The sequence below is a fragment of the Szabonella alba genome, from assembly GCF_016765775.1.
GTDB classification, from domain to species: Bacteria; Pseudomonadota; Alphaproteobacteria; order Rhodobacterales; family Rhodobacteraceae; genus Szabonella; species Szabonella alba.
In genome coordinates, this window is record NZ_JAESVN010000001.1 from 906,076 (window position 1) to 961,539 (window position 55,464).

Consider the following 55,464-nt stretch of genomic DNA (forward strand, 5'->3'; position numbering starts at 1 on the left):
GCTCCTCAATGCCCAGATCGTAATATTTCAGGTCGATGTCGAGATAGGGCAGGATCAGCTTTTTCTTGATGAAATCCCAGATGATGCGGGTCATCTCGTCGCCGTCGAGTTCAACGACGGGGTTGGCTACCTTGATCTTGGTCATGGGGCCCTCTCGGTTGGGAATGGGGGATTCGTCTGGCCTGCCTTCTACCGGATCGCGGGGGCTTTGGGAAGTGCGGTATGCAAATGTATACCAAAACCCCGCAAAGCGCCGCCCCCTGGGACGGACTAGGGCAGGGGCCCGGCTCCGAGGGTGTGGAAGGCCGCGGCCCCGGCATCACTGGCCCGGCCCGGCGTTCAGGCCCGGCTTGACCAAGGGCATCGCCGGGCCGGGGCAGGGCGGGTTATTCGGGCCGCAGCATTTCGGCGAAATCCGACATGTCGAGGCCGATCTTCTTCGGTGCCCAGCGTTTCGGATCATCGAATTCGAATTGCAGGCGCAGCCGATACTCGGGGCGGGTCAGATGGATCAGACATTGCACGAAGGCCCCGTCGCCATTGGCGGTCATCTGCTCCTTCAGGTCGCGGAACCTGCGCACGACCTTTCCTGCCACATCGGGAACGAAGGCCCGGAAGCTGCCATCGGCAAGATAGCGATAGCCGGTCATTTCCCGGTTGCCATCCGCAAGGGTGACGACAAATCCCAGCCCCTGCCAGTCCAGCGATTGCAGGGCGCCATCGTCGGCAAGCAATTCCCCGATTTCAGAGATCAGGGCCGCCTGTTTTTCATTGCTCATTCCTGAATTCCCGCTTCCCTGTATTCTGACATTCTGGCCTGAATATCGGCCGATGACATCCGGTCATAGCTTTGTGCTGTATCGTTATCAAAGCTCTTGAAGGTGCTGTAGACCTCATGGCCGGTTCTCGGATCGACGATGCTGTAGGTCACGTCGACCTCGGCCGGTCTGGTGCCCGCGAAATCATCCAGCGTGATCTTCACCCTGACCTCTCCTCCAACAGCGATCCAGTCCGCCAGTTCGTTTTCCAGCTTCTTGTAGGCGCCGCGATTGAAATTCGCGTCCTGCGGGAAAAGGTTCTCAAGTCCCCGGTCAAGGCCGAAGCGGTGCCCGATCATATGGCCTGCATCGTCACCGGTCAGCCCCTGATCGCCCACGGCACGCTGTGCGGCCAGTTCCTCGGGCGAGCGTTCGGCATTGACGTGATAGCGGCGCAGCGTGGCCACCGCCTCGACCGTCCGCCCCGAGGCATCCTTGACGAAACCGATCTCGTTCTCGCCATGACCCACGATGCTCATCGTCCGGCCCGCGCCGCCGGAGTAGGCCCGGAACGCGCCGCTGACCGGATCATATTCGAACCGCTCGATCGTGCCGTCACTGCGGCGCAGGGTCGGCTCACCCTCCACGCTGCTGACCCAGTGATGCCCCTCGGGCAGGGCGTCGCCGGTGGGCCAGCCGCGCGCCTCGGCCTGACGATGGCCCTCGCTGGGCGCGGCGATCCAACCTTCGCCCGAGAGATCGGGATCTTGCAGCCGGGCCATCTGATGGGCGGTCGCCTCGGCCAGTTCCTGCTGGCGCAACAGCAGCGCCTCGCGTTCAAGGGGCGTCATGCGCGGCCCCTCGCTGTCCAGCCTTTGCCGCAGTAGGTCGGTTTCCGCGCCGATCTTTTCGATTTCCAGCTTCGCTTCCCAGCCTTGCGTGCCGGGGGCCGGATCGGGCCTGCCGCGCAGCATGGTGGTCAGGCGCGTCATCAGGCCACCTGCCGCCTCGACCTGCCGCCCGGCATTGGAATGCAGCGCCAGCAGCACCGGATCGGACCTACCGCCGCCGGTCTCGATGCGGACATTCACAGGCATCCCGGTCGCATCAAGGTCATAGGCCGTGCGCATCTGCCCCGGGTCCAGATCGGTATGGGCCGCGACGGGGAAGGGGGATCCGAATTCCGCCTGATTACGCAGCCGCGTGAAGCTCAGCGCATCCTGCACCATCGCGCCGCCCGTCCTTGTGCTGGCGGCCCCCATTCCGGCCCAGAACGCGACGTTCAGCAGGCCCATCGCCTTGTCGCCCGCATCCATCCGGTCCCAGTTCTGCGCCATCATCAGGGCCTGATCGCCCATGGCCGCCGCATCGGCGGTGTTGGACGCGATCTGCAGACCTGCCGTCGTGCGCGCCGTCATCTGCGTGACGCGCGCGCCGCTTTGCACCAGACCCCCGGCCCGCATCGCCGCCCCCATCGCGCCCACCGACAGCACGCCCGCGCCCGCCTCAAGCCAGTTGCCGCGCACGGATGGGTCGGTCAGATCGGTGACATCCTTGCCGCGCTGATGGTCGTCGTAAAGGCGTGATCCCGCGCGCCCGACCTGCCAGCTTGCCGCCCCCGCGCCCGCCACAACCAGGGGCGTCGCAAGTCCGCCCGAACCGGCAATCGCAATGACGCCGACCGTGATGCCCGCCGCCAGCGCAACACCGTCCCCGACCCGGCCCAGCCATTCGCCCAGCGTGTCGACCACGCAGGGCGTGTTCTGTGTCACCAGCCGCGCACCGGGCACCAGCGCCTCGGGATAGGTCATCTTGCCGGGGGGCAGTTCGTTCAGGTCCAGCCACTTGTCCAGACTGTCATATTTGTTGCCCATGTCATCGACAAAGCGCGGACCCTCGGGGCGCTCAAGCCGGAAGACGGTGAAGCTGGCGATGCCGAATTCGTTCGAGGTCACCACGACGGGCAGAACGGTCATCTGCGCCGGATCTCCGCCCAGTTCGGCGATCATTCCGGCAATCCTGCCGATCCGGGCATCGCCCGCGTAATAGTCATGGTCCATCCCGGCGGCCTCCCGCGCCAGACGGGCCTCGTCGGTTTCATTCTCAGGCGGCAGATTGGTGGGGGCTGCGCCCAGGGCCTGCCCGATTGTGTTGTGCAAGGCACCGGTCGGCCCGGTCGTACGGAGCGCGAACGGGTCCAGCCCGCGCGCAGTATAGCGTTCCGCAATCGGCCCGGCTGCGGCCTGTGCGGCGACCTCACTTTCCCAGCCTTCTGACAATGCTTCAGCAGTGAAATCGGGGTTGTTCGCGGCCTGTGCCAGCGCCCAGTTGCGCAATTCGGGCGGGATCGCCTCACCGAACATCATCTCACGCCCGCCGCCGGTGGCAAAGATCGCCTCCAGTTTCGCGGCGGTCGCGCCGGTCTCGTCAGCGCCCGCCACGCGCCCCATCGCGCCGGCCAGTGCTGCGCGATAGCTGCGGTCGGACAGCTCATTCTCTTTGGTGGAGAGAAAGATCGCGCCGGTCATCAGATCGGCCCGCGCAGGATCGACCGCTCCGCCATTGACCGCATCAAGCAGCCCCTGCTGCCGCCTGCGCGAGAAAAGATCCCCGCGCCCGCCCGAGGCGATGCGCCCCAACTCCCCTTCCGCCCCGGCAAAGGCCTCGATCACGGCGGCGGGGTCCAGATCCACTGCACGCTGCATCATCAGGGCCGCCGCATTGGCGCCTTCGGGGCTGTCGACCGTATGGCCGCCCTGCGCATGGATGCGCGACGCCCCGGCCTGTGAGGCCGCAAAGCCCAAGGCCAGCGCCCGGCGCGCGGCAGGATCATTGCCGATGCCCTCGATCGCCTCCTGAATATTCTCGGCACTGCCCGCATGGCGCCAGATCCGCGCGGCCTCCCGCGCGAGATAGACCTTTTCGGCCTCGGTCAGCGCACCCAGTTGCGCATTGCGGCCCAGAAGCGCCCCGGACACATATTCGCCGCCTTCATCATCCCAAAGCTGCCATGCGTTTTCATATTCGCCGAACTCGGCCAGCCAGCCGTCGATGGTGGCCTTGCGTTCGGGCGTGACGGTCGCGGTGATCGCCTCGACCGGGTCAGTGGGCGGCTGGGGCAGAGTGGTGGCGGGGGCGGGGGCGGGGGCCGATGGCACCTCGCTTTCGGTCTTTGCCGTGGCAGGGGCAAGGGGCGGCAGGTCCAGCCCGGCCAGACGCCCTTCCAGCATCTTGATGACCTTGATCGCGCGGCCCGGATCGCTGTCCTGTTGATCGGTTGCCATCTGCCACAGACCCTGCAGGGCGGCGTGCTGCCTGGCATCCAGCACCTGCCTTGCGGCGTCCAGCATCGGGGTCAGACTGTCCAGCCGTTCGGCAAGCGGGACCGCAACAGCGGCTGCATTCGGCACCGAAACGGGTGCAGGGACGGGCGCGGCGCTGCTTTCGGGGGTTTCCTCCTGCCCCTCCTCCTCCTTTTCGCTGTCCAGGGTTTCGCCACTGGGCAGCAGCACGCGGATCTTGAAGGTCTGTCCCAGATCGGCCAGCCATTGCCGCGCCTTTTTCGGAAAGGACCGGGGCGGGGCCTCTTCGCAGCGCAGTTCGATCAGTTTTCCCGAAACGGTCATCACCCCCAGCGCGCCGCGCGGCTGCGCGCCCCCGGCCATGGCCTGACGGCGCAGCGTGTCGAGAGGTTTGCGCGGATGGGCGCGCAGCACCAGACCCTCGGGCCCCAGAAACCACGCGATATTCATCGGTCGTTTGCGCGCCTTGACGATCACCGCGACGGGATCGGTGTCATCGGCCTCTTCTTCCCCCTCCTCTGCTGCGTCAGCTTCCCCGGGTTTGGTTTTCTTGTCGTCCTTTCCGGCATCGGCCTTCCTGCCCTTGGGGGTGGTCGGTTCCTCGGCATCCTTCGCCGCTTCCGGGCCAAAGAATTCGAACCGCAGCGTCTGACCGCAGGAGGCCAGCATATCCTTGAACGCCTTTGGCACGGTCGCGGCCGGGTCTTCATCGCAGCGCAGCATCAGGCGACCGGAGTCAAAGGTCATCGCGCCGAAGGCCCCCTTGTTGCCGCCGCCCTGTTTGCGCGCGGTGGCCCAAAGCGCCGGGGCACCCCGGCGCGGGTCCGATTCGAAAACCGGCCCGTCGCGGCCGATGACGAAGGCAAAATTGACGGATCTGCTGCGGGCCTGCTGAAAGGCCGAGGCAAGGGTTTTCTGCAATTCTGCGGTATCGGGCTTGGGCGGCATCGGCAAAGTCCTGACTGAAAATCGGGTATCGGTGAAAATCCTGACCGAAGCGTAAGGGCGGGCGGCGGCGCGGATCAAGCCCCTGCCGGGACGGATGGGCCGGTTTGCGCCACCCTGCAGGCGCGCGCGCCGGGCTCTGCAATGCCGGGCCGCGCCCGATGATTGACTTCGGCGGCACCGGTCTGCTAGCTGCCCGGAAACGGGGCCGCAGCTATCCGGCCCCGGTGCCCCGGATGGGCCGGGCGGAGGAAATGCCTTGGATCCGGTCAATATTCTCTGTGTGAAATGGGGCACCAAATACGGGCCGGACTATGTGAACAAGCTGCGCTCGATGGTGCGGCGCAACATGTCGCGTCCCTATCGTTTCGTCTGTCTGACCGATGACGCGACGGGGATTGATCCCGATATCGAGATCTTCCCGCTGCCCAAGATCGGCATTCCCGAATTTGACGCGGCCACCGGCTGGACCCGTCTGCATGGCTGGCTGAAGGTCACGGTCTTTGCCGCGCCACTTTATGATCTGACCGGGCCGACGCTGTTTCTGGATGTCGATATCGTCATCACCGGCCCGCTGGATGCGTTCTTCGATCCGCCGGGCGATTTCATCGTCATCAAGGAATGGGACAAGCGTGATGAGACCGGCAACACCTCGGTCTTCCGCTTCACCGCAGGGGCGCATGGCGCGCTGATCGCGGATCTGTCGCAATCGCTGGCCTCGGCGCAAAGCGATTACCGCAACGAACAGGAATTCGTGACCTCATGGTTCGGGCGGCAGGGCCGGATGACCTATTGGCCCAAGGGCTGGTGCGTCAGTTTCAAGCGCCATTGCATGCATCGCGGCATCATGGGGTTCTTCAAGCCCGCCCGCATTCCCGAAGGGGCGCGGGTCGTGGTGTTCCATGGCAAGCCCAATCCGCCCGACGCGATCATCGGACGCAGCGGGAAATGGTATCGCCGCGTGCTGCCGGTCGACTGGGTGCGGGAGCTTTGGCAGTGACGGGCGGGGTCCGGATCGGCGCGGCGGAGCGCGGTTGCCGGTGAGGCTGGGCAAGACCACACATGGCGGCGCGGTCCTCTGGTATGACGCGGATCTGCTGGACGGAATGGACCGGGGCCTGTTCGACCCTGTTCATCTGCGCCGCACAGGCGCGCTGCTGGGCCAGTCGCAGGGGCGCAATGCAGCCTATTTCCTGCGCCATGCGGGGCTTGAGCTGGTGCTGCGGCATTTCTGGCGCGGCGGGCTGGTGGGGCGCATCAACCCTGATCTGTTTCTGCGGGTTCCGGTCGCGCGCAGCCGGGCGATGCGGGAATTCCTGTTGCTGGACTGGATGCGGGAGCAAGGACTTTCCGTGCCGCGCCCGGTAGCCGCAGGGTTCAGCCCCGCCGGCCCCTTCTACCGCGCCGATATCCTGACCGAACGCATCCCCGACAGCCGCACCATGGCCGATTGCCTGTCCGAGGCCCCGCTGCCGCCCGAAATCTGGGGGGCCGTTGGCGATATGGTTGGACGGATGCACCGGCTGGGCGTGCATCATTCCGACCTCAACTGCCGCAACATCCTGCTGACGGGGGATGGCGCGGTCTGGCTGATCGACTTCGACAAATGCGACCGGCGCGCGCCCGGTGACTGGGTAGCGGCGAACCTTGCCCGCCTGAAACGGTCCTTCGAGAAGGAAAAGCGCAAAGTGCCGGGGCTGCATTGGGATGATGCCGTCTGGCAGGCCCTGTGCGAGGGCCATGCCAAGGCATTGGCGGATTGAGGCCGGGACGGATCGGGGGGATTGTTCTTGCGCCCCGTGCCGGGGTATCAGGCGGCAGAACCCTGCGCGCGATGGATGCAGCCGGATCATGATGAAGAGCGTTGCAAGCCTGTGGATCGGCAGCCGCCTTGGACCAATTGAACGTGCCTCGATCCGCTCGTTCCAGCGTCAGGGGCATGAGTTTACACTTTACACCTATGAACCTTTGGAAAACTGCCCGGCTGGTGTGGTGTTGCGTGATGCGCGTGAGGTGTTGGATTTGGGCCGAATTGTGACGCATCACCGAACTCGAAGTCCAGCCTTGCATTCTGACTTGTTCCGATATGCGATGGTCGCAAAAACAGATTTCGTCTGGGTCGATCTGGATATCGTGGCACTGCGTCCCTTCGATTTTACCAGTGATTACATCTTTGGTTATGAAAGCTTCGATTCTGTCGGCTGTGCGGTGCTGAAGCTCCCAAAGGAATCACTAGCCCTGAAGGCACTGTCTGCATTTTCCTCGGACACCCGGGGACTTCCGCCGCGTCTTACGGAGTTCCAGCGGGTCCGGTATTTCTTCAAAAATATCCTCTATCGAGGGTTGCCGATCGAAAGATGGCCATGGGGGTCGATCGGTCCAAGTCTTTTCACCGCTGAACTGCACCGCAGCAATGAAATCCAGCGGGCGCTTCCGCTGCACTGCTTTTACCCGGTTCCCATGTCTGAAATTCCGCAGTTTTCCGACCCTGACGGGTATCGAAGAAGCGATGCCCCGGAAGGTGCCTATGCCGTGCATCTCTGGGGTAGCCATCTTTCGCGCCATGTCGCAGAGCGTTATGCTGGGGTCTTTCCCGCCGACAGTTTCGTGAACAGGGTCTGCAATGACGATTGGTGACATTCCGGTCTATTACATCAACCTCGACAGCAGCACGGATCGGCGCGCCGCGATCGAGGCAGAGATCAGGGCTGCAGGGATCACGGATGCGATCCGGGTTCCGGCCTTCGACGGGCGCGGGCTGGATCTGTCGCGCGTTGCCGATTGCGACACCGAAAAGGCGCATCGCTTTCTGGGCCGTCCGCTGCGGGGGGCCGAATATGGCTGCTATCGCAGTCATCTGGACTGTATCGAGCGGTTTCTGGCCACCGACAGCCCCTATGGTATCGTGCTGGAGGATGATGCCGAGCTGACCACAGAATTTCAGGAGGTGACGGCTGCGGCCATCGGCCTGCTGGAACGCCGCAACCAGCCATGGGATCTTGTGCATCTGGGGCCGGGCCGGATGAAGATCCATTCGCGGATCGACGCGCTGGTGGCCGGGCATGACCTACGCAAGGCGCATTACTTTCCGATGATGACCACAGCGCTTTTGTGGTCGCGCCCAGGCGCGCAGAACATTCTTGACCATCACCGCAGGGTGACAATGCCGGTCGATACCCAGTTCCGTGAGATCATGGTGAAACGCGGTACCGGCTATGCGATCTGGCCGCCTTTGGCGCGTCAGACCGGGGCGACCAGCGATATCGACGGCGACGGGGCGACGCGCAAGGCGCATGGGCGCAGCTGGTATTACGGGCTGGCCAAGCAGGAACGGCTCTGGCGCAACAAAGTCATCGCCTATGGGCGCAAGCTTGCCCATCGGGCGTGAGGGCGCGCGGCGGGGCAGAGCGGGCGGGCACGCGCTCGCCACTGCCGTCCGGTGCCTTGGGCCGGGGTGACGGTATGAAACCAACCCTCCTCCTTCGCCTCTGGCTGGGACTGACCCGCCTTGCCCCGGGACTGCCCGGCCTTCTGGCGCGGCGGGCGCATCGGCGGCAGGGGGCGGATCCCGCGCGTCTGCCTGAACGCTTTGGCCATGCCAGCCTTGCCCGGCCCGGGGGTCGGCTGATCTGGATCCATGCCGCCTCGGTCGGAGAGGTTGTCTCGGTTTCTGCCCTTGCGCGGCGCATTGCGGATCTGCCGGGGCTGCAACTTCTGGTCACCACGGCGACCGCGACGGGGGCCGCGACAGTTGCGCGCCATCTGCCCGGAGCGCTGCATCAATTCCTGCCCGTCGATACGCCGGGGGCGGTGGGGCGGTTTCTGGGCCATTGGCGCCCCGATGCGGCGCTGTTTGTCGAGGGCGATTTCTGGCCGCGCATGATGCTGACCCTTGCCCGCCAGGCCATTCCCGTGGCGCTGCTGAATGCGCGGGCCTCGAAAACCCGCGAAAGGGTGCCGCGCAGCATGGCCGTCCTGCTGGCGGGGGTCGATCTGGTCACGGTGCAGGCCGGGTCGCTGCGGGCTGAATTTCTGTCCCTCGGGATTGATCAGGGCCAGGTGCATTCGGTCGGAAACCTCAAGGCCGATATCCCCTCTCCTGTGGTGGATGACACCCATTGCGCGGCCTTGCGCAGAATGGCCGCCGGGCGACCGGTCTGGGCGGCAGCGCTGACCCATCCGGGGGAAGAGGAAATCGTGCTGGAGGCGCTGGCCGCGCTGGACCCCGCGCCGCTGTTGTTGCTGGCGCCGCGCCATCCTGACCGGGCCGATGCGATTTCCGCCGGGTTGCAGCGCCGGGGCCTGCGCTTTTCGCGTCACAGTGCAGGACAGGGGGACGGCCCGCCGGTGCAGGTGCATCTGATCGATGCGCTGGGGCTGATGGGCGATGTCTATTCGGTTGCCGATCTGGCCCTGATCGGCGGATCGCTGGTCGAGGGGCCCGGCGGACATGCCCCCTATGAGGCCGCTGCCATTGGTTGCCCGATGCTGACCGGGCCGCATCTGCGCAATGCGCGGGCCGATTATGATGCGCTTCTGCAGGCGGGCGCGGTGCGGCTCGTACGCGATGCGGGAGAACTGGGTCGCGCCGTTTCTGATCTGCTGGGTGATCCTGCCGCGCTGGCCGCGATGCGCGATGCCGCGCGGGCCGAACAGCAGCGCCATGCCGGGGCGACGGGGCGGGTTCTTGACCTGCTGACCCCGATCCTCGCTCCGCCCACGACCTGAAAGAAAAAGGCCGGGGCGCGTTGGCTCCGGCCCATGTTTCTGTGGCCCATGTTTTTCGGATCTTCCCGGCCTTCAGTGCCTCAATACCATGTCAGCGCCGGGACATAGGAAATCAGCAGCAAAACCGCGAGCGCCACCATGTAGAAAGGCAGGAGGGCGCGCACCGTGGCGCCGATCCCGACCCGCGCAATGGCGGATGATATGAACAGCGTCGTGCCCACGGGCGGGGTGTACAGCCCGATGGACAGGTTGACGACCATCATCAGCCCCAACTGCACCGGATCCATCCCGATGGCCTGCCCGATGCCGACAAAGATCGGCCCCAGCAGCAGCACCGCTGCAGGCAGGTCCAGCACCGTGCCGACCAGCAGCATGACGACATTCAGCGCCATGATGACCATCCAGGGCTCGGTGAAGGTCAGGCTGACCCATGCGGCCAGCATCTGGGGAACGCGCTCCAGCGTCAGAACCCATTGCATCGTTGAGGAGGCCATGATGATGATCATCACTGCGCCGGTCATCATCACCGTCGCGACCGAGGCCTCCCAGATGCCGCGCCATGTCAGGTCACGATACAGCAAACCGCTGATCGCCAGCGCATAGGCCACGGCCATCACACTGACCTCGGTCGGGGTGGCCACGCCGAAGCGCAGCGTTCCGATCACGAAAACCGGCATCAGCATCGCGGGCAGCGCGATGAACAATTGCCCCTTGAAGGCGGCAAACCCGCCCTCCAGCGGCGCGCGCGGCAGATTGTTGCGATAGCCGACCAATGCGACCGCGATCATCATCCCGACGGCGAGCAGAACCCCCGGCAGGATGCCCGCGATGAACAGGTTGACGATCGAGACATTCGAGATCAGCCCGTAAAGGATCAGCGGAATCGAGGGCGGGATCAGCACCGAGACGGTCGAGGAGGAGGCATTGACCGCCGCCGCGAAGGCGGCGGGATACCCGCTTTCCTTCTGCACCGGGATCAGCGCATTGCCCAGCGCCGAAGCATCGGCCACCGCCGAGCCGGAAACGCCGCCGAACATCACCGAGCCCAGCACCGATACCTGTCCCATCCCGCCCTTGAAGCGCCCGACCAGCAGGCGGGCGGTGTTGACCAGATAGACGCCGAACTTGCCCGACATCATCAGATTGCCGGCAAGGATGAAGAAGGGGATCGCAAGCATCGGAAAGCTTTGCGTGGGCGAATAGAGCCGCTGCGCCAGAACGGCCAGCGATCTGCCGTCAAGCCACAGCGCCGCCGCCACACCGCCAAGGATGGCAAAGGCCACCGGCACGGCGCCCAGCAGCAGCAGCATGAAGATCCAGATCATTGTCGCGGACATGGGTCGGGGCTTTCTGTCAGGGTCCGATCAGCTCAGACTTGTGGGGGCGGTGCCGTTTTCCAGCGTCTCGTCACGCAGGAAAAGCCGCAGCAGGTCGCAGAGTGCGATCACGGCGACGCAGGCAAAGGAATAGGGCAGGCTTGCATAGCCCCAGACCTGCTTGACGCCCAGTGTCGACAGCGACTGAAAGGTCGAGGCGCGCAGGATCGGCTGGCCGGTCCAGACAATCGCGACCGCAATGATCAGCAGCACCACCTGCACCGCAATGAAGATCCAGCGCCGGAATTCGGGCGAAACCAGATCAGGCAGCAGCGTGACCGCGATATTGCGGTTCTGGGCCGCCGCGACGACCAGACCGCCCGCAACCAGCCAGGGCAGCAGCACGGCGTGAATTTCATAGGCCATCGGAATGCCGGTCGTGAAGATATAGCGCAGCACCACGTTCAGCAGCAGCAGGGTGAACATCACCCCCATCGCCCCGACCGCGATGACCCGCGCGCTCAGATCCAGCCAGCGGGTCAGCCAGCGGCAGACGGTGACAATCCCGTGGACAGGAGGGCGTTGCCGCCCCCCTGCCGGGTCCGTTACGGGGGGGCGTTGCCGCCCCCCTGCCGGGTCCAAGACGGGACCGCTCATTCGCCTTGCGCAGCCGCGCGCAGGGCTGCAACCAGATCGGGATAGGTTTCGGCATATTTGTCGTAGACTGAGGCCGTGGCCTCGATGAAGGCCTCGCGATTGGCGGTGGCAAAGGTCACGCCCTCACCTTCCATCGTGGCCTGCAACTCATCATTGCCTTGCTTGTTCAGCTGGCGCTGAAGCGCACCCGCCTCATCCGTGGCTTCGGTGATGCAGGTCTGCGTCGCCTCGTCCAGACCCTGCCACCAGCCAAGACCGGCGACAACGGGCGAGGCCTCATACATATGGCCGGTCAGGGTGATGAAGGGCGTGATCTCGTGCAGCTTTGCAAAATAGATGTTTGTCAGCGGGTTCTCCTGCCCGTCGAACACACCCGATTGCAGGGCCGAGGGCACCTCGGACCAAGCCAGCGGCGCAGGCGATGCGCCGAGCGCCTCGAAGATGTCCACCGTCATCTGCGCCGGGGGGGTGCGGATGCGCATACCCGCCAGATCGGCCGGTTCCAGCACATGTTTGGACAGATGCGAGATATGGCGGATGCCATTGTCCCAATAGCCCACGACCTTGAGCCCCGAGGCCTGCGCGCGCTCGTCGATCAGATCGCCCACTTCGCCGTCGACGACCTCCCAGGCGCTTTCCAGATCGGAAAACAGGAAGGGCAGGCCCAGAAGCCCGATTTCCGGCACGATCTGGCTGAACGCGCCTTGCGAATTGGCGGTGATCTGGATGATGCCCGCGCCGACCGAGGTCAGCATTTCCACGTCATTGCCCATGGTGGCCGAGGGCGCGACATTCACCGAGGATCCGGTGCATTCGGCATAAAGCTCGGCCCATTTCTCGGCCGCGATGTAACGCGGGTTTCCGGGGTTTTCGCCATGCGCGAAGATGACATCCTCAGCTTGCGCGCCTCCTGCCAGCAGGACGGTCCCCGCCAGAATTGCAGTCAGTCTGGTCGTCATGTCACACTCCTCCGTTATGTTTGACATTCTCCAAGCAGTTTTTTCAGGATCTGCCGGATCAGATGGCGATGATCCTGACAGTGCCTGCGGGCCAGTTCACAATCACCGGCAGCGATTGCCGCGATGATCAGACGGTGCTCCCTCACCGAATTGGCCCGGTCGACATGGATCGGGCTGATGAAGGACAGCACCGATCGCATCTGGTTTCGCGCTGAATTGTAGCCATTGGCGATCAGCACGTTTTCCGACATCTCGAAGATGATCCTGTGGAACTGCCCGTCGATATCTGCCCATTTGCGGACATGATCGCGCGACAGGTTCTGTTCCATCTCATCGACCAGCGGGGTCAGCAGCGCCTCGATCCGCGCGCCCTCGACCTCACCGGCCTGCACCTTCTCGGCCAAGAGATACCCTGCCATACCATCCAGCGCTTCGACAAGCTCATATCCCTTGATCAGATCCTCGATCGTGTAATGGCGCACAAAAGTGCCCGAACGTGGGATGACCTCGACCAGCCCGTCCATCTCAAGCTTCTTGATCGCGTCCCGGACAGGGGTGATGCTCATGTCGAGATCCGCCGCGATGCGGTGGATATCAAGCGGTGCTGCCGGTCGCAGCCCGCCGGTCATGATCCTGTCCAGTAGAATTTCATAAGCCTTTCTTGAGAAATTCTGCGCCATCCGTTTCCCTTTCCGATACTGCGGAGCCTCGTTACATCAGCTCGGTATATACCCCCGCAATATCGGCGTTCGAAAGCGCGACATAGTTGTTCACCAGCAGGCGTTGCTGGGTTTCGATGACCTTGGTCGCGTACCGGTCGGCATCGGTGTCGGCCATGCCGTAATCGCGCAGCCGTTTCGTCGGCACGACCTGCGCCAGCAGCGCGTCCAGTGCGTCAAACGGGTTGGTGCCGTCGCGCGGCAGGTCCAGCACCTCGGTGATGACCTGTGCGATATCGGCGATCTTTCCTTCGGGGGCCTTGCGGTAATAGATCTTGAAGACCGAAGGCAGGAACAGGCGTGTCGCCTCGCCATGCGGGACGTGATGGGCGCTGCCGAAATGCATGGCGATGGCATGGACGCCGCCCGCAAGGATATTGGCCAGCGCGATGCCCGCCATATTGCTGGCGGTCAGATAGGATTTGGCATCCTGCTGGATGACCTCGCGCCCATGGCGCACGATCCGCATATAGCCCTGCAGGATCGACCGGATCGCCGTCATGCAGAACATGTCTGTATAGGCATTGGCCTTGGGTGCGAGATAGATTTCCATCGCATGAACCAGCGCATCGGCCGAAGACGTGGCAAAGACGTGATAGGGGATCTTGGACAGGAATTCGTCGATCAGCACCGCATGATCGGCAAAGCCTGCGTCAAACGCCTTGCCGATCTTGCTGCCGATGGACGGAAAGTCGAAGACCGAAACGCAGGTCACCTCGCATCCCGTGCCGCAGGTCGTGGGGATCAGGATCAGCCCCGCCTTGCGCCCGGGCTGCACGCCTGCCGCGAACAGCCCGGCGACATCGGCATCGCTGTCAAGCGCCAGTACCTTGGCGCTGTCAAGGATCGAGCCGCCGCCTATGGCGATCAGCCGGTCGAAATCAAGGCCGCGGACCGCCGCCAGCATTCGGTCAACGGCAATATCAGTCGGTTCACCATCGCAGAAATCGTCATAGAACAGCACCTGCGCGGGGCTGTCCTGCATGAAGGTTTCCTGCAGGATGCGCTGCGTGAAGATCAGATCCCGCGCGCTGACCGCATGGGCCTCGGCGAAGGCGGCGAAAGTGTCATGGCCATGCAATTGCGGGCGCAATGCGAATTTCATCACCTCAGCCCTCCGCGCCGATGCGGACCGCTTTGACGCGGTCGAAAAGCGGGCCATAGATCGCGTCGTCACCCGGCACGGGCCGGTCCAGCGGTTCGGCGATGCGGGTGGTGTTGTAATAGTGTTTCTGCGTCACGTTTTCCGACACGGAATTTCCGCCCCAGCTTCCGCAACCCAAGGAGAAGGTCTTGGCCAGACCATTGGCCCAACTGCCGGAATTGGCCACACCATGCGGCTGGCGCACGATCACCCGCGAGGTCCGCGTCTCAAGCCCCAGCCGCAGGATGCGGTCGGGATCGTTCGAATGGATGCCGCAGGAATGGCCCGCGCCGGAATGGTCGGTGATCGCATTGACCTGTGCTATGGCGTCATCGAAGCTGTCATATCTGTAGCAGGTCAGAACAAGGCTGAGCTTTTCTCCCGAAAAGGGATGATCCGGCCCCGCGCCGCTTTCCTGCACCACGATGAAACGGGCATCAGGGGAAACCTCGATCCCGGCAAGGGCGGCAATCTCGGCCACCGGGCGGGCAACCACCCGGCGGGAAACATGGCCGTTTTCCCAGATCACCGCCTGCAGTTTCGCCTTTTCGGCCTCGGTCGCGATATGGGCGCCTTCGGCCTGCAGCGCGCGCAGGAAATCGTCATATATGCCGGATTGCACGATGATTGAATTTTCCGCCGAACACCCCGAGGCATTGTCGCCGCTTTTGCCGATGCGGATCTTTTCGGCGGTTTCCGCAAGATCCACCGTTTCATCAATGATGACGGCAGCATTGCCGACGCCGACGCCATAAGCGGGCTTGCCCGAGGAATAGGCCGCATGAACCATATCGCCCGACCCCGTCGCCATGGTCACATCGCATTGCGCCATAAGCTCCGCCGCCAGCGCCTTCGACGGTGTTTCGATGCACAGGACCAGGTCTTCGGGCGCGTCCAGCGCGCGCAGGACCTGCCGGATCACATCGACGACATAAAGCGTCGTCTTCTTGCTGGCCGGATGCGGTGCGCAGATCACGGCATTGCGGGCGCGGATGCCCAGAACCGCCTTGAAGATCGGTGTCGCCTCACAGTTCGTGCTGGGAACAAGCGCCGCGATCACGCCGTAAGGCTTTGCAATCGTGGTGATTCCGTTTGCCGTATCGCGTTCGATGACGCCGACGGTCGGTTCCTTGCGGATATCGTGGAAAATCGCGGGCATTTTCTGCGCCAGCTTGGCGCGCTTGCTGTCGACAAGGCCCATGCCGGTTTCTTCAAAGGCCATTTCAGCCACTCGCGTCGCCATTTCGGGGCGCGACAGATGATAGACGATGGCCCCTGCGATCAGGTCCACCTGTTCCTGAGAATAGCCGTTCAGCACGGCCTGTGCGCGGCGTGCACGGGACACAAGCTCTGCAATCTGGATTGCCGGTTCGGACATTTTTCCTCCGCATAGCATCATGGCCCTCTCCCGGGGTCGTGATGCATCAGTAAACACATCAGATTCGTTCTAGGCGGTCAAGCTGCATGGAACGGATAAATGTGTCAACTGATACATCAGTTAATATTTTTGTTGATACCTTAACCGAGTCCTGCTTAGCTGCCGCGCGACGGAAACCGAAGGGGGGCAGGACATGCCGGGAACAGCGGAACAGGTCGAGATCAACGAGGTCGTGCTGCGCGACGGCTTCCAGAATGAGCCGGGATTTGTCGCGACTGACGACAAGATCCGTCTTGCCGACCGGTTGTCGCGCAGTGGCATCCGTCGGCTTGAAGTATCGTCCTTCGTGTCACCCAAGGCGATTCCCAATCTGCGCGACGCGGCCGAGGTGTTTGACGGGATCGAGCGTGTGCCGGGCGTGCGCTATACCGCGCTGGTGCCGAATGTGCGCGGCGCCGAACGTGCGCTCCACTGCCGGGTGGATGAGGTCAATCTGGTCATGTCCATCGGAGAGCAGCACAATCTGGCAAACATGCGCATGACCTGCGCGCAGTCGCTGGCGCAGTTTTCCGAGATCATGCAGGTGATTGCGGGCGCCGGGATCTTCGTGAACGGCACGCTGGCCACCACCTTCGGCTGCCCGTTCGAGGGGCGGCAACCGGTGGACCGTGTGCTGTGGGCCGTGGACCAGTATCTGAAACTGGGGATCGAGGGCATCACCATCGCCGATACGATCGGGGTCGCCAATCCACGGCAGATGACGGCAATGGTCTCGACCATCCTGCGCCACCATCCCGGGCTTGCCCTGACGCTGCATCTGCACAACACCCGCGATATGGGGCTGGCCAATGCGATTGCCGCCTATGATGCCGGGATGCGCAGCTTTGATTCCGCGCTGGGCGGCATCGGCGGCTGTCCCTATGCGCCGGGGGCCACGGGCAATGTCTGCACCGAGGATCTGGTGCATATGTTCCATCAATGCGGCATTCCGACCGGCACCGATCTTGAGGCCCTGACCGCGATTTCGCAGGATCTGCCCGCCCTGCTGGGCCATGCGGTTCCGGGATTTGTCATGAAGGCGGGCACATCCGACCGGATCTATCCCTGTCCGGTGCAGCCTCAGGGCCAGAGCCCGGCCTGACAGCGGGCGCCTGCGCGCAATGGATCGCAGCCTGCCGTCACGGCGGGCTGCTGCCCGGGGTCTGTGCGGGTTGTGAAGTTTGACTACATAAGTCTGTAATTCAATATGAATGACCCTGCTCGCCGCAGGTGCTAAACATCTTTCTGCAAAGCGGAGGGGGAAGCATGGCCATGACGACGCAAGCGGGTCGGATCCCGAACCTGTCGCTGGCGCAGCGCGCCTGGAACATCCGGCGCAAGGCGCTGTTGATGGGCGAGGTTCAGGGGCAGGGCTATATCGGGCAGGCGCTGGGCATCGCCGATGTGCTGGCCGCGGCCTATTTCCACGCCCTGGACTATCGCCCCGAAGATCCAGAATGGGAGGGGCGCGACCGGTTTCTTCTGTCCATCGGCCATTATGCCATCGCGCTTTATGCGGTGCTGATGGAGGCCGGGATCCTGCCCGAGAATGAGCTGGAAACCTATGGCATGGATGACAGTCGCATGCCGATGTCGGGCATGGCCTCATACACGCCGGGGATGGAAATCACGGGCGGATCACTGGGGCAGGGGCTGGGCATCGCGGTCGGCATGGCCATGGGGCTGAAGCGCAAGCGCAGCCCGGCCTTTGTCTATAACCTGATGTCGGATGGCGAACTGGGCGAGGGATCGACCTGGGAGGCCGCGATGTCGGCGGTGCAGCACAGGCTCGACAACCTGATCTGTCTGGTGGATTTCAACGACCAGCAGGCCGATGGCAAATCCACTGCTGCGCTGGCCACCGGCGACGAGCGCGCCAAATGGGAGGCTTTCGGCTGGCATGCGCAGCGGGTGAACGGCAATGATCTGCCCGCCGTGGTCGCCGCGCTGGATGCCGCTCGCAACGCCCCCGACACACAGCCCCGCGTCATCATCTTCGACACGACCATGTGCAAGGGCGTGCCCTTTCTGGAGGCGCGCGAAATTACCCATTTCGTGCGGGTGGAACCCGATGAATGGGGCCGGGCGCTGGCCGTTCTGGAAGAGGGATATCCGCAATGACGCTGAATTCGCTGGCCCGCAAATACGAACCCCGCAAGGTGCCGGAAACCAAGGTCGCGACCTCGGCCATGATCGCGTCACTGGCCGCCGAAGGCTATGACACGGTTGCAGCCCCTTTCGGCCATGCGCTGGTCGATTGCGCGCGGAAAGATGAGCGTATCGTCGGTCTGTCTGCCGATCTGTCGAAATACACCGATCTGCATATTTTCGCGCAGGCGATGCCCGACCGGTTCTATCAGATGGGCATGGCCGAACAGGTGCTGATCTCGGCGGCGGCGGGTCTGGCGCGGGAAGGGTTCATTCCCTTTGCCACCACCTATGCCGTCTTTGCCAGCCGCCGCGCCTATGACTTCATCGCCATGGCGATTGCCGAGGAGAACCTGCCTGCCAAGATCATCTGCGCGCTGCCGGGGCTGACCACCGGATATGGCCCCAGCCATCAGGCGACCGAGGATCTGGCGATTTTCCGGGGTCTGCCCAACATGACGATCATCGACCCCTGCGATGCCGATGACATTGCCGATATGGTGCCGCAGATCGCGGCCCATCCGGGGCCGGTCTATGCGCGGCTGCTGCGCGGCAAGGTTCCGTCGGTCCTGCGCCGGCACAAGCCCGATTACCGTTTTCAGCTGGGCCGCGCCCAGATGATCCGCGACGGGCGCGATGTGCTGGTGATCTCGACCGGGCTGATGACGATGCGCGCGCTGGATGCCGCAACGGCACTGGCCGGTGACAAGGTGGATGTGGGCGTGCTGCATGTGCCCACGATCAAGCCGCTGGATGTCGAGACCATCGCCGCGGAGGCCGCCAAGGGCGGGCGTCTGGTGGTGACGGCGGAAAACCACACCGTGATCGGCGGGCTGGGAGAGGCGGTTGCAGGGGCTCTGTTGACGCGGGGGATCGCACCGAGGTTCCGCATGATCGGCCTGCCGGATGAGTTTCTGGAGGCGGGCGCGCTGCCGACCCTGCATGACATGTACGGGCTGTCGGTGAACAAGGTGGCCGAGCGTATTCGCGGCTGGCTGTAAGCTATCTAAAGGGGGAAAGGCATATGGGCCTTCTGGACGGAAAATTCGCGGTCATCACCGGCGCGGCCTCGCCGCGGGGCCTGGGCAAGGCCACGGCACGGCTGTTTGCCGAGCATGGTGCGACCATCGCCATTCTGGATCTGGATGCTGGTCAGGCGGCTGCCGCCGCCGCCGATCTGGGCGCGGGCCATGTCGGGCTGGCCTGTGACGTAACCGACCGCGCCAGTTGTCAGGCGGCGGCGGATACGCTTCTGGCCCGATGGGGACGAATCGACATTCTGGTGAACAATGCGGGCATCACCCAGCCGCTGAAGATCATGGACATCGCGCCCGAGAATTATGAGGCGGTCACCGATGTGTCGCTGCGCGGCACGCTCTATATGTCGCAGGCGGTGATCCCGGCGATGCGCGGGCAGAACGCGGGCAGCATTGTCAATCTGTCCTCGGTCTCGGCGCAGCGCGGCGGCGGCATTTTCGGCGGGCCGCATTATTCGGCGGCCAAGGCGGGCGTTCTGGGGCTGACCAAGGCCATGGCGCGTGAACTGGCCCCCGATCAGGTGCGCGTCAATGCGATCTGCCCGGGCTTCATCGCGACCGATATCACCGCAGGCAAGCTGACGCCCGAGATGCGCGCGCAGGTTCTGGCGGGCATTCCGATGGGGCGTGAGGGCACGGCCGCAGATGTTGCGGGTTGCGCGCTGTTTCTGGCCTCCGAGCTTTCGGCCTATTGCACCGGCACCGAGGTCGATGTGAATGGCGGATCATTGATCCACTGACAGGGCGGAATGATCCTCCGGGCCTTGATCACGCAGGCGGCAGCCCAACCCTGTCAGCAGCGCCTCCGAGGCCGCGTCATGGGCGCGGCCTTCCGCCGTCAGCCATTCGGAGAACAGCCGCACGATGCGGCGGTTCATGTGCTGGGGGGGCGAGACGAACCAATAGGCCTCGGAGACCAGCACATCGAAATCACGCGACAAGGGCACCAGCGCCCCGCTTTGCAGATCGGGCAGGCAAAGGGCCGTGCTTTCCAGCGCGATGCCGAAACCCTGCCGCGCCATCTCGATGGACATGGACGACCGGTCAAACCGCAAGGGCAGGCTGAGGCGGGGCAGGGTGATGCGCTGACGCGCCAGCCACATATCCCACCGCGTCAGCGCCTTCACGCTGTCGACCAGCCTTGCATTGGCCAGTTGCGCCACCGGATCGCCGGGGGCCGTGGCCTCCAGTTCGGCCAGATAGGCGGGGCTGACCACCGGCAACACATGGTCATGCAGGATCGGAAAGACATTCAGCCCCTTCCAGCCACCATTGCCATAGCGCAGGTCAAAATCCACCGCCTCGGCCTCGAAGGCCGAGAAATCGGGCGTCGCGTCAACCCGGATGTTCCAGTCGCCGTGACGGGCCAGAAAGCCGGGCAGGCGCGGACCCAGCCAGCGCACCCCGAAACTGGGGCTGACGCGCAGGATGACATTGCGCGCCTCGCGCTGGCGGGCGATGGCGTCGCGGGCATTGCGCAGCGCGGCAAAGGCCTCGGTCGCGGTCTGGAACAGCCGGTCACCATCCAGCGTCAGGATCAGCCGCTGCTTTTCACGACGAAACAGCTTCACCCCCAGTTGCGCCTCGATCTGGCGGATCTGCTGACTGACAGCCGAGGGAGAGACCATCAGTTCCTCTGCCGCGCGGGTGACGCTGCCAAGGCGGGCCACGGCCTCGAAATGTTCGGTCGCTTTCAGGTTGATGTCGCGCATGGGCGTCCTTTCCGGCGGTCAGCAGATCGGGTGTGTGGAAGGCCGGGTTTCCGGCCTTTCGCCTGAAATCGTGCCGCGAATTGAACACTGCCCCGCCGCGAAGGGGAGGGCAAGCGTGGGAGAAAGACATGGCTGATATCCAACGCATGGCCGAGGCGATCCGCTTTCTGGCGCTTGACGCGATCCTGAACGCGGGCGAGGGGCATCAGGGCGTGCCGCTGGGCATGGCCGAGATTGCGGCCACGCTCTATGCCCGGCATCTGCGGGCCGATCCGGCCGATCCGCTCTGGCCTGATCGTGACCGGGTGGTGCTGTCGAACGGCCATGGCTCCATGCTGCTTTACACGCTGCTGCATCTGTCGGGCTATGCGCATATGCCGCTGCAGGCGCTGCGCGATTTCCGGCGGCTGGGATCGGTCTGCGCGGGCCATCCCGAGATCGAACAGGCGGCGGGGATCGAGATTACCACCGGGCTTCTGGGACAAGGCATCGCCTGCGCCGTCGGCATGGCGGTGGCCGAGGCGCGCCTGGCGGACCGTTTTCCGGGGCTGGTCGATCACCGGACATGGGCCTTTGTCGGCGATGGCTGCCTGCAGGAAGGCGTGGGGCAGGAGGCGATCAGCCTTGCCGGGCATCTGCGTCTGGGAAAGCTGACCTTTCTGTGGGATGACAATGCCATCACCGATGACGGCGCCACCGATCTGTCGGTGTCCGAGGATATTCCGGCGCGCTTTGTCGCGGCGGGCTGGCATGTGCAGGCGGTGGACGGGCATGACATCGCGCAGATTGATGCGGCGATGACGGCGGCCAAGGCCGATCCGCGCCCGTCTTTGATTGCCTGCCGCACGGTGATCGCGCGGGGCATTCCCCGTCTGCAGGGCCAGCGCGGCGGCCATTCCGCGCCGCTGACAGCGCAGGACGCGGCCGAGGCCCGCGCGGCACGCGGCTGGACGCATCCGCCCTTTGAGGTGCCGCAAGAGGTGCTGGCGGACTGGCGCGCATTGCAGAACCGGGGAGGCGCAGAGCGGGCCGAATGGGCCGCGCGCCATGCCACCCATCCCGAGCGGGCAGAATTTGACCGCTGGCAGGCGGGCCTCCTGCCCGAGGGCTGGGAGGCGCCGCTTTCCGACCTGCCGCAAGGCACACCGCAGCCAACAATCGCCGCCTCGGCCGATGCCTGCGCGGCACTGGACCGGACCCTGCCGGAACTGATGGTGCTTTGTGCGGATCTGGAGGCCCCGACCGATCACAAGCGGCATCGCAGGGCCTTCAGCGCCGAAAACCGGGGCGGCAGTTATGTCCATTGCGGGGTGCGCGAACATCTGATGGGGGCGATGTGCTGCGGTATTGCCGCCCATGGCGGGCTGCGGTCCGTGAATGTGACCTATCTGGCCTTTGCGGATTATGAACGACCGGCGATGCGGATGGCGGCGCTGATGGGGCTGCCGGTGCTGTTCGTTTTCAGCCATGATTCCATCGGGATCGGCAGCAACGGCCCCACGCATCAGCCGGTCGAGGCCCTGGCGGCCTATCGGTCGATGCCGAATATGCAGGTGATGCGCCCCGCCGATGCTGTGGAAACGCATGAGGCCTGGGCGCTGGCCATGCCCCATCGCAGCGGGCCAGTCATGCTGGCCCTGTCGCGTCAGGCAGCACTGCCCGTGCGCGCGCCGGCGCAGTCACCGCTTTCGGCGCCGGGGGGATATGTCCTGCAGGATCCGGGCGCGCGCGATGTCACGCTGATCGCCACCGGAACCGAGGTGGGGCTGGCGATGGAGGCGAGCCGCCAGCTTGCCGGTCAGGGGCTGCGCGCTGCGGTTGTTTCCCTGCCCTGCTGGGAGCGGTTCGAGACCCTGACCGAAACGGAGCGCGCCGCGATCCTTGGTTCGGCGCCGCGCATCGCCATCGAGGCGGCGCTGCGTTTCGGCTGGGATCGTTGGCTGCGCCCCGGCGATGCCTTTATCGGGATGGAGGGGTTCGGCGCCTCGGCCCGGGCCGAGGTGCTGTACCGGCATTTCGGCATCACCGCTGAACGGATCACCGAAACCGCAACCGCGCTGATGGCAGCGCAGGGCGGCGGGCGGCGCGTCTAGCCGCGCAGCCGCCTGCCACCAACCCAGACCGCGCGGATCGCGCGGTCATCGCCCATCATGATCGTCGGGAACAGCGCCTGCCAGATATCTTCGGCGCGGCGGGTCGCCTGTTCGATGGCGGGGGTCGAGGCCAGATTGACCACGACCAGATCGGCCTCCATCCCCGGGGCGATATTGCCGATCCGGTCCTCGGCCCGCAGCGCCCGGGCCGAGCCTTGGGTTGCCAGCCACCACAATTGCGCCGGATGCAGCGCCTGCCCGCGCAGCTGCGCGACCTCATAGGCCGCCGCCATCGTGCGCAGCATGGAAAAATTCGACCCACCCCCGGTATCGGTGGCAAGTCCCACCCGCAGATGGCGGGCCAGCCCCATGTCGAACAGGCCCGAACCGATGAAGGTGTTCGAGGTCGGGCAATGCACCAGACTGGCCCCCGCCTCGATCAGACGGTCCTTTTCGCGCGCCGTTAGATGGATCGCATGGCCATAGACCGCGCCCTCACGCAGCAATCCCTGCGCCTCATAGGTGTCAAGATAGTCGCGCGACTGCGGGAAAAGATCCTTCACCCAGGCGATTTCATCGGTCTGTTCGCTCAGATGGGTCTGCATCAGGCAATCGGGGCGTTCGCGCCAGAGCTGCCCCAGTGCCGCCAGTTGTTCGGGCGTCGAGGTCGGAGAGAAACGAGGCGTGATGACATAGGACAGGCGGTCGACCCCATGCCAGCGGTCCAGCAGGGCCTTGCTGTCATCATAGGCCGATTGCACGGTGTCGCGCAGCCCTTCGGGGGCATTGCGGTCCATGCAGGTCTTGCCTGCAAAGACCCGCATCCCCCGAGCCTGCGCCGCGCCGAAGATCGCATCGACCGATTCCGGGTGGATCGTGGCATAGGAGCACAGGCTGGTCGTGCCATTCGACAGCACCAGATCCAGATAGCGCGCGGCAATCTCATCGGCATAGGCGCGGTCGGCAAAGCGCATTTCTTCGGGGAAGGTGTAAAGGTTCAGCCAGTCGATCAGCCGCTTGCCCCATGAGGCGATGATCGCGGTCTGCGGATAATGCACATGGGCATCGACAAAGCCCGCCGAGATCAGCGCGTGCCCGTAATCGGTGACCCGGGCCAGCGGATGGCGGGCGCGCAGGACATCGGCCGGGCCTGTCTCGATGATGCGCCCGCCCTCGACCAGTACGGCCCCGTGGCTGTCATGGCGCGCGGCCTCGGGGCCGGCCTCGAACGGGTCCGCCGCAAAGCCCAGTATCTGCCCCAGAAGAAGATCCGCCATGTCCGATTGATCCCGTAATTTCACGATTCCATTACACAGTAAGAGCATTCCCGCCGGGGGTAAATTTGCGCATCCCGCCTGTTTCCCAGAAACAGCTTCCGATAAGGTCAACATAATCAGTCAGGGGGCGTGCATGGTGCAGAACGGCGAAGACGACCGGAACGAGGCCGATGAGGACGTGCTGGACGCCCGCCGGATCGGCGCCATTATCGAGGCTGCGGCAGCGGGCGATGTCGCCTTTCTGACCGAATTGCTGGAACCGCTGCATGCGGCCGATATTGCCGACCTTCTGGAACAGGTCTCGCGATCTGAGCGCCGCGACATCCTGCGGCTCTGGTCGGGTGAGATCGACGGCGACATCCTGTCCGAGATTGACGAGGGCATCCGCGAAGAGGTCATCGAAAGCCTGAGCCCTGATGTTCTGGCCGAGGCGGTGCGCGAACTCGATACCGATGATGTGGTCGATATCCTTGAGGATCTGGAAGAGCCGCAAAAGGCCCTGATCCTTGGCGCGCTGGACAGCGCCGACCGCGTGGCGGTCGAACGGGCCATGTCCTATCCCGATTATTCCGCCGGTCGCCTGATGCAGCGCGAGGTGGTGGTGGCGCCGATGCACTGGACCGTGGGGCAGGCCATCGACTTCATGCGCGGGGCCACGCATCTGCCGGACCAGTTCTATCATGTGATCCTTGTCGATCCGCGCATGAAACCGCAGGCCTATGTGACGCTGGGGCGGCTTTTGTCCTCACGCCGCGAGGTGCGGCTGTCGGATATCCGTGAGGAAAGTTTCCGCACCGTCGAGGCGACGGAGCCAGAATCGGATGTCGCCTATCTGTTCAACCAGTATCACCTGATCTCGTGTCCCGTCGTGGATGAGGATGGGCGTCTGGTCGGTGTCATCACCATTGATGATGCAATGAATGTGCTGGATGAAGAACATGAGGAGGACATGCTGCGCCTTGCCGGGGTCGATGACGAGGCAAGTCTTTCGGACGGGGTCTGGGACACGCTGCGGGGCCGTCTGCCCTGGCTGCTGATCAATCTTGTCACCGCCTCGCTGGCCGCTTTCGTGATTTCGCTGTTCGAGGAGACGATTTCGACGATTGTCGTGCTGGCCGCGCTGATGCCGATCGTGGCCTCGATGGGCGGCAATGCCGGCACGCAATCGCTGACAGTCTCGGTGCGCGCGCTGGCGACGCGTGACCTGACCTCGGCCAATGCCGCGCGTTTTGTGCGGCGTGAGGCAGCGGTCGGCGCGATCAACGGGCTGGTCTTTGCCGTGATCCTGGGGGCGATTGCGACATTCGCCTTCGGCTGGCCGCTGCTGGCCGTGGTGATCGGGCTAGCCATGGTCATCAACCTGCTGGTGGCGGCCCTTGCCGGGGTTCTGGTGCCGCTGACGCTGAACCGGCTGAAACTGGATCCGGCGCTGGCCTCGGGCACCTTTGTCACCACGATGACCGATGTGGTGGGGTTCTTCGCCTTTCTGGGGCTGGCGACGCTGGTGCTGCTGTGACCGGTCCTGCCGCTGTCAAGGCTGCTGCCCGCGCGGCGGCTGCGGCTGCGCGCAAGGCGGCCCATGCCGCAGGACAGGGGCGGGCGGCGGAATTGCTGGCCGATCTGCTGGCGCGCGAATTGGGGGGCCGCCAACCGGGGACTGCGGCATCGGGGCGCGTGCTGGCCGGTTACATGCCGATGCGGACCGAGATCGACCCGCTGCCCGCCATGGCCGCCCATCCCGGCCCGGTCTGCGTTCCGGTGATCGATGGCCGGGGCCGTCCGCTGCGCTTTCGTCAATGGACGCCGGGTGCCGCGATGGTCGAGGGGGCTTTTGGCGCGCAGATCCCGGCCGAAGGCGCCTGGCTGGAGCCGGATGTGCTGATCGTGCCCTTGCTGGCCTTCGATGCGCGGGGGTTCCGGCTGGGCTATGGCGGCGGGTTCTACGACCGCACGCTCGAGGCGCTGCGCGCGCGCCATCCGGTTCTGGCCATCGGCTTTGCCTTTGCCGCGCAGGAATTGCCGCAGGTGCCGCTGGAACCGACCGATCAGCCGCTTGACCGGATCGTGACGGAAAAGGGACTTTTCCCGCTGTGACAGCGCCTCGCTTTGACAGGGCGGAACCGGGGGGCTGTCTGCCCCCCGGACCCCCCGAGGATATTTAAGAACAGATGAAAGGAGCCAAGGGTCTGGTTTTCATCTGTTCTTAAATATCCCGGGGGAGCGCCGCAGGCGCGGGGGCAGCGCCCCCTGCACCGGTCCGGTCAAGGCCGGGTCATTTGGCGATCTTCTCCTCCTTGACGAACATGTTGCCCCAGGCCCGGTCGATCAGATCCGGCGTCATCTGATAGGGAATATTTTCAAACTCGCAGACCGCGATCATCTGATCGATCAGGAATTTCGGCATGTAATTGGCATAGTTATCCTGAATGGTGGGGAATTTCACCTTCATCAGATGGCGCAAGGCGACCTCATCCAGCGGCATTTTCTTGGCACGCGCCACCATGGCAAAGATCTTCAGGAAGTTTTCCTGATCCGGCCCGTCGATCTTGATCTTGAAGAAGATCCGCCGCAGCGCCGCGCCGTCGAAAATCTCATTCGGGTGGAAGTTGGTGGAGAAGATCACCAGCGTGTCGAACGGCACTGTGAATTTCTCACCCGATTGCAGGGCAAGGATATCCTTGGCCTCTTCCAGCGGCACGATCCAGCGGTTGACCAGTTTCTGCGGCGGCTCGGCCTGACGGCCAAGGTCGTCCACGATGAAGATGCCGCCGGTCGATTTAAGTTGCAGCGGGGCCTGATAGGTGCGCGCGGTAGGGTTGTATTTCAGATCCAGCATGTCGAGTGACAATTCACCCCCGGTGATGACGGTCGGGCGTTCACAAAAGACATAGCGGTTGTCGAACCGGTTTGAGGTGCGGCGCAGCGAATTGGGATCATCCACCGCCTCTTCGGCGGCGGAATGGACGATCGGGTCATAGACGGTGATGACCTGTCCGGCATATTCCAGCGCGCGCGGGACATAGATCTTGTCCCCCATCGCATCGCGGATGCCGTTGGAGATTGAGGATTTTCCGTTGCCGGGCGGGCCATACATCAGGATCGAGCGGCCCGAGGTGATGGCCGGGCCCAGATTGCCCAGAAGATCGGGTGGCAGGATCAGATGGCCCATGGCGCCCATCAACTGGTCGCGGGTCAGGCGGATGTCGCGGACCGACTGGCGCTTGACCTGAACCTTGTAATCGTCCAGCGGCACCGGCATCGCGCCGTAATATTCTGACTGGCTGAGCGCATCCAGCGCGCGGGCCTTGCCGGCATCGGTCAGCTGGAACCCCATTTCATTGCCCGAAGTGGCATGCAGCGTGCCCGTGGCCTCAATCAGGCGTTGCTGGCGGGCAAGGTCGATCAGTTCCTGCACCAGCAGCACCGGCAGGCTGACGGCACGCGACAGCGCCGAGGCGAGATCGAGATTGGTGCGGAACATGGTTTTCAGCAGGATGTCGCGCATCATGACCAGCGACAAGCCGACCTCGGCCAGCGTTCTGGGGGCCGGTGGGGCCAGCACATTGGGCGTGGGGGTCTGAATATTCATCGGTATCCATCCGTCATGGCATAGGTCGAACAGGGCATCGCAAATGCCCCGGGAAACAGATCACAGGCCGCCGCGAGGCAGGCGCCGTGAACAATCCATAGGGACAAACTGGTCTAGAATTGCGGCAGGATCGTGAAAAGAAGGTAGAAATTCAGGATCCCGGCCAGGGCCAGACCCATCGGGAAATCCGAGCGCAGGGGAAAGCCCGGCCTGTCCCAGCTGTCCCAGGCAAAGCGGCGGCGCAGGGCGGGGATCAGGCCGAAAATCCGATGGGTCGCGAACGCGCCCAGCACGGTTGCACAGGTCAGGACCGCCAGCACCCGCAGGTCGATCTGCGCCATGATCAGCGCCATGGCGGCGCTGAATTTCGCATCGCCCCCGCCCATCGCCCCGGCGGCATTCAGCACGAAGCCGCTAAGCAGCACACAAAGCCCCACGACCCAGCCCCAAAGCCAGATCTGGAACGGCAGGGCCAGCGGGCCGATAATGAGATAGACCAGCAGCAAGGCCAGCACTGCCCGGTTCGGGATCTTCATCGTCTTCATGTCCGACCATGCGACCCAAAGGCCGATGACCAGCGTGAAGGGAAGAAACCACAGGGCGGCGGATGCGGTCATCGGGTCAGTTCGTCACATTGTTGTCGAGGGCTGCCAGCGCGCGCACGGCCTCGTCGAAATGCTGCGGATGGGTGTCAACGGCCTCTTGCAAAAGCCCCTTGCCGATGCGCACATCGCCGTTCTTCACGGCGGCCAGCCCCATCGTATGCAGCAGCTGCGCGCGTTCGACCTGGGTGATCTGGATCACCGGCAGATCATATTTGCGCTGCGCACCACGGGACAGGACCAGATTGTTCTTGGCGGTGAACATGCCCGGATCATAGGTCAGGGCATCCAGAAACAGCCGTTCCGCGCTTGTGAAATCGCCGCGTGTCAGCTTGGAAAAGCCCCAGTTGTTATAAACCCCGGCGGGCTTTGTCGTCAGCCCGGTCGCGATCTCATAAAAACTGTCGGCTTTTTTCCAGTTCCGGTTGCTGTCGGCGACCATCGCCTCAAGCCGGTAGCGCAGGAAGGTTTCATGCGTGGGCGGAACCTTGTTCAGTTCGGCCTCGGCCAGTTTCCATTCATTCGAACGGATCAGCGCCTCGGCATATTCCACGCGGTCCTCAGGGCCCGCCTCGGGCATGGTCACGACCGCTGCCCAGACCTTGGCAGCCTCGGCCGGGCGGTTGGCCCGGACCAGTGATTTCGCAAGACCCCGGCGCAGGTCGATGCGGTCGGGGTTTTCGGTCGAGGATTTCAGGAAATAGGCGGCGGCCTCATTCGGGTCGGCCACTGTCAGCATGATATCGCTGAGATTGCTTTCGTCGATCACATTGACCGATTTGATCGCCCGGTTCACATCGGCATCGGAATGCTTCTGGCAGGCGGTCAGGGCCACTGTGCCAAGGCACAGCGCAAGAAGGGCGGGGTGGCGCATTTTGCGTCCTTTTCACTGCTCGGCCCGGCCTGGCGTCCCGTTACAGTTGTGACAGCAGCACATATTGGCCCCTGTCGCGCCGCACGAGCGAGAAGGCGGGTTCCACTCTGGTTGTATCATACAGATTGCCTTCGCTGCGGGCGATGGCAAGTTTCAGATTCTCGCGGATAGAGTCCGATGCGCCACTATCGGCGGCGAAGGCCTGCTGAAAGATCAGCCGCGCCTCACCGATCTGATTTCGCTCCATCAGCACGACGCCCAGATTGTTGAGCGCGGGCACGGATCGGGGGTCCTGGTCCACCGCCTGACGCAGAAGCCGTTCGGCCTGACCAAGCCGGCCAAGTTTCAGATTGACCGAACCCAGCGCGGACAGGACATCGGTCGTCATGCCCTGTTCGGCAGCACCGCGCAGATAGGCGCGCAAGGCAAGGTCATGTTCCCCCGCCTCCATCAGCCGATGTCCGACCAGCAGCCCGTCCACTCCTTCGGCCCTGGCATCAATGCCGGGGGCCGAGACGCGCGCGGCATCGTCACGCGAAAGGCCGCCCGGATTGCAGGCGGCCATAAGCATCAATGCTGCGGCGATTGCCGGTGGTCTGGCCTTCATACGCGCCTATCCGAACCTTTTGCCCCGGACCGGAAGCGTCAGCCTCCGCCCAGGTTTTTCGCAATTCCATGCACGGAAGGCCCGATCAGGATGATCATCAGGGGCGGCACCGTGAACAGCATTGTGCCCAGTGTCAGCTTGGTCGGCAAGGTATTTGCCTTTTCTTCGGCCCGCATCACGCGCTTGTCACGCATTTCGGCGGAATAGACGCGCAGGGCCTCGGAAATCGAGGTGCCGAATGTCGCCGATTGCACCAGTGTCGTCACGAAAGAGGACACATCCGGGATGCCGACACGTTCAGCCATGTCCTTCAGAACGGTGACCCGTTCCTTGCCGGCCTTCACCTCATTCGCGACCATGTCGAATTCATCGGCAAGCGCGGGATAGCCGACACGGCTTTCACGGGCGACGCGCAGGATTGACTGGTCCAGCGATTGGCCGGCCTCGACGCAGACCAGCATCATGTCCAGCGCGTCGGGAAAACCCGAGATGATTTCTTCCTCACGCTGCTTGATGCGGCGGTTGACCCAGTATTGCGGCAGGTAATAGCCGACTGCGCCGGGGCCGATGGTGGACAGGATCATGGTCTGGGTGCTGACCTCACCCTGATTTTGCGAGAACAGAGTATAGATCACACCGATCAGCAGCAGACCAATCCCCAATGCGAATTGGGCGAAGTGGAACAGCCGCACCGCATTCTTGGCGCGGTATCCTGCGCGCATCATCCGCAGGCGCGAGGCGGACATTTCCTCGGCGGTCTGCGGCTCAAGGAAGGTCGAGAATTTCTCAAGCTTGTCGGCGCCCTTGGCATTGCCGCCCGAACGCAGGTTCTGCGCCTGTGCGGGACGATAGGATTCGCGCTGCTGCCGCAGGTTCTGGAACGGATCGGGCTTGCGGTTGAGCATGACGGGAAGCGCCAGCAGGACCAGCAGCAGCCCCAGCGCCCCCACCGCGATCAGCGGGCCAAGCGGTCCCAGCATGTCGACCAGTTGGTCATTGATCCTGTCGATGATGTCCATGCTTTGCCCTCAGACCTTGATATTGACCATCATCTTCATGAAGATGACATTGACGACCAGAAACACCCCGACGACCAGAGCCGCCGGAATGAAGGCTGCGGTTTCCTTCACCTCGTCGTAATAGCCGGGCTGGATCACGTTGATCATGATCAGCGCTCCGAAGGGGAAGGCCGACAGGAACATGCCCGACCATTTCGCCTCGGCGGTGATGGCGCGGACGCGGCGGAACAGTTTGAACCGCGCGCGGATCACCTTGGCCAGACCGTCAAGGATTTCGGCCAGATTGCCGCCCGATGTCTGCTGGATCGTCACTGCCACGGCCAGAAAGCGCAGGTCCTGACTGTCCATGCGTTCGGCGAATTCCTTCAGACTTTCGGAAATGTCGCGCCCATAGGCGGCCTCATCCGCGATGATGCCGAATTCGGTGCCCAGCGGATCGGCGACTTCTTTCGACACGATGCCCACAGCCGAGGAAAAGGGATGACCCACGCGCAGTGAGCGCACCATCAGTTCCACCGCATCGGGAAGCTGTTCCTCCATCAGGTCCATGCGCTGCTTGGCCTTGCGGGACACCCAGACATAGACCCCGCCGACCCCCATGGCGACCGCGATCAGCAGCCGCACCGGCGCATCAGCCGCGGTGCCGATGGTCAATCCGAGAAAAGAGAAGACCGACAGCCCGATCATGATGAGGATCAGTTGCTGCGGCGTGAAGGCGATATTGGCCTTTTGCGCCTTGGAGGCGAGGATCGAGTAAAGCGGGATGCCGCGGGATTTGAGATGCTGGCCCATCTCCTTGCGGAGCTGTTCCAGAACCTGTTCGCGATTTCCCGACTTTTCAAGAAGCTGCAACCGGCGGCTGACACGGTTGTTCAGGCTGATCGACTTGCCGAAGACCGTCAGATACAGACCTTCGACCAGCACGATGACGGCGACGAAGATCAGGATATAGATAAGCGGGGCGGCGGAAAGCTGCATGTTGGATCCTCAGCCGATCGGCTCATAGATGGAGGCGGGAAGGTTGTAACCCCAGCTGCGGAAGCGTTCCGAGTAATGGGAGCGCACGCCCGTTGCGTTGAAACGGCCGATGATCTTGCCATCCGGGGCAAGGCCCAGCCGTTCATAGCGGAAGATTTCCTGCATCGAGATGACCTCACCCTCCATGCCGGTGATCTCGGTGATCGAGGTCATGCGGCGCGATCCGTCCTGCAGACGCGACGCCTGAACGATCAGGTTGACGGCGGACGCGATCTGATTGCGCACCGCTTTCAGCGGCATCTCGATCCCGGCCATGGCCACCATGTTTTCAAGCCGCGAAATGCCGTCGCGGGCCGAGTTGGCGTGGATCGTGGTCATCGACCCGTCATGCCCGGTATTCATCGCCTGCAGCATGTCGATCACCTCTTCGCCCCGGGTTTCCCCGACGATGATCCGGTCCGGCCGCATCCGCAGTGCGTTGCGCAGACAATCGCGCTGTGTCACCGCGCCCTTGCCCTCGACATTGGGCGGGCGGCTTTCCATCCGGCCGACATGGATCTGCTGAAGTTGCAGTTCCGCCGTATCTTCGATGGTCAGCACCCGTTCGGTATTGTCGATGAAAGAGGACAGCGCGTTCAGCGTCGTGGTTTTCCCCGAGCCCGTACCCCCCGACACGATGATGTTCAGACGGCAGGACACCGCCGCCTGCAGATAGGCGGCCATTTCCTCGGTAAAGGCGCCGAACTGGACCAGATCGGCGATCCTCAGCTTTTCCTTCTTGAACTTCCGGATCGAGACAAGACTGCCATCCACCGCAATGGGTGGTACCATGCAGTTGAAGCGTGACCCATCGGCAAGGCGGGCGTCGCAATAGGGGTTGGATTCGTCGACCCGGCGTCCCACGGCGGACACGATCTTGTCGATGATCCGCAACAGGTGGCGTTCGTCCTTGAAGGTGACATCGGTCAGCGTCAGCTTGCCACCGCGTTCGACGAAAATGCGCTTGGGACCATTGACCAGAATATCGTTGACCGATTCATCCTTGAGCAGCGTTTCCAGCGGGCCAAGGCCCATCACCTCATCATAGAGTTCCTGATTGAGCGTGGTGCGGTCATCCTTGTTCAGGGCGACCGACATTTCATCCAGCGCCTCGGCCGAAATCGCGGCGATCTCGGACTTCAGATTGGCCTCGGTCGCATTTTCCAGCGCGGCAAGGTTCAGGTTTTCCAGCAGGCGCTTGTGCAGCTCGACCTTGAGCTCCATCAACCGGTCCTTGCGCTTCTTCTCCTTATCCGCCGCCACGACCTCGGCGGGCGCACGCAGGGGCTGGACGGGGGCTGCGCGCATGATCGCGCCCGCGCGCGGTTCGGGCTTGGCCTCGGCGGCGCGGGGTTGCGGATTGCCGGACCCCACAGCCTCCATCGGCGCGGGTTTCGCGGGGGCGGGATCGGAATTCTTCTTGTAACGTGAAAACATCTCAGCCCCTCGTCATCGGCTTCAGGCCTTCTTGGCCGCGCTCGACCGGTTCAGATCGAAGATGGATTTGGCCAGTTTGGCGATCTCTTTGCGGGTTGCATTCTTCGCGGCGCTTTCGGCCAGCGGCAGGCCGTGGTCATTGGCCTGCGTGACCTGCGCGCCGCCATCGGGAAGCTGCACCTCGATGTCGATATCCAGACTTTCGGCCATGCGCTTGACGCGGCTTTTGGCGGAAAGATCGGTGAATTTTGGCCCGCGGTTGAGGACATAGCGCAGCTTGTCGGCGGGCAGATCCTCGGCCTTCAGCGCGCGCACCAGCCGCAGCACATTCTGGGCTGAACGCAGATCAAGTTCAAGCAACGCAAAATAGACATGGGCACGGTTCAGCACCGTCTCGGTCCAGCTGACAATGGTTGAGGGCATGTCGATCACGACGAAATCGAAATTGGCCTGCGCCATGTCGATCAGCCGGTCAATATCCTCGCCCGCCACGATGTCCAGCGGCAGCATATCGGGCGGCGCGGTAAAGACATGCAGCTTGTCATTGAAGGTGATCATCGACTTGAGGAACGCCTCGCTGTCGGCGCTGCCGGTGTCCTGCAGCAGATCAAAGACTGCATCCTTGCGGGGCAGGTCTAGATAGGTCGAGACCGCGCCGAACTGGAAATCGAAATCCAGCAGGCAGACGCGCGGCGCATCGGTCTTGGAGATTGTCGCCAGTTCCCATGCCAGGTTGACCGCGAAGGTCGAGGCCCCGACCCCGCCCGCCATGCCATGCACCGGCAGCACGACCGCATCCCGGTCGCCCTTGGCGTGAAAGGCGGGGCGGTGGGGTGCAGGTTCGTCGAAATGCTCTTCTGCTGGGGGCGGGGCAGGGCGGCGGACGCGTTCAATCGCCTCATGCAGGGCGCCGTTGGGCAGCGGATAGGGCACGAAATCATCCGCGCCAAGACGCAGCAGCTGATGCAGCGCGACGGGTGACACCTCATGTGCGATCAGGATGACCCTGACCTCTCGGCTTTTGGCCTTGCGGATGATCTCGGCGATCTGCCCAAGGCTGCCGCTGTCGTCGCTGTCCACCGCGATGGCCAGAAATTCCAGCGTCTCCGCCTCGGATTGCAGCAGGAAGGCCAGCGCATCGTCAAAGGACAGATCCCCCCAGCTTTCGCCCAGTTCCGCCTCCATGTCGTCGATCAGAAGATCGAAGTTCTGGACATCGCGTGAAACGGTGCAGGCCCGGATCGGGGCCGGCTGTGGCTGGAGGTTCGCAATACTCGACATCTTCTTTGCCCTCAAATCGGCCCAGGCCCCGCCCGGGAAAGGGACGGAATGCACAAGGGGGACCGGCCATGACCACAGCCATGGCGTTTCTTCCCATCTGTTAGAAAATGCCGGGTAATGGTGGCGACAATGGGGCCAAAAGATCGTCTTTGTTGGGAATTCGAGACCGCAGACCGGGCAGGAAACCATCTGCGGTCAGCCCTGGCGAAACGAAAAAGGAGCCGTTTCGGGCTCCTTTTCCTTGCTTCTCAACGTGCTTTGCGGCGATCAGCCGCCCGGGGTAAGCTGTGTTGCAACCGTGTTGTTGCCGGGATGTGGGCGGGTTGCGGATTCGATATATTCCCGCGCGATGACCTGGGCGTATTTGCCGTTCAGAACCGTCGGGTGCCGTCCGACGAATCCCGAAACCTCGGTCACGGTGCGGCGGTTGCGCTCTTCCGGTGAGGATGTCTGGATGACCGGGCGTGTCTTGCCATAGGAGACCAGCGCCTCAAGCCGGGTGCGGCTGATGCCCTGACTGGCGAAGAAGGCCACCACGGCCTCGGCGCGGCGCTGACCCAGCGCGCGGTTGTAGCCGTCCGAGCCGACCAGATCGGTATGACCATAGACGCGGAAGCGCAATTCGGGGAACTGGCGGATCCATCCGGCCTGCCGGGTCAGAACCTGGATCGCATCGGCATCAAGCCGCGCGCTGTCAAAGGCAAAGGTGATCGTGTCAGGCACTTCCTGCGCAAACCGGTTGGTCAGGATCTGGGCATAGCTTTTCTGACCGTTGTGGATCATCGTGTTGTTCATCGTGGCATTGCCGAAATCGGGCGTGATGCCGCCCGCCTCGCGTTCAAAGACAGAGCCGCAGGCGGCAAGCGCGAGGAGAGAGGCGGAAAGCAGAAGCTGGGTGCTGCGTTTCATGTCCGTCACTCCATCACATAGCCATAGGAGCCGCTGAAGTCCTGCCGCGCAACCTCACCCGCAGCGCCGCGCGGGGCGTCATTGCCGGTGACCTTGCCGAACAGGAACATCTCGCGTTCGGTCGGCACGCGCACGCGGTCCGTCGGCAGGGCCAGCGCCTCACCGCGCGTGGGCGTCACAAGATGCGGCGTCACGATGATGACAAGCTCGCTTTGCGCACGCTGATATTCCGTGGACCGGAACAGCGCACCCAGAACCGGGATATCGCCCAGCCAAGGCACCTGACCGTTCAGATTGCGGAAGTCATCCTGCAAAAGCCCCGCGATGGCAAAGCTTTCACCGTCTCGCATCTCGACCGTCGTCGAGGTTTCGCGCCGCCGGAAGGCGTTGATCGAGAAACCGGCCGATTGCAGCGCGATGGAACTGTCGATCGAGGAGACGGCGGCGTTGATCGTCAGGTTGATGATATCGCCATCGACCACCACCGGCGTGAAGTTCAGTTCGACGCCGAAAGGCTTGTAGGAAATGCTGATGCCGTCATCGCCGCTTGAAACCGGGATCGGATATTCGCCACCGGCAAGGAATTTCGCCTCTTGTCCCGAAAGCGCGGTCAGGTTCGGTTCGGCCAGCGTACGGACCATCCCCTTGCTTTCCAGCGCCTCCAGCAATACCGCGAATTGCAGCGATCCGGTCGACCAGCCCAGGGCGACGCCGGAATTTGCGTTGTCACGGACCTGAAGATTGTCGTTGCCGATGCCGTTGCCGCCGTTCAGCCAGCTTCCCGTTTCACCGACGCCTGTCAGGCGACCGCTGCCGCCGCTGATGGCAAGGGACGAGGACAGGTTTTTCGAAACCGAGCGCTGCATCTCGGCAAAGCGCACCTTCAGCATGACCTGCTGGGTTCCGCCCACGCTCATCAGATTGGAGACCCGTTCGGGCGCGTAGCGATTGGCCAGATCCAGCGCGCGGTCCAGCTTGCCGATCGAGGAGACCGTGCCCGACAGCACGATCCCGTCATTGGCGGTGCGCACCTCGATATTCTCACCCGGCAGGATCTGGCGCAGGCGTTCCTTGAACTCGGCGATATCAGGGGTGACATGCACCTCGACATTCGAGATCAGCCGCCCGTCGGGGCCAAGCAAGGTCATCGTCGTGCGACCCGGCGCCTTGCCCAGTACATAGATTGACCGGTCCGACAGCGTGGAGATATCGGCAATGCCGGGATTGGCGATAGACAGTTCCGCGAAAGGCGTGTCGCTTTCGACCACCACCGCGCGGTTCATCGGGACATTCAGCGCCGTCGAGGGCGCGCCGGACATGACGCGCAGGGTTTGCGCCTCGACATATCCCGCGCCGGGCGCGATCAAGGCAAGGCTGAAAGCCGTCGCCCGCAACAGGGTGCGAATTCTCATATCACTGCCTCTCATCATGCCTCTGGCCGGGTCTGGCGCCCGATTTATCGCGCTACATTGGGCGGAAACCCGTTATTTTGCAAGAATCAAAACCTTGAGCTGTGTTGCTGATGTGGATGCGTTGCAACATCGCCATGGGTTGCGCTAGGGCTTGGGGCCGGGGCGGGGTGCTGGCCCAAGATAGGCAATGATGTCGCGGGGGCTTCCCGTATGCCTGACCGGGGCAAAGCGATGCCGCTTTTCCCGCCATGCGCCAGTTATCAGCAATTTTCCGTGAATTGGCAGCGGCTGCTTTCTATCCCGCAGCAATTCCGCCACCGCTTTGCGGCGGCGGAAGGAAAACGATCAGTTTGTGCAGGCAATCGGGATTTCCACGACTTCCGATCCACGCCGGGTGCGGATGGTGCAGACCCGTTCGCGCTCAATCTCAACCGGGGCTTGTTCCGTGATGCCCAGCAGGGCGCGGCTGTCCACCTCGACGCCCGCAACCTCGGTCGTGTCGCCCGCGCCGACCAGCGACAGCGCAAGCCGCCCGGTGGCCTGCGCCTGCGCCAGACGCGCAACCTGCTGCGGTGACACGACGACCGTGACGGTGCGCGCCACCATGGCGTCCTTACGTTCGGTCTGATCAACCTGATCGGTCGCGACCACCCGCACGGTGCTTTCGATCATCTGGGTGATTTCGCCCGCGCTGTTGGGGGTGTTGCCGGTCCAGTAGACATCGACAAAATCGCCGGGGCGCACGAAGCCCGAGACGCCCGAGGCCACATCGACCCGGATCGCAAAGGCGCGCATCCCGGCAGGCAGGCGCGAGGTCAGGCCGATATCCTCACCGGGTTCGGTGATCTTGGCGGCAAGGATAAGTTCGGATTTTTCAAGCTGCCGCAGCACATAGCGCGGCTGCGCGTAATCGCCGGGAAACAGCGCGGCTTCATCGGTAAAGGTCCCCTCGGGCAGCGCCTTTGTCGGGATCAGCACCTTTTCGACATCCGCCTTCTGGATCGCATCACCGTAAGCCAGCGGTTTCGTGACCATATAGACCTCAACCAGTTCCCCCAGTTGCAACCGGGCGGCCCGTTCGCGTGCGATCTGTTGCTGGGCGGTCGAGACATAGCCCTGCACCATCCAGACGGCTGTTCCCGCCAGTGCAAGACCCACGATCAGGACCAGTCCGAATACCAAACGCATAGTTCCCACCCCTTGTGATGTTTGCCCCCGGAGGGCCTGTCTCTAGTATTCGATTCCGACGGCACGGGTCGCGATATCATCCGAGACCTGCGATGCCGTTTCGCGAAGCGATACGCCAAATGAGCCGATAACAATGAAACCCAGTGCCACGATTGCAGCGGTCAGGATGACCCAGTCGACGGTCACGGCACCGCGTTCATCGCGCGACAGGGCGGTCATTGCCCTGACTATCCCTCTGAACCGTTCCGCAATCCTGTCCATCATTCTATCCCCATTCGTGGGCCGGCCGTTTTGCCGGGACCTGCTTTTCATTGCCCTTCGGATCCATCTGGTCAGTCAATTGTGGCGAAAATCCGGAACTGTCCGGGGCAATTTCGGTCCGGTTAGTATAAAGGATAGCGGCAACTCATAGCCGAAGCAGGGTGTTCAAAAGAAGTGGGCCGCATCCCAGGATGCGGCCCCTTCAGGTCATGTGGACCGCTGGCGATTACTCGGCGCAGCTGGTGTCGCCTTCCAGACAGAAGCCGATAGCGCGGTCCTGAATGTCGGTTTCGATGTTCTCGCTCAGCGTGGTGATTCCGCCGCCGATGGTGGTCATGACGATCATGCCCAGGCCGACGATCGCGGCGGTCAGCACGACCCAGTCAACGGTCACGGCGCCGGATTCGTCGTTGAAGAATTTCTTGAACAGGTTCTGCAGTTTCATGGTGTTTCCCTTTCGGATGGTGTTTTGGTTTCAGGTTTCTCGTTCGCCCCTTCGGTTCTTCCCGGACCAGCCTCTGTTCCGGCCCGATCCCCGTCGCGGCATGGGTCCTTTAAACAGTCCGAATGTGGCAGCGATTTGGGCGGGTCAGGGCATTTTTAGGAAGCCCCGATATTTTCGACCCGTTGTTTCAGGGTCTTGAAAATAAATGATTTTAAAATTCTGACGCTCCGGCAGGATCGTCCTGATGGTGCGAAACTCTGTGTCTTTTCGGACAAATTTGGCGATTCTGCCTTATTTCACACCGTAAAATTGTGGTGCGCGCAGGTGATTCCTGCGAGTCTGCCGGTAATAAGCAGGCAGGATACAGCCGCAGGCAGGACGGGCAGGACTATGACAACAGGCGCGCGCCTGCATCGGAAATCGGTGCGGGCTGCAGGATTGGCGGTGATCGTCGCGGCGCATCTGGGCGCCGGTTTCGTGATGACCGCTGCGGCGCAGGCGCAGGATCTGCCCGGGGCCACAGCCGGTGCGGGAGCCGGGGATTTCGCCCCGCGCCGCGTCGGTCTGCCCAAGGGCAAGGGGCCGCGCATCACCGTCCAGATTGACCCTGCCGAACAGGCCCGCCGTCTGGCCGCCCTGCCAAAGGTTGAACCGCGCAACGCAACACCCGCCGGACCGGATGCAGCACCGGGCGCTGGCTCCGGCGCTGGCTCCGGCGCTGGCATCGTCGCCGCCGCGCCGGCGGCAAGCTATGGCTGGTTCTGGGATCTGGTTCCGACCGCCGCCGGGGCCGGGGCAGGGCGCTTTCCGGTGGCGCTTTCGGCGCTGAGCCAGAAACCGGGCGGCGGATCAGTCCGCGCGCCGCGCCTGCAGCATCTGCAAGAGGTCGCGACCGCCCATGGCACCGAAATCCTGAAAGCCACAATCGGGACCGAGGTTTCCCCGGCGCTGGTTCTGGCCGTGATCGGCATCGAAAGTGCGGGGCGCGCCGATGCGGTCAGTTCCGCCGGGGCGCAGGGGCTGATGCAGCTGATCCCGGCTACGGCCGAGCGGTTCGGCGTGACCGACAGCATGGACCCGGTGCAGAATATCCGGGGCGGGGTCGCCTATCTCGACTGGCTTATGCGCCATTTCGACCGCGACCCGATCCTTGTGCTGGCGGCCTATAACGCGGGAGAGGGGGCGGTGCGCAACAACGGTGGCGTGCCGCCTTTCGCCGAGACGCGCGACTATGTGCCCAAGGTTCTGGCGGCATGGCAGGTGGCACAGGGCCTGTGCCAGACGCCGCCGCAACTGGTCAGCGATCCCTGTGTTTTCAGGGTGATCGCGGCGGGCGGATAGGGCGCCACAATCGTCAGATCGCGGCTTCCGCTTGCCATTCCGCGCGGCTAGAGATGCGCGGCGTCCCGCGCCGGTGATCCGCAGGCAGGGGCGTGGCAGCGGAAGGACCGACATGCTTTTTCTGACGACATGGCCGCTTTTCGCGATGATCGGTCTGGGCTTTGTTCTTGCGCGCCGCGATTTCCCCTCGGCCGCCTTCTGGCCTGCGGCGGAACGGATCAACTATATCCTGCTGTTTCCCGCGCTGCTGGTCGTCAGCCTTGCGCGGGCTCCGCTGCACGATCCGGCGCTGCTGGGGATGGGAGCCGCCGCCGTGGCGGTGATCCTTTTTGCCGCTGCAGGGCTGTGGCTGCTGCGCGCCGTGCGCCCGATGCCCGCCGCCCGCTTTGGCCCCGCCATGCAGGGCGTCATCCGGTTCAACACCTATCTGGGACTGTCGGTAGTGGCGATGCTGGCGGGGGCCGAAGGGTTGGAGCGCGCGGCGGTCTATCTGGCGGTGGCGGTGCCGCTGGTCAATGTGCTGTCGATCCTTGCACTGACCGATGCCTCGGCGCGCGCGCCGATGACAATCCTGCGGGCCGTGGCGACCAATCCGCTGATTCTGGCCTGTCTTGTCGGATTCGCCCTTGCGCTGAGCGGCATCGGCCTGCCCTTCGGGACGGGGGAGTTTCTGGCCATGCTGGGGCAGGCCAGCCTGCCGCTGGGGCTGCTTTGCGTGGGCGCCGCGCTGAAACCCGCAACCCTGCGCGCCGATTTTGCCGGTCTTTGCGGCCTCAGCGCGCTGCGGTTGCTGGTGATGCCCGCGCTGGCCGCCCTGTCGGGGCTGATCTTCGGCCTGTCGGGGGTCGAGGCGCTGGTGCTGGTGGTGTTTTCGGCCATGCCGACCGCGCCGACCGCTTATGTGCTGACGCGGCAGTTGAACGGGGATGGAAGTTTCATGGCCGGGATCGTGACCTTCCAGACCATCATGGCGGCGCTCAGCGTGCCGCTGGTGCTGCTGGTCGTCGAACGCCTGTAGGCACCGGCGACAGCGGGATCACGCCAGACGGCGCACACTGTCCCGGGGGATCAGTTCAACATCGATCATCTGCGAGGTGCAGGCCAGCGATTGCGCCGCGATCATGCCCACCAGCAATTCCGCCGCGCGTTCGCCGATCTCTTTGCGCGGCTGGCGGATCGTGGTCAGGGCGGGTGTCAGGTGGCCGCAGACCTCGATATCGTCGAAACCGATGACCGAAACCGCATCTGGCACCGAATGGCCCGCATGCTGCAGCGCGCCGATGAAGCCGCAGGCCATTTCGTCCGAGGCGCATAGCACCGCCGTCGGTCGATCATCCAGCGCCATCCAGCGCTGCGCCGCATCGACCCCGGCGGCAAGGGTGAAATCGCCGGGAAAGGTCCAGTCGGGGCGCAGCGCCAGCCCCGCATCGGTCATCGCCTTGCGCGTCCCGTCAAGGCGGCTTTCGGTCAGCACATTCCCGGCGGGGCCGGTGATAAGGCCGATGGCGCGGTGTCCGTTCGCGACCAGATGGCGCACGGCAAGGGCCGCGCCCTCGGCATTGTTCACCCGCACCGAGGGCAGGGCCGGATCACCCCATTCGCAGGCCAGGATCACCGGCACGCGCGGGCGCGCCGCCAGCCGCTGATCGGCAAGGCGGCCATCGAACAGCACCAGACCATCGGCCATGCGGTTGTCGAGATAGGAGAACAGCCGCGCTGCCGGGTCCGGGTCGGTCTGGGTATCGGCAATCAGCAGGCCATAGCCCTCGGCCGCCACCACCTCGGCCAGCCCCGACAGGATCTGTGAAAAGAACGGGTTTGCCAGATTGGGGACCAGCGCGAGGATACTGCCGCTGCGCTGGCGGCGCAGGTTCCGGGCGGTGTGGTTCACCTGATACCCGGTCTGGCGCACCGCCAGCATGACCCGTTCGCGCGTTGATTCGGAGACCTGTGCCGGGGCCGAAAGCGCGCGGCTGACGGTGGCCGTCGAGACCCCGGCGATGCGGGCAATATCCTGAATCGTCTTGGTTTTCTGTCGCACGCAGGGTCCTTTCAGATGGCGGCGATACTGGCGCAGAAGAAAGTTCTTGTAAACGATTTCAAACTCAATAAGCTTCTGTGTAATCGATTACATGGATCAGGGCCGCGAGGAGCGGCGGGGGGAACCGTGAAGACGATCAAGGGACCGGCGCTGTTTCTGGCGCAGTTCGCGGGCGATTCCGCGCCGTTCGACACCTGGCAGGGCATTACCCGCTGGGCCGCCGATTGTGGCTATGTCGGGGTTCAGGTGCCCAGTTGGGATGCCCGGTTCATCGACCTGCAAAAGGCCGCGACCTCACGCGATTACTGCCAGACCTTTCTGGGGCAGGCGGCCGAGAACGGCATCACCGTGACCGAGCTTTCGGCCCATCTTCAGGGGCAGCTTGTCGCGGTTCATCCGGCCTATGACATGATGATGGACGGGTTTGCGCATCCGTCGGTGCATGGCAATCCGGTGGCGCGTCAGGCCTGGGCTGTGGATCAGCTTGGCCTTGCGATCCGGGCCTCGCGCAATCTGGGCCTTTCGGCGCTGGCGACCTTTTCGGGCGCTCTGGCCTGGCCTTATCTTTACCCCTTCCCGCAGCGTCCGGCCGGTCTGGTGGAAACCGCCTTTGATGAACTGGCGCGCCGCTGGCATCCGATCCTTGATCTGGCCGAGGAGCATGGCGTTGATCTGTGTTATGAGATCCATCCCAGTGAGGATCTGCATGACGGCGTGACCTTCGAGATGTTCCTCGAGCGTGTGAAGGGGCATGCGCGCTGCAACATGCTTTATGATCCGTCGCACTACCTGCTTCAGGCGATGGATTATCTGGACAATATCGACATCTATGCCGACCGCATCCGCATGTTCCATGTCAAGGATGCCGAGTTCAACCCGACCGGGCGGCAGGGCGTCTATGGCGGCTATCAATCCTGGGTTAACCGGGCCGGGCGTTTCCGCAGTCTTGGCGACGGGCAGGTGGATTTCGGCGCGGTGTTTTCCAAGCTGACCGCGCACGGCTTTGACGGCTGGGCAGTCGTGGAATGGGAATGCGCGCTGAAACATGCCGAGGATGGTGCGCGGGAAGGGGCGCAGTTCGTGCGCGATCATATCATCCGTGTGACCGAACGCGCCTTTGATGATTTCGCAGGTGCAGGCACGGATGAGGCCGCGAACCGCCGCATTCTGGGGCTGGACGAATGAGCCGCTTTACCGGTCGCAGCGGCCCGGTGCGTCTGGGCATGGTGGGCGGCGGCAGCGGCGCCTTCATCGGCGGCGTCCATCGCATCGCGGCACGGCTGGATGGCCGATTCGACCTTGTGGCGGGGGCCTTGTCCTCGACCCCCGAACGCGCCGCCGCCTCGGGGCAGGAAATCGGCCTTGCGCCAGACCGGACCTATCACGATTTCAAGACGATGGCGCAGCGTGAGGCGCGGCTGAAGGACGGGATCGAGGCGGTGGCCATCGTGACCCCCAACCATCTGCATTTTCCGGTGGCGCGGGAATTCCTGAAACGCGGTATCCATGTGATCTGCGACAAGCCGCTGACGGCCACACAGGCCGAGGCGCGGCAGATGGCACGGGCGGTCGAAGCCTCGGACGCGCTGTTCGTGCTGACTCATAACTATACCGGTTATCCGCTGGTGCGGCAGGCCCGTGCCATGATCGCGGCGGGGGAACTGGGGCAACTGCGGGTGGTGCAGGTCGAATATCCGCAGGACTGGATGGCCGATGCCTCGGCCCTGACCAGCAAGCAGGGCGAATGGCGCGACGATCCGGCGCGCAGTGGCGCGGGCGGGGCGACGGGCGATATCGGCACCCATGCCTTCAACCTGATGCGTTTCGTCACCGGGCAGGCGGTTACAAGCCTGTCGGCCGATCTGCAAAGTTTCGGCCCCGGACGGCAGTTGGATGACAATGCCCATGTGCTGCTGCGGCTGGCGGATGGCGCACGCGGGATGCTGTGGTGCAGTCAGGTGGCACCCGGCCATGAAAACGGGCTGCGCCTGCGCGTCTTCGGGGAAAAGGGCGGGCTGGACTGGTCGCAGGAAAACCCGAATCGCCTGCTGCATACGCCTTTGGGGGAACCGACCCGCGTGCTGACGCGCGGCGGACCGGGCACCGATACGGCGAAATTCACCCGCCTTCCCGCAGGCCATCCCGAGGGTTTTCTGGAAGCCTTCGCCAATATCTACAATGCCGCCGCTGATGCGATTGTCGCGCGGCGCGGCGGCGGCGCCGTGGCGGCCGATGCGCCGGGCCTTGCCGACGGGCTGGAGGGTATGGGTTTCGTTGCGGCCTGTATCCGGTCGTCACAGCGCAATGGCGCATGGGTGACGCTGTGACCGCATCCGCATCACTCGGGGCCACACCCGGCCCGGAAGGCGCTGCCGCGCCGGTTCTGGCAATTTCCGGCGTCTCGATGCGGTTTGGCGCGGTGCAGGTGCTGTTCGACATTGATTTCGACCTGCGCGCCGGTGAGGTCCATGCCCTGATCGGCGAAAACGGCGCGGGCAAATCCACCACGATGAAAATTCTTGCGGGCTATCAGCCGCCCAGCGGGGGGCAGGTGCTGCTGGATGGCGCGCCGGTTGATTTCGCAGGCTCGCAACAGGCCGAGGCGGCGGGCGTCGTGATGATCCATCAGGAATTCAACCTTGCCCAGCAATTGACGGTTGAGGAAAACATTTTTCTGGGTCGCGAATTGCGGCGCGGGCCGTTTCTGGACCATCGCCGCATGCAGGCCGAAAGCCGCGCCCTTCTGGAACGGCTGAACTGCGCGGTCGATCCGCGTGCGGCGGTGTCCGACATCTCGGTGCCGAACCGCCAGATGGTCGAGATCGCCAAGGCGCTGGGGCGTGAGGCGCGGGTTCTGATCATGGATGAACCCACCGCCGTTCTGACCACGCGCGAAACCGAGATCCTGCTGGAACAGATCGACCGGCTGCGCGCGGCGGGCACGGCGATCCTCTACACCTCGCACAAACTGGATGAGGTCGCGCGCATCGCCGACCGGGTGACCGTGCTGCGCGATGGCCGCCATGTGCTGACCGCGCCCGCATCGGATCTGTCCACCGACCGCATGGCCGAGGTGATGGTGGGGCGTGAACTGTCCGACCTGTTTCCGCCCAAGCCCCTGCCCGGCGATGAGACCGTGCTGAAGGTCGAGGGGATCACCATTCCCGGCCTGATCCATGACGCGGGCTTTACCCTGCGGCGCGGTGAGGTTCTGGGCTTTGCCGGGCTGGTCGGGGCAGGGCGCACCGAACTGATGGAGGCCATTGTCGGCCTGCGCCATGCCGCCGGGCGGGTCGAGATCAAGGGCCAGCAGCTGGCGGGCGGATCGGTGCGCGCGGCGCGGCAGGCGGGGCTGGTCTATCTGACCGAGGATCGCAAGGAAAAGGGCCTGCTGCTGGGCAAGGATCTGACGCAGAACCTGACCCTGCTGGCGCTGGACCGCTTTACCAACCTGTTGATCGACAGACAGGCCGAGGCGGCGGCGCTGGACCGCGCGATCACCGAATTCGACATCCGGGCCGGGGATCGTGGCATGAATGTCGGCAACCTGTCGGGCGGCAATCAGCAGAAACTGCTGCTGGCCAAGACCATGCTGGCCGAACCTGATATCGTCATCATTGATGAACCCACACGCGGCATCGACATCGGCACCAAGCAACAGATCTATGCCTTCATCGCGGCACTCGCGGCGGCGGGCAAAAGCGTCATCGTCGTGTCCTCGGAACTGCCCGAGGTGATCGGCCTTTCGAACCGTGTCGCCGTGATGGCCGAGGGCCGGATCGCGGGTGTTCTGGAAGGCGACGAGATCAACGAACAGACCATCGTCAGGCTGGCCATCGGCATGGCCGGATCAGAGGCAAGGGCATCATGACCAAAACCGCAACTTCCCCCGCGACCCGCGCCAGCCCCACAGTCAACCTGCATGTGCTGGGCCCCGTTCTGGCGCTTTTGCTGCTGATCGCGCTGGGCGCTTGGCTGAACCCGAATTTCCTGAGCTATGGGAACGTGACCAATGTTCTGGCGCGTTCGGCCTTTATCGGCATCATCGCGGTCGGCATGACCTTCGTCATCACGGCGGGCGGGATCGACCTGTCGGTGGGGGCGATGGCGGCCTTTGTCGCGGGGCTGATGATCCTTGCGATGAATTCGCTGATCCCGATCATGGGCGTCGGCATCCCGGTGATCCTTGCGGGCATGGCGGTGGCGATGGTGGCCGGGTTCATCGCCGGATGGCTGAACGGCTTTCTGGTCGCCAAGGTGGGGATCGAGGCCTTCATCGTCACGCTGGGCTCGATGGGCATCTATCGTTCGCTGGTCACATGGATCGCGGATGGCGGCACGCTGTCGCTGAATTTCGATCTGCGCACGCTCTATCGTCCGGTCTATTACGATGGCATCCTTGGCGTGGCATGGCCGATCATCGTCTTTGCCGCCGTCGCCATTCTGGGTGAGATTCTGATGCGCCGCACGGCCTTTGGCCGCCATTGCGCCGCCATCGGGGCCAATGAACAGGTGGCGCGCTATTCCGCCGTCAATGTCGACCGGGTGCGCATCGCGACCTTCGTGCTGCTGGGCATGCTGGTCGGGCTTGCCACCATCATGTATGTGCCCCGGCTGGGCTCGGCCTCGGGGTCGACCGGTGTGCTGTGGGAACTTGAGGCGATTGCCGCCGTCATCATCGGGGGCACGGTGCTGAAGGGCGGGTTCGGCCGTGTCTGGGGCACGGTGATCGGTGTCCTGATCCTCAGCCTGATCGGCAATATCCTCAATCTCGCGTCTCTGGTCAGCCCCTATCTGAACGGCACGATCCAGGGCGTCATCGTCATTCTTGCCGTTGTTTTGCAACGTGAGAAAAAGGCCGCCGGCGCGCGGTGATCTTCAAGGGAGGTAAACCATGAAACGCAGAAGTTTTCTGAACACCATCGCGGCAACGGCGCTTGCCGCAGGCGGCATGACCGCGACCGGCGCCATCGCGCAGGACCAGTCCTACACGATCGGCGTCGCCATTCCCTCGGCCACGCATGGCTTCATGGGCGGGCTGAACTTTCACGCGCAGGACACGATCAAGCGGCTTGAGGCGACCTATCCGCAACTGACCTTCGTGCTGGCCACGGCGGGTGATGCGGGCACGATGGTCAATGACATCGAAGATATGGTTGCGACCCGCAACATAGACGCCCTGGTGGTGCTGCCGTTCGAAAGCGCACCGCTGACCTCGCCCGTGCAGGCGGTGGCGGATGCCGGGATCTGGGTCACGGTCGTTGACCGGGGCCTGTCGGTCGAGGGGATCGAAGATCTGTATGTCGCGGGCGACAATACCGGCTTTGGCCGCGTGGCAGGGGAATATTTCGCCGAAACCCTGTCCGAGGGCGACAAGATCGTGGTGCTGCGCGGCATCCCGACCACGCTGGACAATGAGCGCGTGGATGCCTTCAGCGCCGCCATCGAAGGTTCGGGCGTCGAGGTGCTGGACATGCAGCACGGCAACTGGAACCGCGATGACGCGTTCAACGTGATGCAGGACTATCTGTCGCGCTTCCCCGAGATCGACGCGGTCTGGGCGGCGGATGACGATATGGCCATCGGCGCGCTGGAGGCCATCGCACAGGCCGGACGGTCCGAGGAAATGTGGGTTGTCGGCGGTGCGGGCATGAAAGAGATCATTGCCCGGATGATGGAAAACGATCCGCAACTGCCGGTGAACGTGACCTATCCGCCAGCGCAGATCTCGACCGCGATCGAACTGACGGCACTGGGTCTGGTTTCCAGCACGCCGGTTTCGGGTCGGTTCATCATCGGCTCGCAGCTGATCACGCCGGAAAATGCGGAACAGTTCTATTTTCCCGACAGCCCGTTCTGATCGGATGAGTTGATCGACGGCCCGGACCGGCAGCCCGCCGGTCCGGGCCTTTCCTTTTCCGCTCGGGCTTTTTCCGTTTGGGCCTTTTCCGGTCAGGCCCGTGGGGCTGCGTCCTTGGGCCAGTATTGCCGCGCAGCGGCCAGTGCCAGTTGCGCCGACAGTCCCGTCGCGATCAGCACCAGATCCAGCCAGATCCCGCCGCCCGCCGCCAGCCGCACCCCCTGCGCGCCGATACACAGCATCGAGCCCAGGGCAAAGACCGGCAGCGCCTGCCGTCCCAGCAGCGCCAGCGGTGCCGCCGCCCGATGGGCGCAGACCCGCCAGACCACCGGCAGCGCGCTGAGCACATAGGCCAGTGCCAGAATATGCGTCAGGCGCGGACCGGAGACATAGGTCTTGTCGAAGGCGACAAGGAACCACGGCGCATTGGTGGCCTCGCGCAGCGCCCAAAGCGTTTCGCCAAGCGCCTTGTTTATCGCGGGCACTTGCGCCGCCAGTGCGGCAAAGACCAGCCAGCCCAGACAGATCGCCAGCAGCCAGCCGCGCACCGGCACAAGCCTGCGCCCCTGCCGGATCCGCACCCCGGTCATGAGGCCGATCACGAAGATCAGCTGCCAGCTGAGCGGATTGAAGAACCAGATGCCCGACTGCGGGTAATTCGGCGGCCCCAACCGGAACCATGCCGCCGCCGCCCAAAGCGCCACCGACCCCGCCAGCAACCAGCCCGGCCAGCGCCATGCCGCAATCAGCGCGAAGGGCGTGGCCAGCAGCAGCACCAGATACATCGGCAGGATGTTCACATAGCCGAACTGATGCGTCAGCGCGGGCAGGCCGATCAGCACTTCCAACGGGCGTTGCCAGACCATTGCCATGTTGTTGCGCAGGAAAATCTCGCTTGCGCCCAGATACCGGACCGAGGCCGCAGCGAGGCCAAGCGCCACCATGCAGGTCAGGATATGCACCAGATACAGGGTCCAGGCCCGGCTCCAGCAGCGGCTGAGTCCGGTCCGGACCCGCATCGGCGCGCGGAAATATGGGCCATAGGCCAGACCGGCGGCAATGCCCGACATGATGACAAAGCCCTCGGCCGCGTCGGAAAAACCGAAATTGCGCGTCGTGAAAACCTCAAGCCAGTTACCGGGCACATGGTTGATGAAGATCATCACAAGACACAGGCCCCGGATCACGTCCAGACGCGGGTCGCGCACGGCCGGGGGCAGGGTGGCCGGTTGCGGCGCGGCGGGTTGCTGGGATGCGGGCAATTCAGGCATGCTCTGCAAGGACCGCGCCGGGTTGCGTGTGTGCCGCAACCGGGGCGCCGCTGTCGTCCTTTGCCTCAGGCGCCTGCCAGCGATCAAGGATCAGGCGATGCAGGGCCAGAACCGGCGGCTCGGCCATTTCCTCGGGCGTGCGGAACAGACCCGAATGGCTATGCCCCGAGGACCAGCTGATGATCAGCGGCGCAATCAGCATCGGTGCCAGCACCGGCAAAAGCCATGGCACCAGTGCGGGCGACAGCCATAGCGCCAGAAACAGCCCGATGCCGCCCGAGGACACGATCCAGTGGCTGGCCGCCCATGCCGCGCGCAGTGAAAGCTGCCCCTCACCCCGCGCCTGTGCGGGCCAGCCCGCATCGGCGCCGCGCAGGATCTGCCACAGCGCGCGGGTCTGATACATCAGGAAGATCGGTGCCAGCAGTGAGGAAAACAGCAATTCGGCCAGCACCGAACCCAGCGCCCGGATGCGGCCGCCAAAGCCGCTTGAACGGCCCCGGATCGCGGCATCCAGCCAGATCAGCACCTTGGGCAGGAACAAAAGTCCGAAGATGCCGATGGCCAGCCCGATGGCCATGGAGGCCTCGCTGACCGGCAGCACTGGAAAGGGCCAGTATTCGACCGGAAAGTAATCGGGTGGCGGCGCAAACAGAGGTGCCGCAATCGAGGCCAGCAGAAAGCCCAGCCAGAAAACCGGCGAGACATAGGCCAGAATGCCCTGAACGAAGATGAAGCGGCTCCAGGGTTTCAGGCCGGGTGCTGTCAGCAGGCGCGCATGCTGCAGATTGCCCTGCGCCCAGCGGCGATCCCGCTTGGCATGGGCGACGACATTGCCGGGGCCTTCCTCATAGGAGCCTCCCAGATCGTCATCGACCCGCACGGTCCAGCCAGCACGGGCCAGAAGGGCGGCCTCGACGTAATCATGGCTCATGACATGACCGCCGAAGGGAGGTTTGCCGCGCAGTTCCGGCAGGCCGCAGGAGTCGGCAAAGGCGCGCATCCGCACAATGGCATTATGGCCCCAGAACGGCCCCGTGCGCCCCTGCATCATCGCCAGCCCCCGGCAGAAGACAGGCGAATAGAAGGCGGCGGAAAATTGCATGACCCGCCCGAACAGTGTATTGGCCCGGGTGACGCGGGGCAGGGTCTGCAACAGGCCCAGATCCGGCTGCGCCTCCATCAGGCGCAGCATCTCGACCATGGTTTCGCCTTCCATCAGGCTGTCGGCATCCAGAATGACCGCGAAATCATAGGCCGCACCGGACCGCTTGATGAAATCCTCGATATTGCCGGCCTTGCGGCCCCGGTTGTCGCTGCGGCGACGATAGAAGATGCGGCCTTGCCAGCCGGTTTCCGCCAGAAGATGCCGGAACCAGTCTTCCTCCTGGGCGGAAATATCCGCCTCGCGCGTGTCCGACAGGATCGCGAAATGAAATCTCTCTGCCTGCCCGGTCAGGTCAAGCGACCGCGCCATTGCGGCGATGCGGGCAAAGGTCGTGACCGGATCCTCGTTATAGACCGGCACCAGAATGGCGCAGCGTCCGAGGCCTGCGGGTTCTGCCTGCGCCATCCGCTCTGACATGCGCGGCGGGCGTGTCGTCAGCCCGGCCAGAGCCTGCACCGCGCCCCAGGCGAGCCAGCAGGTCGCGGCAAAGATGAGCGCCGCGCGCAGCATATCCATGGCATCGCGCCCGTCCGCCCAGCCGAAGCGCAGAAACAGCATGAAACCCGCGCAGCCCGCAGTCAGCGAAAGGGTCAGCGCAAGCGCCCGCAGCATGATCGCGCGCGCTCCCGGGCCCTTGATCATATCGGGGCGACCCGCAGGGGGAAGTGACGGTGGAATGCCGCACGTCTCCGACGCCCCGTCAGGCGTCTCCTGTCCGGCCGTGTTGCGGTCATGCCCCGGCCCCGAGGCAGGGGCGGACATCCCTTACAGCCCGCGCTCGGCGCGCCGGGCGGGGCCGGGGATCAATGCCAGCATCGCCGCCAGCAGACCGCGTGGACGTTCCAGCACCTGCACCGGCATTGCCATGGGGGCAAAGGGCAGAGTTCCTGCGACCGGGGCCGCGTTCGGTATCGGGGCCACGTTCGTGTCGGTGCCACCCAGCGCCGCGCGCCGGTCAGCAAGGCCGGGGGGGACAAGGCGGGGGACGGGGATCGTTCTGTCTTCTCGAGTCATCATTCCTGCATCCACTGGTAAAGCCAGTTCTCGGTCAACTTGCGGTCGAAACCCGCGATATGGGCGGAGATCTCGACAAGCGCACCGGGCTCGGACTTCACTTCGATGACCAGACGCCAGATATCCCCCCCGGGCAGGCGCTCAATCAGCGCGCCCAAGAGTTCTCCCCGCATGACCGTCACCACGGGTTCGAGTTCGGTCACCGTCTGGGCCTCCAGCGAAGACAGCAGCCCGCCCGCAAAATCCACCACGAATTTCCGCGCCCCGGGGATCGGTTCAACCCCGGCAAAGCCAGCATGACCGGCGCGCGTTTCCGCCACATGGGCGATCGGATCCTGCGGGTCGAGCGGCAACATGCCCCAGTGCAGCCGATATGCGAATTCACGCACATCGCCCGCCCGGGCCTTGTCCTGAGGAACCCAGAAGGCCACGATATTGTCGTTGGCCTCAAGGTCCGAAGGGATCTCCACCAGACGCACATGGCCAACGCCCCAGTCACCCAACGGTTCCACATCCAGCGAGGGCCGCATTTCATAGCGCGAATGCGTGTCCTGAAAGGCCGCGAAATCGCGGGCGCGCTGATGCAGGCCGAACCGCCGCATGCCGTTTTCCGACAGATAGCTGCCTGCCACACGGGGCGGGTTGTTCAGCGGGCGCCAGATCACGTCGCCGTCATGGCGCACGATGCGCAAGCCGTCGCTGTCATGCACATTGGGCCGGAAATCGTCAAATCCGGTGCGGCTTTTCTCGGAAAAAAGATACATCGAGGTCAGCGGCGCAACACCCAGTTCAGTGACATTCTGACGGAAGAACAGCCGCGCGGTCACATCCATCTGCGTGGCCGCCCCGGGGCGGATCACAAAGCGATAGGCCCCGGTGACCGATGCGCTTTCCAGTGTCGCATAGACGGTGATTTCCTGCGCGCCCTCGGGGCCACGCTCCATGTAGAAGCGCGAAAAGCGGGGGAACTCCTCGGGGGTGTCGGTGGCGGTGTTCAACGCCAGACCCCGGGCCGACAAGCCATAGGTGTTGTCGCGCCCCAGTGCCCGGAAATAGGAGGCGCCGACAAAGGCCACAAGTTCATCGAGCTTGTCGGGACGGTTCAGCGCATGGTTAAGCCGGAACCCCGCCACGCCGGGAAGCCGCGCGCCATGGGGCACGCGTTCGGACAGCTCGTTGAGATATTCGAAATCCTCGGTGGTGAAGCGCATCTCGGTCGCCATGCCATCGGCGACTTCGTAAAGCACCACGGGTTCGGGAAACAGCCAGCCCATATGGAAGGCCGACAGCCGGAACGCCGAGCCCGGTTCACCCCACCGCGCGCGCGCATCATTGAACCGGATCAGCCGGTACTGGTCATAATCCAGATCGCCCAGAAACCCCTCGGGGCGGGGGGCGGGTTCATGCGGGCGGCTGGCAAGAACGCGCATCTCTTCGGCAAGGATGTCGAACGTGAATTGCTGCAGTGCGGCATCGTCAGGGCCGGCAGGGGCAGGGGCGTCGCCATCCGCTGCGCCCGTTTCCTGTGCAAGCATCATGGACGGCACGGCAGTGGCCCCTGCGGCAAGGGCAAGAAGCCGACGGCGGGTCAGGACTGAAAAACGGGCCGGTATCTGGGTCATTGGCAGGGAAAACCTACGAATTTCTGTAGCATCGCGCGATTGCGATACCCTTTGAGGCGCATATATGTCGTGGAAGGCATCCGCCGCAAGCGCCGTTCAAGCGCGTGTGAGCACAGAGGCGACTGCCCGCCTATCCGGTCGGTGAAGATGCCTGAAATTTAGGCAAAATCTGTGCTGCAATCGCAAAGTCAGGCGCGGACCGCACCCGGACCAGCACCGGCGACGGGGGCTTGATCCTGCGCCGCCCGACCGCGTTCTGCGGTGACGATGACGATGACGATGACGATGACGATGACGATGACGATGACGGTGACGGTGACGGTGACCGCGTGGCCAAGCCGTGATGCGGGCGGGAGACATGCCCTCCACTCGCCCGCGGATGCAAAGGGCCGCGACAGTGAACTTTGTATGGGTTCCATAGATTGAGCCATCCCGGTGCCAGATCGACCTTCGGGGCGGCTGGACCGTTGTCCCCCAGTCGCTTCGGGGCCGGGCATGGCTGCACGACCGGTCGGAGCACGATCCTGGGGGGCGAAACGGTCGGGGCAGGGAGCGCATTGCCCCTGGGCCAGAATGTCGTCAGCGCGCCGATGCGGTCTTTTCGCCCCCGTGCCCGCGTCAAACCTGTGCCCGCGTCAAAGATGCGCGGTCTGAACCCCGGGTCTCTGAACGCGGAGAACCCGGATGCAAAGGCCCTGAACGCCGGGAAACAGAAGAAATCACTACCCCGCCATTTCGCGTTGAAACGGGGTTGCACCGGCCCCGAAGGCAGGCTAAATCGCCCCGATAAGGCCCTGACACGGAGAGGTGGCAGAGTGGTCGAATGCGGCGGTCTCGAAAACCGTTGTCGGTTTGCGCCGACCCAGGGTTCGAATCCCTGTCTCTCCGCCAATCACCTCGCATAAGATATTATTATTTTTATATTTTATTTGGGTTGGTCGCCCGTGGACACATTCGCGGATACACTTTCGTTCTTCGCGACTTCAGGCACGTGGTCAGGGCTGTCAGTTCAATGTGTTGAGTGAGTGTTTGCCAGCCATCCGCCTTTCGCCTCTGAATCGGGCTGGAGCTGAGCAACGCCTTAGGCAGCATCGGCACGGCCTCGGCGCAGTGCGCGTTGCTTTTCAATGATCGCGCCTCGTAGGTAGCATAGTTCGTCCTGAACAACGAGGTCAGGCGGCTTTGTTGGCCTGATGGTCTGGTCCAGCGCTTGAAAGTGCGTTCAGAAGAAGCCGATGATCCAGGCAAACAAAGCCTGGAAATGGGCGAGGATCTTTCGGATGTTTTGTCCGTAACCACAGAGGATCGCGAAGAGAGTGTCGCCAAAGGTCCCCTTTAGCGGACAGTGTGACAGGTGCCCGCAGGATTTCATGTAACTGATCTCTGCATCAAGGGCTCCCCATGGCCCCGCCTCGGCGGTGATCGTGCTGACAGGCACTGGTACTGTGGAAATGGCGCGGTAATGGGAGGGCAGCATCCTTTGGCGCTGCACCAGCAGTCTGCGGCCAAAGCACCCAAGGAAAAACTGGTTTGCCCAGATCTTCCGCCTTGCCCCAGTTCCCGTCGCGATCCGGATCGACCCGGAGACGGTGGAGATGCAGGCCATCCGCGCCCGCTGGGTCGATCCGGAGGGGCGGGCCTGGTCGGTGGTGGTCAGGGAGAACCGCTCACAGCACATGAACCGCCGCGTCGCGCTGGACCGCCTGTCGGTGCTGATCTGGGCCGACCGTGCAGAGGCTCTGGCCACGCAAAAAGCGGCGGTGCATGACCTACACGGCCAGATCCAGCGCGGTGACCGGCGCAAGGTCTTTGAGGGGGAGGGATTTCGGGAAGTCAGGTAGTTTGGACCATGTCGGAGGGCGGGGTATCACGCTGTCCCAATAAGACGGCCCATAGCGTACACTCGCACAGGGTGTCTGCTGCGTTGCCACAATCTCCAAAGCTGACATTCGCGGACCTTGCAAGAAGGACGTTCTAAGTCTGACAGGTTAGAACCCAGGCCTCACCAAGGGCCTAAGCATCAGAAGACAGGAAAAATCCTCCACTTCACGCTCGATCAGAACATGTCCAACGTGCAAGGTGATGATCTCGAGCAAGCTTCTATCCCGGGACCAAAAGATGATCCTCTTTAAGACAATCGCCTTGCAGTACGGGCGCTATATGGCAACCGGGCTTCTACCGCGAGATCACGCTTCAGGCGATCACTCGTGGCCCAGCCGACGACGCGCCGGGAGAAGAGATCCAGCACGACCGCGAGGTAAAGCCAGCCCTCCGCTGTCCAGATGTAGGAGATG

Annotated in this window: 51 protein-coding genes, 1 tRNA gene and 1 pseudogene (1 of these 53 only partly in view); 21 read left to right on the top strand and 32 right to left on the bottom strand. The window is 63.8% G+C overall.

Annotated elements, in window-relative coordinates:
* From JL811_RS04225 to JL811_RS04235, 3 genes are all read right to left on the bottom strand, one after another.
* On the bottom strand, positions 1-145 hold the 5' portion of the coding sequence (locus JL811_RS04225) for an NADP-dependent isocitrate dehydrogenase (RefSeq protein WP_202687078.1). The gene continues 1,070 nt to the left of window position 1, outside the view; the window shows 145 of its 1,215 coding nt (coding positions 1-145); the start codon lies at positions 143-145; its stop codon lies off the left edge, out of view.
* A 241-nt stretch (positions 146-386) separates the two neighbouring features.
* Positions 387-779, bottom strand: coding sequence for a hypothetical protein (locus JL811_RS04230; protein WP_202687079.1), 393 nt, complete (start codon positions 777-779; stop codon positions 387-389).
* A complete protein-coding gene (locus tag JL811_RS04235; RefSeq protein WP_202687080.1) occupies positions 776-5,008 on the bottom strand; it encodes a DUF4781 domain-containing protein in 4,233 nt (1,410 codons plus the stop codon). The genes JL811_RS04230 and JL811_RS04235 overlap by 4 nt, the downstream gene beginning before the upstream one ends.
* Before the next feature lie 256 nt (positions 5,009-5,264).
* On the opposite strand from JL811_RS04235, the gene JL811_RS04240 reads away from it, so the two are divergent.
* From JL811_RS04240 to JL811_RS04260, 5 genes are all read left to right on the top strand, one after another.
* Entirely contained in the window at positions 5,265-6,005 is a 741-nt protein-coding gene (locus JL811_RS04240) for a hypothetical protein (RefSeq protein ID WP_202687081.1), read from the top strand.
* A gap of 40 nt (positions 6,006-6,045) precedes the next feature.
* Positions 6,046-6,768, top strand: coding sequence for a 3-deoxy-D-manno-octulosonic acid kinase (locus JL811_RS04245; protein ID WP_337924713.1), 723 nt, complete (start codon positions 6,046-6,048; stop codon positions 6,766-6,768).
* An 88-nt stretch (positions 6,769-6,856) separates the two neighbouring features.
* Positions 6,857-7,642, top strand: coding sequence for a hypothetical protein (locus tag JL811_RS04250; protein WP_202687083.1), 786 nt, complete (start codon positions 6,857-6,859; stop codon positions 7,640-7,642).
* Positions 7,629-8,393 (top strand): glycosyltransferase family 25 protein, encoded by a 765-nt coding sequence (locus tag JL811_RS04255; protein ID WP_202687084.1) that lies wholly within the window; start codon positions 7,629-7,631, stop codon positions 8,391-8,393. Before JL811_RS04250 ends, JL811_RS04255 begins: the two co-directional genes overlap by 14 nt.
* A 74-nt stretch (positions 8,394-8,467) precedes the next feature.
* Complete coding sequence (locus tag JL811_RS04260) at positions 8,468-9,733, top strand: 3-deoxy-D-manno-octulosonic acid transferase (RefSeq protein ID WP_202687085.1); 1,266 nt, start codon at positions 8,468-8,470, stop codon at positions 9,731-9,733.
* An 80-nt stretch (positions 9,734-9,813) separates the two neighbouring features.
* Here the strand turns inward: JL811_RS04260 and JL811_RS04265 are convergent, their stop codons facing one another.
* From JL811_RS04265 to JL811_RS04290, 6 genes are read right to left on the bottom strand one after another with little or no spacing between them, the layout of a single operon-like run.
* A complete protein-coding gene (locus tag JL811_RS04265; protein WP_202687086.1) occupies positions 9,814-11,070 on the bottom strand; it encodes a TRAP transporter large permease in 1,257 nt (418 codons plus the stop codon).
* 27 nt (positions 11,071-11,097) lie between these two features.
* On the bottom strand, positions 11,098-11,706 hold the full coding sequence (locus tag JL811_RS04270; RefSeq protein ID WP_237684757.1) for a TRAP transporter small permease: 609 nt from the start codon (positions 11,704-11,706) through the stop codon (positions 11,098-11,100).
* Complete coding sequence (locus JL811_RS04275; protein WP_202687087.1) at positions 11,703-12,665, bottom strand: TRAP transporter substrate-binding protein; 963 nt, start codon at positions 12,663-12,665, stop codon at positions 11,703-11,705. The genes JL811_RS04270 and JL811_RS04275 overlap by 4 nt, the downstream gene beginning before the upstream one ends.
* A gap of 14 nt (positions 12,666-12,679) precedes the next feature.
* Positions 12,680-13,345: a GntR family transcriptional regulator gene (locus JL811_RS04280; protein WP_273542475.1), complete on the bottom strand. Its 666-nt coding sequence runs from the start codon at positions 13,343-13,345 to the stop codon at positions 12,680-12,682.
* 31 nt (positions 13,346-13,376) lie between these two features.
* Entirely contained in the window at positions 13,377-14,489 is a 1,113-nt protein-coding gene (locus tag JL811_RS04285; protein ID WP_202687089.1) for an iron-containing alcohol dehydrogenase, read from the bottom strand.
* A gap of 4 nt (positions 14,490-14,493) precedes the next feature.
* A complete protein-coding gene (locus JL811_RS04290) occupies positions 14,494-15,906 on the bottom strand; it encodes an aldehyde dehydrogenase family protein (RefSeq protein ID WP_202687090.1) in 1,413 nt (470 codons plus the stop codon).
* A gap of 193 nt (positions 15,907-16,099) precedes the next feature.
* Here JL811_RS04290 and JL811_RS04295 point away from each other — a divergent pair, with 193 nt between their 5' ends.
* From JL811_RS04295 to JL811_RS04310, 4 genes are all read left to right on the top strand, one after another.
* On the top strand, positions 16,100-17,047 hold the full coding sequence (locus JL811_RS04295; protein WP_202687091.1) for a hydroxymethylglutaryl-CoA lyase: 948 nt from the start codon (positions 16,100-16,102) through the stop codon (positions 17,045-17,047).
* A gap of 170 nt (positions 17,048-17,217) precedes the next feature.
* On the top strand, positions 17,218-18,066 hold the full coding sequence (locus tag JL811_RS04300) for a transketolase (RefSeq protein WP_202687092.1): 849 nt from the start codon (positions 17,218-17,220) through the stop codon (positions 18,064-18,066).
* Positions 18,063-19,094, top strand: a complete 1,032-nt coding sequence (locus JL811_RS04305; protein WP_202687093.1) for a transketolase family protein — start codon at positions 18,063-18,065, stop codon at positions 19,092-19,094. Before JL811_RS04300 ends, JL811_RS04305 begins: the two co-directional genes overlap by 4 nt.
* Positions 19,095-19,117: 23 nt before the next feature.
* Positions 19,118-19,870: an SDR family NAD(P)-dependent oxidoreductase gene (locus JL811_RS04310; protein WP_202687094.1), complete on the top strand. Its 753-nt coding sequence runs from the start codon at positions 19,118-19,120 to the stop codon at positions 19,868-19,870.
* Here the strand turns inward: JL811_RS04310 and JL811_RS04315 are convergent.
* Entirely contained in the window at positions 19,856-20,842 is a 987-nt protein-coding gene (locus JL811_RS04315) for a LysR substrate-binding domain-containing protein (protein WP_202687095.1), read from the bottom strand. The two genes, JL811_RS04310 and JL811_RS04315, sit on opposite strands and share 15 nt — an antisense overlap.
* A 128-nt stretch (positions 20,843-20,970) precedes the next feature.
* Here JL811_RS04315 and JL811_RS04320 point away from each other — a divergent pair, with 128 nt between their 5' ends.
* Complete coding sequence (locus tag JL811_RS04320; RefSeq protein ID WP_202687096.1) at positions 20,971-22,935, top strand: transketolase family protein; 1,965 nt, start codon at positions 20,971-20,973, stop codon at positions 22,933-22,935.
* Here JL811_RS04320 and guaD read toward each other — a convergent pair.
* Positions 22,932-24,212: a guanine deaminase gene (guaD, locus tag JL811_RS04325; protein ID WP_202687097.1), complete on the bottom strand. Its 1,281-nt coding sequence runs from the start codon at positions 24,210-24,212 to the stop codon at positions 22,932-22,934. The two genes, JL811_RS04320 and guaD, sit on opposite strands and share 4 nt — an antisense overlap.
* Positions 24,213-24,345: 133 nt before the next feature.
* On the opposite strand from guaD, the gene mgtE reads away from it, so the two are divergent.
* Together mgtE and JL811_RS04335 are read left to right on the top strand one after the other, a co-directional pair.
* Positions 24,346-25,728: a magnesium transporter gene (gene mgtE / locus JL811_RS04330; RefSeq protein ID WP_202687098.1), complete on the top strand. Its 1,383-nt coding sequence runs from the start codon at positions 24,346-24,348 to the stop codon at positions 25,726-25,728.
* Positions 25,725-26,306, top strand: coding sequence for a 5-formyltetrahydrofolate cyclo-ligase (locus tag JL811_RS04335; RefSeq protein WP_202687099.1), 582 nt, complete (start codon positions 25,725-25,727; stop codon positions 26,304-26,306). Before mgtE ends, JL811_RS04335 begins: the two co-directional genes overlap by 4 nt.
* Before the next feature lie 178 nt (positions 26,307-26,484).
* Here the strand turns inward: JL811_RS04335 and JL811_RS04340 are convergent, their stop codons facing one another.
* The 13 genes from JL811_RS04340 to JL811_RS04400 form a co-directional block, all read right to left on the bottom strand.
* Complete coding sequence (locus tag JL811_RS04340; protein ID WP_202687100.1) at positions 26,485-27,801, bottom strand: ATPase; 1,317 nt, start codon at positions 27,799-27,801, stop codon at positions 26,485-26,487.
* Between the two features lie 113 nt (positions 27,802-27,914).
* A complete protein-coding gene (locus tag JL811_RS04345; protein WP_202687101.1) occupies positions 27,915-28,418 on the bottom strand; it encodes a prepilin peptidase in 504 nt (167 codons plus the stop codon).
* Positions 28,419-28,422: 4 nt separating this feature from the next.
* A complete protein-coding gene (locus tag JL811_RS04350; protein WP_202687102.1) occupies positions 28,423-29,277 on the bottom strand; it encodes a tetratricopeptide repeat protein in 855 nt (284 codons plus the stop codon).
* Positions 29,278-29,317: 40 nt separating this feature from the next.
* Complete coding sequence (locus JL811_RS04355; protein ID WP_237684758.1) at positions 29,318-29,884, bottom strand: tetratricopeptide repeat protein; 567 nt, start codon at positions 29,882-29,884, stop codon at positions 29,318-29,320.
* Between the two features lie 38 nt (positions 29,885-29,922).
* Positions 29,923-30,903, bottom strand: a complete 981-nt coding sequence (locus tag JL811_RS04360) for a type II secretion system F family protein (RefSeq protein ID WP_202687103.1) — start codon at positions 30,901-30,903, stop codon at positions 29,923-29,925.
* 9 nt (positions 30,904-30,912) lie between these two features.
* On the bottom strand, positions 30,913-31,881 hold the full coding sequence (locus tag JL811_RS04365; RefSeq protein ID WP_202687104.1) for a type II secretion system F family protein: 969 nt from the start codon (positions 31,879-31,881) through the stop codon (positions 30,913-30,915).
* A gap of 9 nt (positions 31,882-31,890) precedes the next feature.
* Complete coding sequence (locus tag JL811_RS04370) at positions 31,891-33,357, bottom strand: TadA family conjugal transfer-associated ATPase (protein WP_202687105.1); 1,467 nt, start codon at positions 33,355-33,357, stop codon at positions 31,891-31,893.
* Between the two features lie 21 nt (positions 33,358-33,378).
* Complete coding sequence (locus JL811_RS04375; RefSeq protein WP_202687106.1) at positions 33,379-34,638, bottom strand: CpaE/TadZ family protein; 1,260 nt, start codon at positions 34,636-34,638, stop codon at positions 33,379-33,381.
* Between the two features lie 267 nt (positions 34,639-34,905).
* On the bottom strand, positions 34,906-35,547 hold the full coding sequence (locus tag JL811_RS04380; RefSeq protein ID WP_202687107.1) for an OmpA family protein: 642 nt from the start codon (positions 35,545-35,547) through the stop codon (positions 34,906-34,908).
* A 5-nt stretch (positions 35,548-35,552) separates the two neighbouring features.
* Positions 35,553-36,959: a type II and III secretion system protein family protein gene (locus tag JL811_RS04385; RefSeq protein WP_202687108.1), complete on the bottom strand. Its 1,407-nt coding sequence runs from the start codon at positions 36,957-36,959 to the stop codon at positions 35,553-35,555.
* Between the two features lie 345 nt (positions 36,960-37,304).
* Positions 37,305-38,147 (bottom strand): Flp pilus assembly protein CpaB, encoded by an 843-nt coding sequence (cpaB, locus tag JL811_RS04390; protein ID WP_202687109.1) that lies wholly within the window; start codon positions 38,145-38,147, stop codon positions 37,305-37,307.
* A gap of 42 nt (positions 38,148-38,189) precedes the next feature.
* Positions 38,190-38,411: a hypothetical protein gene (locus tag JL811_RS04395; RefSeq protein WP_202687232.1), complete on the bottom strand. Its 222-nt coding sequence runs from the start codon at positions 38,409-38,411 to the stop codon at positions 38,190-38,192.
* Positions 38,412-38,634: 223 nt separating this feature from the next.
* Entirely contained in the window at positions 38,635-38,853 is a 219-nt protein-coding gene (locus tag JL811_RS04400) for a Flp family type IVb pilin (protein WP_202687110.1), read from the bottom strand.
* 480 nt (positions 38,854-39,333) lie between these two features.
* Here JL811_RS04400 and JL811_RS04405 point away from each other — a divergent pair, with 480 nt between their 5' ends.
* Complete coding sequence (locus tag JL811_RS04405) at positions 39,334-40,194, top strand: lytic transglycosylase domain-containing protein (protein WP_202687229.1); 861 nt, start codon at positions 39,334-39,336, stop codon at positions 40,192-40,194.
* Positions 40,195-40,306: 112 nt separating this feature from the next.
* Positions 40,307-41,212, top strand: coding sequence for an AEC family transporter (locus JL811_RS04410; protein WP_202687111.1), 906 nt, complete (start codon positions 40,307-40,309; stop codon positions 41,210-41,212).
* Positions 41,213-41,230: 18 nt separating this feature from the next.
* Here the strand turns inward: JL811_RS04410 and JL811_RS04415 are convergent, their stop codons facing one another.
* A complete protein-coding gene (locus tag JL811_RS04415) occupies positions 41,231-42,235 on the bottom strand; it encodes a substrate-binding domain-containing protein (RefSeq protein ID WP_202687112.1) in 1,005 nt (334 codons plus the stop codon).
* A 126-nt stretch (positions 42,236-42,361) separates the two neighbouring features.
* On the opposite strand from JL811_RS04415, the gene JL811_RS04420 reads away from it, so the two are divergent.
* The 5 genes from JL811_RS04420 to JL811_RS04440 all read left to right on the top strand — a co-directional run bounded on the left by JL811_RS04420 (position 42,362) and on the right by JL811_RS04440 (position 48,095).
* Positions 42,362-43,420 (top strand): TIM barrel protein, encoded by a 1,059-nt coding sequence (locus tag JL811_RS04420; RefSeq protein WP_202687113.1) that lies wholly within the window; start codon positions 42,362-42,364, stop codon positions 43,418-43,420.
* Positions 43,417-44,562, top strand: a complete 1,146-nt coding sequence (locus JL811_RS04425; RefSeq protein WP_202687114.1) for a Gfo/Idh/MocA family protein — start codon at positions 43,417-43,419, stop codon at positions 44,560-44,562. The genes JL811_RS04420 and JL811_RS04425 overlap by 4 nt, the downstream gene beginning before the upstream one ends.
* 77 nt (positions 44,563-44,639) lie before the next feature.
* Complete coding sequence (locus tag JL811_RS04430; RefSeq protein WP_237684808.1) at positions 44,640-46,106, top strand: sugar ABC transporter ATP-binding protein; 1,467 nt, start codon at positions 44,640-44,642, stop codon at positions 46,104-46,106.
* A complete protein-coding gene (locus JL811_RS04435) occupies positions 46,103-47,110 on the top strand; it encodes an ABC transporter permease (protein WP_202687116.1) in 1,008 nt (335 codons plus the stop codon). Before JL811_RS04430 ends, JL811_RS04435 begins: the two co-directional genes overlap by 4 nt.
* 19 nt (positions 47,111-47,129) lie before the next feature.
* The gene (locus tag JL811_RS04440) at positions 47,130-48,095 is read left to right on the top strand and encodes an ABC transporter substrate-binding protein (RefSeq protein WP_202687117.1); all 966 of its coding nucleotides are present in this window, start codon (positions 47,130-47,132) and stop codon (positions 48,093-48,095) included.
* Between the two features lie 92 nt (positions 48,096-48,187).
* Here JL811_RS04440 and JL811_RS04445 read toward each other — a convergent pair whose 3' ends face one another.
* The 5 genes from JL811_RS04445 to JL811_RS04465 form a co-directional block, all read right to left on the bottom strand.
* Positions 48,188-49,357: an OpgC family protein gene (locus JL811_RS04445; protein WP_237684759.1), complete on the bottom strand. Its 1,170-nt coding sequence runs from the start codon at positions 49,355-49,357 to the stop codon at positions 48,188-48,190.
* Between the two features lies 1 nt (position 49,358).
* Positions 49,359-51,176: a glucans biosynthesis glucosyltransferase MdoH gene (gene mdoH / locus JL811_RS04450; RefSeq protein WP_202687119.1), complete on the bottom strand. Its 1,818-nt coding sequence runs from the start codon at positions 51,174-51,176 to the stop codon at positions 49,359-49,361.
* A gap of 123 nt (positions 51,177-51,299) precedes the next feature.
* Positions 51,300-51,551, bottom strand: a complete 252-nt coding sequence (locus JL811_RS04455; protein WP_202687120.1) for a hypothetical protein — start codon at positions 51,549-51,551, stop codon at positions 51,300-51,302.
* Positions 51,548-53,170, bottom strand: a complete 1,623-nt coding sequence (locus JL811_RS04460) for an OpgD/OpgG family glucan biosynthesis protein (RefSeq protein ID WP_202687121.1) — start codon at positions 53,168-53,170, stop codon at positions 51,548-51,550. The genes JL811_RS04455 and JL811_RS04460 overlap by 4 nt, the downstream gene beginning before the upstream one ends.
* A gap of 188 nt (positions 53,171-53,358) precedes the next feature.
* Positions 53,359-53,589 (bottom strand): hypothetical protein, encoded by a 231-nt coding sequence (locus JL811_RS04465; protein WP_202687122.1) that lies wholly within the window; start codon positions 53,587-53,589, stop codon positions 53,359-53,361.
* Between the two features lie 382 nt (positions 53,590-53,971).
* On the opposite strand from JL811_RS04465, the gene JL811_RS04470 reads away from it, so the two are divergent.
* A tRNA-Ser gene (locus tag JL811_RS04470) sits at positions 53,972-54,061 on the top strand.
* Positions 54,062-54,392: 331 nt separating this feature from the next.
* On the opposite strand, the gene JL811_RS04475 is transcribed toward JL811_RS04470, so the two are convergent.
* A complete protein-coding gene (locus JL811_RS04475; protein WP_202687123.1) occupies positions 54,393-54,776 on the bottom strand; it encodes a hypothetical protein in 384 nt (127 codons plus the stop codon).
* Here JL811_RS04475 and JL811_RS04480 point away from each other — a divergent pair.
* A complete protein-coding gene (locus JL811_RS04480; RefSeq protein ID WP_202687124.1) occupies positions 54,766-55,011 on the top strand; it encodes a hypothetical protein in 246 nt (81 codons plus the stop codon). The genes JL811_RS04475 and JL811_RS04480 overlap by 11 nt on opposite strands.
* A 329-nt stretch (positions 55,012-55,340) precedes the next feature.
* Here JL811_RS04480 and JL811_RS04485 read toward each other — a convergent pair.
* Positions 55,341-55,464: pseudogene (locus tag JL811_RS04485) on the bottom strand (IS3 family transposase); the annotation flags it as partial.

Excerpts from the sequence above, each read along its gene's own strand:
- JL811_RS04230 (WP_202687079.1), bottom strand. The coding sequence starts at position 779 with ATGAGCAATGAAAAACAGGCGGCCCTGATCTCTGAAATCGGGGAATTG.
- JL811_RS04235 (WP_202687080.1), bottom strand. The coding sequence starts at position 5,008 with ATGCCGCCCAAGCCCGATACCGCAGAATTGCAGAAAACCCTTGCCTCG.
- JL811_RS04250 (WP_202687083.1), top strand. The coding sequence starts at position 6,857 with ATGATGAAGAGCGTTGCAAGCCTGTGGATCGGCAGCCGCCTTGGACCA.
- JL811_RS04255 (WP_202687084.1), top strand. The coding sequence starts at position 7,629 with ATGACGATTGGTGACATTCCGGTCTATTACATCAACCTCGACAGCAGC.
- JL811_RS04260 (WP_202687085.1), top strand. The coding sequence starts at position 8,468 with ATGAAACCAACCCTCCTCCTTCGCCTCTGGCTGGGACTGACCCGCCTT.
- JL811_RS04265 (WP_202687086.1), bottom strand. The coding sequence starts at position 11,070 with ATGTCCGCGACAATGATCTGGATCTTCATGCTGCTGCTGCTGGGCGCC.
- JL811_RS04270 (WP_237684757.1), bottom strand. The coding sequence starts at position 11,706 with ATGAGCGGTCCCGTCTTGGACCCGGCAGGGGGGCGGCAACGCCCCCCC.
- JL811_RS04275 (WP_202687087.1), bottom strand. The coding sequence starts at position 12,665 with ATGACGACCAGACTGACTGCAATTCTGGCGGGGACCGTCCTGCTGGCA.
- JL811_RS04280 (WP_273542475.1), bottom strand. The coding sequence starts at position 13,345 with ATGGCGCAGAATTTCTCAAGAAAGGCTTATGAAATTCTACTGGACAGG.
- JL811_RS04285 (WP_202687089.1), bottom strand. The coding sequence starts at position 14,489 with ATGAAATTCGCATTGCGCCCGCAATTGCATGGCCATGACACTTTCGCC.
- JL811_RS04290 (WP_202687090.1), bottom strand. The coding sequence starts at position 15,906 with ATGTCCGAACCGGCAATCCAGATTGCAGAGCTTGTGTCCCGTGCACGC.
- JL811_RS04295 (WP_202687091.1), top strand. The coding sequence starts at position 16,100 with ATGCCGGGAACAGCGGAACAGGTCGAGATCAACGAGGTCGTGCTGCGC.
- JL811_RS04300 (WP_202687092.1), top strand. The coding sequence starts at position 17,218 with ATGACGACGCAAGCGGGTCGGATCCCGAACCTGTCGCTGGCGCAGCGC.
- JL811_RS04305 (WP_202687093.1), top strand. The coding sequence starts at position 18,063 with ATGACGCTGAATTCGCTGGCCCGCAAATACGAACCCCGCAAGGTGCCG.
- JL811_RS04310 (WP_202687094.1), top strand. The coding sequence starts at position 19,118 with ATGGGCCTTCTGGACGGAAAATTCGCGGTCATCACCGGCGCGGCCTCG.
- JL811_RS04315 (WP_202687095.1), bottom strand. The coding sequence starts at position 20,842 with ATGCGCGACATCAACCTGAAAGCGACCGAACATTTCGAGGCCGTGGCC.
- JL811_RS04320 (WP_202687096.1), top strand. The coding sequence starts at position 20,971 with ATGGCTGATATCCAACGCATGGCCGAGGCGATCCGCTTTCTGGCGCTT.
- guaD (WP_202687097.1), bottom strand. The coding sequence starts at position 24,212 with ATGGCGGATCTTCTTCTGGGGCAGATACTGGGCTTTGCGGCGGACCCG.
- mgtE (WP_202687098.1), top strand. The coding sequence starts at position 24,346 with ATGGTGCAGAACGGCGAAGACGACCGGAACGAGGCCGATGAGGACGTG.
- JL811_RS04340 (WP_202687100.1), bottom strand. The coding sequence starts at position 27,801 with ATGAATATTCAGACCCCCACGCCCAATGTGCTGGCCCCACCGGCCCCC.
- JL811_RS04345 (WP_202687101.1), bottom strand. The coding sequence starts at position 28,418 with ATGACCGCATCCGCCGCCCTGTGGTTTCTTCCCTTCACGCTGGTCATC.
- JL811_RS04350 (WP_202687102.1), bottom strand. The coding sequence starts at position 29,277 with ATGCGCCACCCCGCCCTTCTTGCGCTGTGCCTTGGCACAGTGGCCCTG.
- JL811_RS04355 (WP_237684758.1), bottom strand. The coding sequence starts at position 29,884 with ATGAAGGCCAGACCACCGGCAATCGCCGCAGCATTGATGCTTATGGCC.
- JL811_RS04360 (WP_202687103.1), bottom strand. The coding sequence starts at position 30,903 with ATGGACATCATCGACAGGATCAATGACCAACTGGTCGACATGCTGGGA.
- JL811_RS04365 (WP_202687104.1), bottom strand. The coding sequence starts at position 31,881 with ATGCAGCTTTCCGCCGCCCCGCTTATCTATATCCTGATCTTCGTCGCC.
- JL811_RS04370 (WP_202687105.1), bottom strand. The coding sequence starts at position 33,357 with ATGTTTTCACGTTACAAGAAGAATTCCGATCCCGCCCCCGCGAAACCC.
- JL811_RS04375 (WP_202687106.1), bottom strand. The coding sequence starts at position 34,638 with ATGTCGAGTATTGCGAACCTCCAGCCACAGCCGGCCCCGATCCGGGCC.
- JL811_RS04380 (WP_202687107.1), bottom strand. The coding sequence starts at position 35,547 with ATGAAACGCAGCACCCAGCTTCTGCTTTCCGCCTCTCTCCTCGCGCTT.
- JL811_RS04385 (WP_202687108.1), bottom strand. The coding sequence starts at position 36,959 with ATGAGAATTCGCACCCTGTTGCGGGCGACGGCTTTCAGCCTTGCCTTG.
- cpaB (WP_202687109.1), bottom strand. The coding sequence starts at position 38,147 with ATGCGTTTGGTATTCGGACTGGTCCTGATCGTGGGTCTTGCACTGGCG.
- JL811_RS04395 (WP_202687232.1), bottom strand. The coding sequence starts at position 38,411 with ATGATGGACAGGATTGCGGAACGGTTCAGAGGGATAGTCAGGGCAATG.
- JL811_RS04400 (WP_202687110.1), bottom strand. The coding sequence starts at position 38,853 with ATGAAACTGCAGAACCTGTTCAAGAAATTCTTCAACGACGAATCCGGC.
- JL811_RS04405 (WP_202687229.1), top strand. The coding sequence starts at position 39,334 with ATGACCGCTGCGGCGCAGGCGCAGGATCTGCCCGGGGCCACAGCCGGT.
- JL811_RS04410 (WP_202687111.1), top strand. The coding sequence starts at position 40,307 with ATGCTTTTTCTGACGACATGGCCGCTTTTCGCGATGATCGGTCTGGGC.
- JL811_RS04425 (WP_202687114.1), top strand. The coding sequence starts at position 43,417 with ATGAGCCGCTTTACCGGTCGCAGCGGCCCGGTGCGTCTGGGCATGGTG.
- JL811_RS04430 (WP_237684808.1), top strand. The coding sequence starts at position 44,640 with ATGCGGTTTGGCGCGGTGCAGGTGCTGTTCGACATTGATTTCGACCTG.
- JL811_RS04435 (WP_202687116.1), top strand. The coding sequence starts at position 46,103 with ATGACCAAAACCGCAACTTCCCCCGCGACCCGCGCCAGCCCCACAGTC.
- JL811_RS04440 (WP_202687117.1), top strand. The coding sequence starts at position 47,130 with ATGAAACGCAGAAGTTTTCTGAACACCATCGCGGCAACGGCGCTTGCC.
- mdoH (WP_202687119.1), bottom strand. The coding sequence starts at position 51,176 with ATGATCAAGGGCCCGGGAGCGCGCGCGATCATGCTGCGGGCGCTTGCG.
- JL811_RS04455 (WP_202687120.1), bottom strand. The coding sequence starts at position 51,551 with ATGATGACTCGAGAAGACAGAACGATCCCCGTCCCCCGCCTTGTCCCC.
- JL811_RS04460 (WP_202687121.1), bottom strand. The coding sequence starts at position 53,170 with ATGACCCAGATACCGGCCCGTTTTTCAGTCCTGACCCGCCGTCGGCTT.
- JL811_RS04465 (WP_202687122.1), bottom strand. The coding sequence starts at position 53,589 with ATGGAACCCATACAAAGTTCACTGTCGCGGCCCTTTGCATCCGCGGGC.
- JL811_RS04480 (WP_202687124.1), top strand. The coding sequence starts at position 54,766 with ATGCAGGCCATCCGCGCCCGCTGGGTCGATCCGGAGGGGCGGGCCTGG.
- JL811_RS04475 (WP_202687123.1), bottom strand. The coding sequence starts at position 54,776 with ATGGCCTGCATCTCCACCGTCTCCGGGTCGATCCGGATCGCGACGGGA.